Genomic DNA, 56,233 nt, shown 5'->3' with positions numbered 1-56,233 from the left:
GGGACCCTTGCACCCCAATTTGGCGAGACACCAGCCCTTGCGCGCCTCTTCGGAATCGAAGGACGGCGCGAACTCGCCCGCATCGTAATGCTTCAGGCGCGGGCAATTCTCGTGCACGGTTTCCCCAAAGAACATGAGCGGCCGGTTGAAGTCGTCCAGCTCCGGGATAGCGAGGTTATTGGTGAGCAAATGCACGATGGTGCCCACGAGATTGTAGGGATTGGGCGGACAGCCAGCAATGTTGACGGCCTTGACCCCCAAATCCCCCAGGGCGTCGTTCACGCCTTTGGCATCAGTGGGGTTGGGCGCTGCGGCCTGGACGCCGCCGAAGGTTGCGCACGTGCCATACGCGATGACCGCCTTGGCCTTGGGCGCGATCTCGGAACAGATCTCCAGCATGGTCTTGCCGGCCACCTTTCCGTAAATGCCGCCATCCTTCGTGGGAATACCGCCCTCGATGACGCACAAATACCCTTCCGGAGAGCTGACGGCCTGATGCAGGGCCTCCTCGGCCTTGTGGCCTGCGGCGGCCATAATGGTCTCATGGTAGTCAAGGCTGATGGTATCAAGGATGAGGTCATCAATGAACGGCCGCACCGTACGCAAGATAGACTCGGAACATCCGGTGCACTCGGCGTTGTGGAGCCACACCACCGAAGGACGTTTCTTGGCCGTCATGGCCTCGGCGATCCTCTGGGCAAAAGACGCCTCCATACCCATGACCGCGGCAATGGTGGAACAGAACTTCATGAAATCACGACGGGTGATCCCATGCTGTGCCAGTCGTTCCTCGGCGCCCGGTTTGCCTAATCCGACCGCAAACTTCATAACACACCTCCATCGGTTGAATATATCGGACCAGCGGCAGTACATGCCGCTGGCCTTGACCCCAGGACCACTTCCGCAAGATATTTTTTGATACCATTGTTTTTTGATAAAGGTCAATATAGGTAACGAACTTGAAGTTTTCCTAATCCTCTTTTGCGATGCGACGTCCCTAAAAAAATCAATTTTTTGGATTTACGAGCAAAAAATAAAATTATAAAGTAGAAAAATAAATATTAAACAAAAAATCGTAACACTATGTCCCAGCCCTACCCAATCTCTCTCCTGGCGGCTCTGTGTCTCACCGGGTCGATATGTCTGCACCTGACCGTGGGGCGAGCCTTACGCGGGGCGCACATAGGGACTCCCCCGCCAACCGTTATGGAAGTAGAGCTTCCCAAAGGTCTCCCGAGCGGCCCATGGGCGTCGCCCCACCCCCACGGTCCCGTGCTCCTCGCCAACGAGGCCGGTGCGGACCGTCTCAAACATGGGGCAGAGGCTCGTTTTCTCCACGGCCTGGCCACCGAAGAGTTCGTGGAAGACAATTATGTGGGGACGTTTCACTGGCAGGGAGATCCCATCTCCATCGAGCGAGACGCCCAAGGGAGGCTCTGGCTCCACGACCCAGGCCATGGATTTCGCCGCAGACTCCACCGCTTCAATCGCTTCATCTACGTCTACGGCCCGGACGACGACCATCCCGAGCCTATCCACGGGTCGGTCACCTTCTTTTCCGACGGCGAACGCGTGTTCCAATTCCTGTGGCAGGAAGGTGGGACCCGCGCCGTCTTTCCCCGGAGATAGACGGCATCCGCAATACTTCATATCGACAAATACAATACAAAATACGTTGACTTATCTGAGATTTTCACGATAGCCCGCCTTTCGTGAAATCGGTCACAGATGACCATACACGTTTAAGGAGGCGGGTTATGAGTCTTTCACGACGAGAATTCGTCAAACTGTGCTCCGCCGGCGTGGCAGGGCTCAGCATTTCCCGGATGTGCCATCCGGGAGTGCTTCATGCCATGACCGAAGGCGCCAAAAAGGCGCCGGTATTGTGGGTACAGGGACAGGGGTGTACGGGATGCTCGGTATCGCTCCTCAACTCGGTGCATCCGCGCATCAAAGAAATCCTTCTTGATGTCATCAGCTTGGAGTTCCATCCCACGGTCATGGGCTCCGAGGGACACATGGCTTTGGAGCACATGTACGCCGTGGCGAACAAGTTCAAGGGCAACTTCTTCCTGCTGGTGGAAGGCGCCATCCCCACGGCCAAGGAAGGCCGCTACTGCATCGTGGGCGAAACCACGGACGCCAAGGGCAATCACAAGGAAATCACCATGATGGAGCTCGTGCGCGAGCTCGCCCCCAAGGCCCTGGCCACGGTAGGCATCGGCACCTGCTCTGCGTATGGCGGCATCCCTGCGGCCCAGGGCAACGTCACCGGCGCCACGAGCCTCAAAGACTTTTTCGAGCAAGAGAAGATCAATACCTTGCTGGTCAACGTCCCTGGCTGCCCGCCCCATCCGGACTGGATGGTGGGAACGCTCGTGGCGGCCTGGAGCCATGTGCTCAACCCCAAAGAGCATCCGCTGCCGGAACTCGACGACTACGGCCGCCCCATGCTCTTCTACGGCGAGAACATTCACGAAAATTGCCCGTACGTCGAGCTCTACGACAACGCCCAGTTCGCGCCCACCTTCACCAAGCCAGGGTGCAAAGCGGAGCTGGGATGCAAAGGTCCGTCCACCTATGCGGACTGCTTCAAGCGCCGCTGGAACAACGGCATCAACTGGTGTGTGGAAAACGCCGTGTGCATCGGTTGCGTGGAGCCGGACTTCCCGGACGGCAAATCGCCTTTCTACGTGGCTGAATAAGGAGGTTTCCTGTGTCCCAAGCAACGACGCCCCATGGTGGCGCGGGTGATACGGTCCGGATCCCCATTGACCCGGTCACCCGAATCGAAGGCCACCTCAAAGTCGAAGTGGAAGTGAAAGACGGCGTGGTCGTGGACGCCCGCTGTTACGGTGGGATGTTCCGCGGGTTCGAGCAGATTCTGCGTGGCCGCGATCCTCGGGATTCGTCCCAGATCGTCCAGCGCATTTGCGGTGTCTGTCCCACCGCCCATTGCACGGCCTCGGTCATGGCCCAGGACGCCGCGTTTGGCGTCAAGACGCCCACCAACGGCCGCATCGTCCGCAACCTGATCTTTGGCGCCAACTACCTGCAGTCGCACATCCTGCACTTCTACCATCTGGCTGCTCTCGACTACGTCAAAGGCCCGGATGTGGCGCCTTTCGTGCCCCGCTACGCCAACGCCGACCTCATCACCGACCGCATCAAGGACAAGGCCAAGGCGGAGTCCACCAACAAGTACGGGCTGGATCAATACCTCAAGGCCTTGGAAGTGCGGCGCATCTGCCACGAAATGGTGGCCATGTTCGGCGGCCGCATGCCGCACGTGCAAGGCATGGTGGGTGGCGGCGCCACACAGATCCCCACTGCAGAGCGCATCGCCGACTACGCCGCCCGCTTCAAAGAGGTCCTCAAGTTCGTCACGGACGAGTATCTGCCGCTCATCTACACCCTGGGTTCGGTCTACACCGACCTCTTTGCAACAGGCGTGGGCTACAAGAACGTCATCTCCTTCGGAGTCTTCCCCTTGGATGACGACGGCAAGACCTCGCTCCACAAGCCCGGCGTCTACATCGACGGCAAGGACGAACCTTTTGATCCCAAATTGATCAAAGAGTACGTCAAGTACTCCTTCTTCGACTACTCCAAGCCCGGCGGGCTCCACTACAGCGAGGGCGAGACCAACCCCAATCCGGACAAGGCCGGCGCCTACAGCTTCGTCAAAGCCCCGCGCTACAAAGACAAACCCTGCGAGGCTGGCCCCTTGGCCCGCATGTGGATCACCAATCCCGCTCTGAGCCCGGTAGGACAAAAACTCCTCAAGGAACTCTACGGCATCGACGCCAAGAACTTCCGTGACCTGGGCGACAAGGCCTTCTCCATCATGGGTCGTCACGTGGCCCGGGCCGAGGAGACCTATTTCGTGGCCAAGGCCATCGAAAAGTGGCTCAAAGAGGTCAAGCCCGAGGCCGAGACCTACGCCAAGCCCGAGATCCCGGACAGCGCCGAAGGCACCGGATTCACCGAGGCCCCCCGGGGCTCGCTCTTGCATTACCTGAAGATCAAGGACAAAAAGATCGACAACTACCAGGTGGTGTCCGCCACGCTGTGGAACTGCAACCCACGCGACGACATGGGCCAGCGCGGCCCGGTGGAGCAGGCCCTCATCGGCGTACCGGTTCCGGACATCAAGAACCCGGTGAACGTCGGGCGCCTCATCCGCGCCTTCGACCCGTGACTGGGCTGTGCCGTGCACGTGTTGCACGCGGAGACCGGTGAAGAGCACGTGGTGCACATCGGCTAGTTCGATGCCCCATTGATCACCCAAAGGGCCGGTTCGCCGGCCCTTTTTTGACTTTCGAGACAAGTGCAGGAGAGCGCATGAAACACCTGTTGGTACTGGGCGTGGGGAACCTGCTCCTCACGGACGAAGGCGTCGGCGTCCACGCGGTCCAAGATCTCGCCCAGGAATCGTGGCCCACCGAGGCGGTGGATTTTCTCGACGGCGGCACCTTCACGCAGGACATCTTTTATCTTTTCCAAAACTATCACCATATCCTCGTGCTCGACGTGGTGCACGGCGGCAAAACCCCGGGGACCATCTACCGTCTTACGGAACAAGAGCTGCGCCACAGCGAATCTCAGCGCCTCTCCATCCACGACATCGACCTCCTCGACTCCCTCCAAATGGCAGAGCTCCTGGGCAACCGTCCCCAACTCACGGTGCTCGGCATCGAGCCGTTGTGTATTTCCGAGTGGTCCATGGAGCTCACGCCCACGCTCAAGGCCGCCTACCCCGCCTATCTGGAAGCCGCCCGCCGAGAAATCCGCGCCATCTTGAAGCGCGACCCCGCGAAGGACACCGCTGTTTGACAAACCGCGAGAGACCATCTACAAAGCTTCGCACTTCGGGCGGTTAGCTCAGCTGGGAGAGCGTCGGCCTTACAAGCCGAAAGTCATAGGTTCGATCCCTGTACCGCCCACCATCAGAAGACGCCGCGCCCCGAGACTTCGGGGCGTTTTCTGTTTGCCCGCACGCACCCGCCGCCCTGGCGGGCGTCCAGCATACCGCCAGAGGCCAAACACACGGGAGGTGTCGCCTCCGCCGCGATGCTGCGCGCCATGCCTGGCACACACAAAAAAAAACGGCCGGAGCAGAGCCCCGGCCGATCATTTCGCATGTGCTGCGGCTTAGTACATACCGCCCATGCCGCCGCCCATGCCACCATGGCCAGCCGCCGGAGTCTCCTCCTTGGGCTTCTCGGCAATGGCGCACTCGGTGGTGAGCAGAAGGCCTGCCACCGAAGCGGCATTCTGCAGGGCGATACGGGTCACCTTCTTGGGATCGATGACTCCCGAAGCGATGAGGTCCTCGTACTCGCCGGTAGCCGCGTTGTACCCGAAGGTCTCGGCACCTTCGCGCACCTTCTCGATGACCACCGCGCCTTCCACGCCCGCGTTGGCGCAGATCTGGCGCAGCGGGGCCTCCATGGCGCGGCGCACCACTTCCACGCCCGCAGCCTCATCGTCATCGGAGGGTTTCACGTCGTTCAGAGCCGACTGGCAGCGCACCAAGGCCACGCCGCCGCCGGGGACGATGCCTTCTTCCACCGCAGCGCGGGTGGCGTTCAGGGCGTCTTCCACGCGGGCCTTCTTCTCCTTCATCTCGGTCTCGGTGGCAGCACCGACGTTGATCACGGCCACACCACCCACGATCTTGGCCAGACGCTCCTGGAGCTTCTCGCGGTCGTAATCCGAGGTGGTCTCCTCGATTTCGGTGCGGATCTGCTTCACGCGGGCCTTGATCTTTTCGGGATCACCGGCGCCATCCACGATGGTGGTATTCTCTTTGTCCACCACGATGCGCTTGGCGCGGCCCAACTGATTGAGGGTGATGCTCTCCAGCTTCACGCCCAGATCCTCGGACACCACCTCGCCACCGGTGAGAATGGCGATGTCCTGGAGCATGGCCTTACGACGCTCGCCAAAGCCCGGGGCCTTCACCGCCACCACCTGCAAGGTGCCGCGCAGCTTGTTGACCACCAGGGTCGCCAAGGCCTCGCCCTCCACGTCTTCCGCGATGATGAGCAGCGGTTTGCCCATCTTGGCCACCTGCTCCAACACGGGCAGGAGCTCCTTCATGTTGGAAATCTTCTTTTCGTTGATGAGGATGAGGGGCGAATCGAGCTCGCACACCATCTTGTCCGGATTGGTGACGAAGTAGGGGGAGAGATAGCCGCGGTCGAACTGCATGCCTTCCACCACCTCAAGGGTGGTCTCCAGGCCCTTGGCTTCTTCCACGGTGATGACGCCTTCCTTGCCCACTTTGCTCATGGCCTCGGCGATGATGTTGCCGATGGTGGCGTCGTTGTTGGCGGAGATGGTGCCCACCTGAGCGATTTCCTTCTGATCACGCGTGGGCTTGGCCAGCTTGTCCAAGGCAGCCACCACGGCGTCCACCGCCTTGTCGATACCGCGCTTGATGGCCATGGGGTTACGGCCGGCAGCCACCAGCTTCACGCCTTCGTGGAAGATGGCCTGAGCCAAGATGGTGGCCGTGGTGGTACCGTCGCCAGCCACGTCCGAGGTCTTGGACGCCACTTCCTTCACCATCTGGGCGCCCATGTTCTCGAACTTGTCTTCCAGCTCGATCTCCTTGGCCACACTCACGCCGTCCTTGGTGATGACCGGCGAGCCAAAAGATTTCTCGATGACCACGTTGCGGCCCTTGGGACCAAGGGTCACCTTCACGGCATCGGCCAGGGTATCCACACCTTTTTTCAGACGCTCACGAGCTTTGACATCAAACTTAATGACTTTGGCAGCCATATTCTCGACTCCTTAAAGAGATTAGATACTGGAAGAAAAATTAACCTTCGATAATGGCCAGGACGTCATCTTCCCGCATGATGAGGAATTCCTCGCCCTCGATCTTGATCTCCGTGCCGGCGTACTTGTTGAAGATGACCTTGTCGCCCTGCTTGACATTCATCGGAATGAGCTTGCCATCATCAGCGGTCTTCCCCTGACCCACGGCCACCACTTCACCCTTGATGGGCTTTTCTTTGGCCGAGTCCGGAATGATGATGCCGCCTTTGGTCACCTGCTCTTCTTCCAGGCGCTTCACCAAGATACGGTCGTGCAACGGTTTGAGCTGCATACAGAATCCTCCATAGCGATGGTTTATTTGTCCGAAAAATAATGAGGTCAGCGAAACCGACCACGAAGACGAAGCCTCCAATAAAACCGCATGCCGACCAGTCAAGGGCAGGGAGAAAAATTTTTTCGCACGTCCTTCCCCGGCCTTGTGCTTTGCGGCCCGGGGAGATAGAAATTTTGGGTTTGCCACGATTTTTCTATGGAGATGCCCTATGCTCGACAGCAAACTCCTCCGCACAAACCCGGAGATCGTCCGCAAGGCACTGCAACTTCGCCGGGCGACCATCGATCTGGACGCCCTGCTCGCCCTGGACGAAACCCGCCGACAGCTCACTACGGAAGTGGAGACCCTCAAGGCACAGCGCAACCAGGCCTCCCAGCAGGTGGCGCAGATGAAGCGCTCGGGGCAAGACGCCTCCGCCCTGATGGCGGAGTTGGGAGCGCTTTCCCAGCGCATCAAGGAATTGGATGAACGCTGCGCTGCCGTGGACGCCCAGTTCCAAGAGATGCTTCTCACCATTCCCAATATCCCGCATGCCTCGGTGCCCGAAGGCAACTCCGATGCCGACAACACCGAGGTGCGCCGCTGGGGAATACCTCCGCAGTTCTCCTTTACCCCTAAAGAACACTGGGAAATCGGCGCTCGTCTCGGCGGGCTCGACTTCGAAACCGCAGCCAAGATCACCGGCAGCCGCTTCGTGCTCTTGCGCGGCTGGGCCGCCCGCCTGGAACGGGCGCTTTTCAGCTTCATGCTGGACGTGCAAACCCAGGAGCACGGCTACCAGGAAGTGCTACCGCCGGTGATCGTCAACCGCGCAAGTCTCCTCGGTACCGGGCAACTGCCCAAATTCGAAGAAGACCTCTTCCACCTCACCGGCACGGACTACTACCTCATCCCCACGGCGGAAGTCCCGGTCACCAACATCTTCCGCGACACCACCCTGGACGAAGCCGATCTGCCCATGGGTTTGTGCGCCTTCACCCCGTGTTTCCGCTCCGAGGCGGGCTCCTACGGCAAGGACACCAAAGGCATCATCCGCCAACACCAATTCCACAAAGTGGAGCTGGTACGCCTGGCCCACCCGGACACCTCCTACGACGAGCTGGAACTCTTGCTCACCCATGCCGAAGCCATTTTGCAGCGCCTGGAGCTCCCCTACCGGGTGGTCACCCTCTGCTCCGGCGATTTGGGGTTCTCGGCCGCCAAAACCTATGACATCGAAGTCTGGCTGCCCGGGCAAGCCACGTACCGGGAGATCTCCTCATGTTCCAATTTCGAGGACTTCCAGGCCCGCCGCGCCGGCATCCGCTTTCGGCCCAAAGGCGCCAAGAAATCCGCCCTGGTACACACCCTCAACGGTTCCGGACTTGCCGTTGGTCGCACCATGGTCGCCATTTTGGAGAACTACCAGCAGGCGGACGGCACCGTGCGCGTGCCTGATGCCCTGCAGCCCTATCTCGGTGGCGCAACCACCATCCCCTTCTAAAAAACACACGTCCCGAGGCGGAAAGACTTCCGCCCCGGGACGCTGCTGCACACCGCCCGTGCCGTCTTGGACTACGGGGCTTCAAAAGTACCGCTTTTCCCGCCGCTTTTGTGCACCAGGCGACAGTCGGTAATGCGGATATCCCGCTGCACGGCCTTGCACATATCGTAAATGGTCATAGCCGCCACCTGGGCAGCCACCAAGGCCTCCATCTCCACACCAGTAGGCCCCACAGCGCGGGCCTCGGCCTCAATGTGCACGCATGCGGCCTGGGGGTCGAGGTCGAAGCGCACGTCCACCGCCGTCAAGGCAAGGGGATGACACAGGGGGATGAGGTCCGCGGTCTTTTTGGCCGCCATGATCCCCGCGACCTTGGCCACGGTGAGCACGTCTCCCTTGGGCAGGGCCTTGTCCTGCAGGAGGGCGAACGTGGATGCGGAAAGTTCCACCCGCGTGCGCACCACGGCCCGGCGCACCGTGTCCGCCTTGGCCGACACGTCCACCATGCGCGCCGCGCCCTGGGCATCGAGATGCGAAAACGGCTGTTCTTCCACAGTTTCCCCCTAGTCGCCCATGGCCTTTTTGAAAAAGTCCTTCACCCGGTTGAGGGGGCGGTCTTCTTCCAACTTCTCGAATTCCCGCAAGAGCTCTTCCTGACGTTTGGTCACGGAAGTAGGAATCCGCACCATCACCTCCACCAGCAGGTCGCCTTGGGGGCCGCCGCCCAACCGCGGGATCCCCAAGCCCGGGATGCGCAGCACCTTGCCCGGCTGCGTGCCGTTGGGGACATCCACGCTCACCGGATCATCCAGGGTCGGCACCTCGATCTTGGCGCCCAAAATGGCCTGCACCACCGAAATCTCGGTGCGCACCACCAGATCCTGGCCTTGGCGGGAAAATACCGGGTCTTCCTCCACGTAAATGACCACGAAAAGGTCCCCGGCCGGCCCGCCGTTTTCTCCCGGTTCGCCTTCGCCGCGCACGCGCAAGCGGCTGCCGCTGTCCACCCCAGCGGGGACACGCACCTTGAGGGTCTTGGAGATCTGCACAATCCCCCGGCCCCGGCACTTGGGGCACGGATGGGTGATGACCGTCCCCTCCCCCCGGCACACCGGGCAGGGCACCGAGATCCGAAAGAACCCCTGCGCCTGGGTGATCTGGCCCACACCGCCGCAATGCCGACAGGTCTGCGGGCTATGTCCAGGGGCGGCGCCTGATCCGTGGCATTCATCACACACATCCCGCTTGGGGATCTGGATCTCCACCTCCGTGCCTTTGGCCGCGTCGCGAAAAGGGATCGTCAGGTTATACCGCAAGTCCGCGCCCCGACGGGGGCGGTGCCGACTGGCGGCGCTGAACCCAAAAAATTCCCCAAAAATATCGCTAAAGGCGCTGAATACGTCCTCGGCACTCTCAAAGTGGCTGCCAAACCCCTGGCCATTGACGCCAGCGTGTCCAAAACGATCGTACTGAGCCCGCTTGTCCGGGTCACCAAGTATTTCGTAGGCCTCGGCAGCCTCTTTGAACTTTTCCTCCGCCTCAGGGTCGCCCGGATTGCGGTCCGGATGATACTGAAACGCCAGCTTGCGGTACGCGCTCTTGATCTCCTCCGCCGACGCCGAGCGATCCACGCCCAAGATTTCGTAGTAATCCCGCTTCGCCATCAGGCTTCCACGTCGTCTTCCACAACAAATTTCAGATCCTCAAGGCGCTCCACGTCCGGCAGCACCTTGCCCTCCGCAATCTCCCGCAAGGCCGTCACCACTTCTTTATTCTTGCTCTCGATCAGTGGAGGATAGCCCTCATGATACTGCTTGACCCGCTTGATGGCCATCTGCACAATCAAGAAGCGGTTGTTGACCTTTTCCAAACAATCTTCCACAGTGATTCTGGCCATTTCCCCTCCCGTGTCCAAAAAAGCACGGCCGAGCATGCTCGGCGTGCCAAAAGAATGTTATGTTATGACCAGGAAAGACACGCTGTCAATGGCGACTTCCGGTGCCTGGCGCGGGAATCCGTTACCGATGGTTTCTTCCTAAAGCATCCTCGTCTGCTGTCAAACTTCTGGAGTAGTTATGGCTCAATGGGGCAAACTCCACTTCGCCCAAGAACGCTGCCTACGCCTGGCGGGCAAGGCCATGCAACGGCTGGACATGACCCATCCTGGGGCGCGCATCGGCATTGCCGCCTCCGGCGGAGTGGACAGCTGGGTCCTCCTGCACGTGCTTCTTCTGCGCCAACGCATCCTGCCGTTTCCCGTAGAGCTCATGATCCTGCACCTCAACCCCGGCTTTGCCCCGGAAAACCACGCCCCCTTGGTCCACTGGGCGCGGCGGCATGGCGTCGCCTGCCATGTGGAGGTCACCGACTTCGGTCCCCGGGCGCACTCATCGGAAAACCGCAAAAACTCCCCGTGCTTTTACTGCGCCCACTTGCGGCGCAAACGCCTCTTTACCCTGTGCCGGCAGTACAACCTGACCCATCTGGCCATGGGGCATACCGCCGACGACCTCACCACCACATTTTTTCTCAACCTCGTCCAAACCGGCAAGGTCTACGGGCTGATGCCCAAAGAGCGCTATTTCGGCGGCCAACTCACCATGATCCGCCCCCTCATCTTGGTGGAAAAAAAGCTCATCCGCCAGGCCGCCCGTAAGTGGAACCTTCCGGTCTGGGAGAACCCCTGCCCTTCCAAAGACGACACGGCCCGCAGCCGCATGCTCGACGCAGTACGCGCCCTCTGCCAGCACGACCCGCGACGACTCACCAACGTCTTTCAAGGACTGCAGCGCTGGCAAATGGAAGAAACGCTTCGCAGCATGCCGCCAACGTCTTGACATCCCCCAGCCAGCCTCCAGGCCGCGCGCCGCGCCTCCAAGTCCTCTCCATGCCTGGCAATATTCTTGCTACGTGCCCGGCATGGAGCTCTTTCCCCTCGACGCCCACCTCTTTCTCGGCTTTCTCTTTGCGCTGCTGCGCATCAGCGTCATCCTCTTCCTGCTCCCATTTTTTGGCGGCCAAGGACTGCCGTCGCCCGCCAAGGCGGCACTCTGTCTGGTGCTCACCGTGGCGCTGTGGCCACGGCTCACCAATTACGGCGGCGAACTTCCGGCCCATCCGTTTTCCCTGGCCCTCATCCTTTTGGGCGAACTCCTTTTGGGGCTCATCCTGGGGCTCGTGGTGCGACTCATCTTCGCCGCCGTCCAGACCGGCGGCCAGATCATCGGGTTCCAGATGGGGTTCACCATGGTCAACGCCATCGACCCCGAATCCGGAACCTCAGAGGCCATCACCGCCCATTTCCTCTACATGACCGCAGCGCTGGTGTTTCTTGCCATGAACGGCCATTTGGTGCTGCTCTCTGGGGTGATCCGCAGCTTTGACCTCATCCCGCCGGGACGCCTCTTGATCTCCGAGGGGCTCAGCCAAAACATCCTGCAACTTTCCGCAGGCATCTTCGTCACCGCCATCCAGATCGCCGCCCCGGTGCTGGCGGCGCTGCTGCTGGTGGATTTGGCCCTGGCTTTGGTGTCCCGCGCTTCCCCGCAGATGAACGTCCTCGTCATGGGGTTTCCCATCAAGATCGCTGTGGGATTTGCGTTTCTGGTGTTGCTCTTGGAGCTCATGGCCCTGGCTATGGACGCCTTTGTCACGGATCTGCCGCAAACCATGTTTCGCATACTGGGGATGATGAGGTAACCCATGGCCCAGCGTGACCCGAGCCGCACCGAAGCTGCCACCCCCAAGCGACGCCGCAAGGTCCGCTCCGAAGGCAATGTCCCCAAAAGCCAGGAGTTGCCCAAGCCCATCACGCTGCTCGCCGGACTGGCGGCCCTGCAGATGAGCATCCATTTTCTCTACCAAGAAATGGGTTCGCTCATGGACTGGTTCTTCACCGAAGGCATGCGCTTCGAGCTCACTCCAGCCTCCACCTACGCACTCTTCCAGCGCTGTCTTGCCAGCACCGCCCTCATGGTGGCGCCGGTGCTCCTCACCGTGGCCGGGGCCGCCTACCTCACCTTGCGCCTGCAGGTGGGGAGTCTCTGGGCCCCCAAAGTATTCCGGCCCAAACTCCAGGTATTCAACCTCACCGCCGGGCTCAAACGTATCTTGATGTCCAAGGACACCTTCATCCGCCTGGCCAAAAGCGCCCTCATGGCCGCTGCCGTGGCCATCGGCCCCTACCTCGTGCTGCACCGGGCCTTTGGCGAAGTCCTGCCCCTGGTCTACCAAACTCCGGAAGCCATCGCGGTGTATATCCTGAAAACCGGCGCAGACATGTTCCGCTATGCCCTGGTGCCCATGCTGCTCATCGGCATCGCCGATCTCCTCTACACCCGCTGGGACTACGAGGAGAACATCAAGATGACCAAACACGAAGTCAAAGACGAGCGCAAGCAGGCAGAAGGCGATCCGGTCATCAAGAGCAAACAACGCCAAAAGATGCTGGCGGTGATGAAACAGCGCATGATGCAGGAAGTCCCCAAGGCGGACGTGGTGGTCACCAACCCCACCCACCTGGCCATCGCCTTGCGCTACGACCCCAAGGAGGCCCCAGCCCCCATCGTGGTGGCCAAGGGCGCCGGGGCGCTGGCGGAGCGCATCCGGGAACTGGCCCGCCAGCATGGAGTCCCCATCCGCGAAAACAAACCCCTGGCACGTGCTTTGTATAAAAGCGTGGACGTGGGGCAGACCATCCCCGAGGATCTCTACCAGGCCGTGGCCGCACTCCTTGCGCAAATCTACAAAATCCGGCCGCGCAGGACCTAATCCCGCCCCCGGAGGCATGTCAGAAAAATGGCGACCAGGACACTCTCCCTCGACATCGACTACACCCGTTTCACCCGCCAAGGCGACATCCTCTTGGCCGGCGGGGTGGTCACCATCCTGTTCGTCATGCTCATTCCCCTGCCCACGCTGGTGCTGGACATGATGCTGGCGTTCTCCATCTCCTTTGCCCTGGTCATCCTCATCACCTCCATGTTCATGCGCTCACCCCTGGAATTTTCGGTGTTTCCCACCGTGCTCCTGGTGACCACCCTGCTGCGCCTGGCCCTCAACGTGGCCTCCACCCGCCTCATCCTGCTCCACGGCGACAAAGGCACCGACGCCGCAGGCTCCGTGATCCAAACCTTCGGCGAATTCGTGGTGGGCGGCAATTACGCCATCGGCATCGTCATCTTCCTCATCCTCTTCATCCTCAACAAGACGGTCATCGTCACCGGCACCACCCGCATCGCCGAAGTGGCGGCCCGCTTCACCCTGGACGCCATGCCGGGCAAGCAGATGGCCATCGAGGCGGACCTCAACGCCGGACTCATCGACGAACAGGAGGCCACCCGGCAGCGGGAAAACCTGCGCCGCGAGGCGGATTTCTACGGCGCCATGGACGGCGCGGGCAAATTCGTCTCCGGAGACGTCAACGCCGGCATGTTCATCACCTTTGTGAACATCGTGGGCGGGTTTTTCATCGGCGTGCTCCAAAAGGACATGGACTGGATGGAAGCCGCCCGCACCTACACGCTGCTGACCATCGGCGACGGCCTGGTCTCCACCATCCCTTCGCTCATCATCTCCACCTCGGCGGGCATCATCGTGAGCCGCGCCGCGGCCGAGGCCAAGATGGGCGAAGAGATCATCGGCCAGCTCACCAACCACCCCCGGGCGCTGCAATTGGTCTCCGGCGTGCTCGTCCTGTTCGCCCTCGTGCCGGGCATGCCCTTCGTGGCGTTCTCCACCTTGGCGGGCCTGCTCTTCCTCATGGCTCGGGCCATCGCCCGCATCCAGGCGGAAAGCCCCAAGGCGGACGCCAAGAAAGGCACAGCCGCCAAGACCGCCCCAGACAGCCCGGAAGAAGCGCTCAATCTGTTGCCGCTCGACATCATGGAGCTGGAAGTGGGCTACGGCCTCATCCCCTTGGTGGACGAAGAACAAAACGGCACCCTGCTTTCCCGCATCCGTTCCATCCGCCGTCAATTCGCCCTGGACATGGGCGTGGTGGTACCGGCGCTGCACCTGCGCGACAACCTCCAACTCAAACCCGGCGAATACGCCGTGCTCATCAAAGGCAACCGCGTGGCAGGGGCGGAAATCCTCATCGATCATTACCTGGCCATGGATCCCGGCGACGCCCGGCACAAGATCAAGGGTGTGGAGACCCTGGAGCCGGCCTTCAACCTTCCGGCCCTGTGGATCCCCGAAGCCCAAAAGGACGAAGCCATCATGGCCGGGTACACCGTGGTGGACCCCGCCACCGTGGTGGCCACCCACCTTACCGAAGTCTTCCGGCGCAATCTCCACGAATTCTTGGGGCGCCAAGAAGTCCAGTCCCTGCTGGACAACCTGGCCCAACGCGCCCCCAAGGCCGTGGAAGAGTTGGTGCCCACCATCCTGCCTCTCGGCACGGTCCAAAAGGTGCTCCAGAACCTCGTGCGCGAGGGGGTCTCCATCCGCGATCTCCTCACCATCGTGGAGACTCTGGCCGACTACGGCACCATGATCAAAGACCCAGACCAGCTGACCGAATATGTGCGCCAGCGCATGGCCCGCACCGTGGTGAAGCCCTATCTGGGCGGCGGCAAGACCCTGCCCATCATCACCCTGGCGCCGAACATCGAAGCCACCTTCCAGGAAAGCATCCAGCGCAGCGACTCCGGCACCTACCTGGCCATGGAGCCCGGCCTCGCCCACCGCATCATCCAGGCCATCGGCAAGGCCGCAGAGAAAGGCATGGTGGCCGACGGTCAAACCGTGCTCCTGGTCTCGCCGCCCATTCGTATGCACTTGGCGCAACTCTTGAACCGCTTTCTCCCGACGGTCCCGGTGATCTCCCAGGCGGAAATCCCCCCGGACATCCGCTTGGAATCGGTGGCAGTGGTGGAGGTGTAATCCGTGCAGGTCAAAACCTACGTGGGCCGCAGCGCCACGGAAGTCATGGGGCGCATCAAGGCGGAACTCGGGACAGACGCCATCATCCTCGGCACCAAGACCGTCACCAAAGACGACGGCTCGTGGGTGGAGATCATGGCCGCCCGGGAAACGCCCCTCCCGCCCAGCCCCCCCCAGGGACCTGCAGCCGAACCCGCAGACCCCCTGGCGCCCACCGCGGCCTCCTTGCCTGGCGATGCCGACTCCCTGCGCAGGGAATGGGAGCTCTTGCGCCGCCACCTCATGGCCGCCCTCAAGCCGGGGCTGGACACGGCCATGCTCTCGCCCCGCCACCGCGCGCTTCTCGACACCCTCGAACGCGAAGGCGTGGAAGACAGCATTCGCCTGTCGCTGATCGAACGCTTCCGCACCGCGCCCACCGAGTCCATCCTGCCGATCCTCGAAAGGCTCACCCCGATGCGGCCGTGGTGGTCCTCCCCATGGCCGGGACGCGTACACCTCTTTACCGGCCCCTCGGGGTGCGGGACCAGCAGCGTAGTCCTGCGCCTGGCGCTCCACCTCAAGCGCACCCAGCCCCAGACCCGCGTGCTCCTCGCCCACGCGGTAGGCAACCAAGGCCGCTTGGTGCTACGCCACTACGCCGAGCTTTCGGGCATCGCCTTTTGTGACGTCCTGCGCGAAGGCTGGCCCGCCCCCGAAGCCTTCGATCTCCTGCTGGTGGACGCATCCCCCGCCACCCTGGACGCATTGCCTGCCCCCCTCGCTCAAGACGCCCTGCAGCACGCCGTGCTGGCGCCGCTTTTTTCCGAAGCCCAGACCCGCGCCTTCATGCAGCGCTTCCTTGGCCCCCGCACCGCGAGCATCGTCTGGACGAAGCTCGACGAAGCCTGTAGTTTTGGTCAAATCGTCAATCAGGCGGTGCGCACCCAGCTCCCGGTGTCCCTGGTTTCCGTGGGCGCGGAGATCAAAAACACCCTGGCCGCCCCATCGACCCGGGACCTATGGCGCTTGGTGCTGCGCCATGAACTGCCCTACCCTAACCCGGCATGAGCCATACTGACGCCATGACACCAACCATACCCGTGGTCTGTTCCATCACTTCCGGCAAAGGCGGCGTGGGCAAAACCAATCTCGCCGTGAATCTGGCCATCCAGCTTGCCCGCCTGGGCAAACGCTGTATCCTCCTGGATGCAGACCTGGGGCTCGCCAACGTGGACGTCCTCCTCGGCCTGACCCCGGAGCGCAACCTCGGCCATATCTTCGAGGGAATGAACATAGACGACATTTTGTGCCCTTCGGGCTACGGGTTTTCCATCCTGCCGGCCACCAGCGGCGGCACCGAGCTCACCGCCCTGTCCACAGGCCAAAAGCTGGAACTTCTCGCCGCCATGGACGAGCTGGAAGACCAGGTGGACATCTTGCTCGTGGATACCGGAGCCGGCGTGGGGGATACGGTGCTTTACTTCAACGTCGCCGCCCAAGAGCGCCTGCTCGTCCTCACCCCGGAGCCCACCTCCCTCACCGACGCCTACGCCCTCATCAAGGTGCTCCACCTGCGCCACGGAGTGGGGCGCTTTCATGTGATCGTCAACATGGCGGCAAGCGACCGCGAGGCCAAAGACGTGTTCGCCCGCCTGGCCGGGGCGTGTGACCACTTTCTCGAGGGCGTCTCCCTGGACTTTCTGGGCGTGGTTCCGCAAGATGCCGCCGTACGCCGGGCCGTCACCCACCAGGTTCCGGTATGCGTCCACGCCTCCGACAGCCCGGCAGCCGCGGCGGTCACGCGCATTGCCCAAACCATGGCTGCGTGGAGACCTCAGGAGCACGCCGATGGCAACATCAAGTTCTTCTGGAAACGACTCCTCTTTGCCGGCGCCTAAGCCCCGAGAAGCGCTTTCCCCAGCGGACAAAGACCGTTTGGCCCGCCAGATGGCGCCACGCATCAAGGCTATCGCCCTGCATTTCAAGGCGCGCCTGCCCGGCCACGTAGACCTGCAGGAGCTCATCTCCAGCGGCGCGGTCGGACTCATGGAGGCCATGGAAAAATTCACTCCGGAACGCGGCATCCGCTTCGAGACCTTTGCCGAGGCGCGCATCCGCGGCGCCATGCTGGACGCCTTGCGCGGCATGGATTGGTACTCCCGGGGGCTGCGGGGCCGCATCAAGAAGCTCCAAACCATCATGCTGGAGTATGAACGCTGCCACGGACACGTCCCAAATCGCGAAACCCTACAGGAACTCTGCGACATCCCTGAAGAAGACCTGGAATGCGCCCTGGAGGCCCTCAACGCCCAGGTGGTCCTCAGCCTGGAGGCGATTCAGGAAACATGCGGCACGCCCGAAGATGCAACCTCCCCGGAAGCACAAGTGGCCCACCAGGAGCTCATTGACAAGGTGGCAGGGCTCGTCGATAAGCTGACGCTCAAGGAAAAGATGGTCCTGGGGCTCTATTATATCGAGGAGCTCAATATGAAGGAAATCGCCCAGGTACTCGACATCACCGAGGGCCGGGTTTCCCAGCTCCACTCCCAGGCCACCCGGAAACTCAGATCGTGGTTTTGCGAAACCTACGGCAACTTCTGACACACTACGGAGGCGTTCATGCCGGTCAACACCAACATGCGGGTGCTCATCGTCGATGATTTTTCCACCATGCGCCGCATCATCAAAAACATCCTCCGCCAGTTGGGCTTCAACAATATCGTCGAGGCCGATGACGGCACCACTGCATGGGAAATCCTCAACAAGGATCAAATCGATTTCATCATTTCCGACTGGAACATGCCCAACATGACGGGCATCGAGCTTTTGCGCAAAGTCCGGGGCAGCGAAGAGTTCGCCGACCTGCCCTTCCTCATGGTCACGGCAGAAGCCCAGCAGGAAAACATCATCGAAGCGGTGCAGGCCAAGGTTTCCAACTACATCGTCAAACCCTTCACCGCGGAAACCCTCCAGCAAAAAATCAACAAGATTTTCGAATGACCTGACCCATGCGCGTCCTCCTGAGCCTGATGGTGCCCCCAGAGGCCGATGACAAGGCCACCTTGGATACCGAAAAACTCACGGAGGACGTCCCGCGGGGCCTGCAAAAGGTTGAACTGGATCTGGACGACGCCCTCTTCCTCGACGTGGAGGAAGAAGAGCCCAAGCCCAAGGCCCCGGAGCCAGAAACACCGCCCGCAGCGCCCCAACCGGAATCAGCCCCAGAACCCGCCAAGACCCCATTGTGGAAACGTCCCCTGGTGCTTGCCGCAGCAGGGGTCCTGCTTTTTCTGCTCGGGGGACTGGCGGTCTATTTTCTCCTCCCCACTCAAGAAGCCGCGCCGCCACCGCCACCGCCGCCGCCCAAAGAAGAAAAAAAGCCCCAGAAACCACCTGAAGAAAAGCCCATCACGCTGCACACCATCACCTTTGAACCGTTTATGATCGAATACGACCAAAACGGGACCACACGCTTTCTCAATTGCAAATTTTCCATCAGCGGAATCCCGGATATCCTAGAATGGGAAATACGGCGCAAAAGAATCATCCTGCGCGATGCAGTGTACTACTATCTCCGAAACAAAGGGCTCTCCTTTCTCAGTGACACCAAGAACGCCGAGAAACTCAAAGAAGACATCCTTGCGGTCATGAATCAGTACCTCGGAAACGGTCAGATCGAAACCCTATTGATCGACGAATACGTCATTCGGTGACCCATGGTCCACTCCATCGATATCGCCACGCTACTGGCACAAATCCCCAATGCCCAGCAGATCCACCACCTGATGCAGGCGCATCCAGAAATATTCCAGTCTCTTGCTGGTGATATCGTACAAAAACAGACGGAGCTCCAAAAAGACCGCGTCCAAAAAATGCACAAAGGCGCCAAACAGAGCGCAGCACGGCGGCAAGAATCCCCCACGGGATCGTCGACCCCGCAAGGGCGCGCGTCCTCTTTCGAGGCAGAAGAGGACGAACCCCAGCGCGGCCGCATCCTGGATACCGAGGTATGAGCATGGACTGGCCCGTGTGGATCCTGCTGGCTTCTTCCGCTGTGGAAGTCCTTTTGGCCGCAGTAGCCATCTTCTTCTATCTGCGTCTGCGCCAATCCGAAGCCCTCATTCGGGCCCTGCAAGAGCGCCAGGGCGAATTCATGGAAAAACTCGCCTGGAACACCCGCTTGGAGCAAGAACTGGTGGCCAGCTTCGCTGAACGTCAAGAAGAGCTCACCCAGCTCAATGCCCAGCTCGCCCAAACCGCCACCCATCTCCGTCGGCTGCTCCAAGAAGCAGAACGCTACACCAAATCACCGGAATTCTTGCGTCATATCATCGTCAGCGGCCGACGCCGCGGCCAATCCCCCCAAGCCCTGGCCCAAGCCACGGGCCTGACCGTGGACGAAGTGGAGCTCATCTTGGAGAGCGAAGGGCGGTAGCTGTCTCTCCAATCTTTGACTTTCCTGGCCCTCCTTGTAGGCTTGGGGCATGGTGCACTCCCCTCCAATCTCTCCACTGCAACCGTGGCTTGCGCCGCTGGCAGGCTACTCCAACCTGCCGTTTCGGCTGCTTTGCCGGGAGCACGGCTGCGCTGTGGCGGTCACGGAAATGGTGAGCGCCAAGGGCCTGCTCCTGGGATCTTCCGGCACAGCGGATCTCCTTGCCACCTGCCCGGAAGACCACCCGCTCGTGGTGCAGCTCTTTGGCGCGGAACCGGAAGTCCTCGGCGAAGCCACGGCGCGGTTGCGTCAACAAGGCTTTGGCTGGTTCGACCTCAATGCCGGATGCGCGGTGCCCAAGGTGACCAAAACCGGGGCAGGGGCGGCTCTGCTCCGCGACCCCGGCCGCATCAGCGCCGTGGTCGAAGCCATGGTGGCCGCCGCGGGACGCAATGCGGTAGGCGTCAAGCTGCGCCTTGGCTGGAACGAAACCCAGCACACCTACCTGGACATCGCCCGCCGCCTGGAAGCCGTGGGCGTCGGCTGGATCACGCTGCACCCGCGCACCGCCAGCCAAGGATTTTCCGGAACCGCCCGCACCGAACACCTGCGCCGCCTCAAAGCGGCCGTGCCCCTGCCGGTACTTGCCAGCGGCGACCTCTTCACCGCTGAAGACGCGGTGCGCTGCCTTGAGACCACCGGTGTGGACGGAGTGATGTTCGCCCGCGGCGCCATGGGGGACCCGGCCATTTTTGAGCGCTTCACCGCCCTCATGCGCGGCACCCCGCCGCCGACCCGGGATCTCGCCTCCATTCGCGCGTGCATCACCCGCCTCGCAGCCCTCCACCACCGATGGGGCTCCCCGCGCCAAGGACTCTTGCAGTTGCGCACCCTCGCCCCTCGTTTTTTCCGGGGCATGCCCCAAGCCCGCGCCATCCGCACCCGCCTCATCCACTGCTCCACCTGGGAGGAGGCCCTGGACTGTATCGCCGACCCATCGGAGGAATCATGAACATCACCCTCGCCAAGACCGCGGGCTTTTGCATGGGTGTCGCCCGGGCCCTGCGTCAATTGGACCAGGCCATGGCCGAACACCCAAACCGCACCATCGTCACCTTGGGCCCTATCATCCACAACCCCCAGGTGCTCGCCCGCTACCACGAACGAGGGGTGCGCGTGGCGCACAGCCTTGAAGAAATCCCCGACCATGCCGTGGTCCTGGTGCGCGCCCACGGCATCCCGGTGGACACCGCCCGCGCCCTGGCCCAACGCCCGCTTACCGTGGTGGACGCCACCTGTCCCAAGGTGAAAAAGGCCCAAGTACTCATCGAACGCCATTGCCGGAAGGGGACGCCGCTGCTCCTCTTCGGCGAGCCCGACCATCCCGAAGTGCAGGGGCTCAAAAGCCGTGCAGAACGAGCCGTGGTCTTTCAAAGCGCCGAGGAACTCGACGGCATCCCGCATCCCTTCGGCCCAGCGGTGCTTGCCGCGCAGACCACCCAGGATCGCACGGAATTTCACCGCATCGCGGCCCTGCTCCAGGCCCGGATCCCGGAGCTCACCGTCCTGGACACCATTTGCGACGCCACCAAGCTACGCCAAGACGAGGTGCGCGCCCTGTGCCGCCACGTGGACGGCCTCGTGGTGGTGGGGGGAAAAAACAGCGGCAATACCCGACGCCTGGCGCAAATCGGTACGGAATGCGGCCGGCCCACCTGGCATGTGGAAACCGCGGCCGAGCTGCCGGGCGAAATGGCGTCCTGCACCACCATCGGGGTGACCGCCGGGGCCTCCACCCCTGCGTGGATCATCGACGAGGTCGTGGCCGCCCTCCGCAGTCTCTAGCTCCAAACAACGCGGCGCCCCGAGTGGAGCGCCGCGTTGTATCTTGGGGAAACCGAAGGCGAGTCAGCGCAACAGCCCCGCCAGCATGCGCAGATGCCGGCGTTCTTCCTCCACACAGGCCTGCACCGCGTCTCGGTCGCCCTCGGGAACGAATTCCTGCATTTCTTTGAAGAATACGATGGTGTCCTTCTCAAAGCCCATGGCCGCATGGATGGCCTCTTCGCGGCTGCCCACGAATTGCCGCAGGGCGTCCATATCCCCCAGACGAAAGAGGGTATGGGAATCGATGAGGGCCGTAAGGTACTCCACGTATTCCTCTTCCGTGGCCCAGGCCGGAAGCTCCACCTCGCCGAGGCGGCAGGCAAGGTCGTGGAAGATCTGCCAATGCTTCTCCTCCTCCTGAGCCAAGAAGCGGAAGGTCTGCGCCAAGGAAGGATCCGTGGCGGTTTCGGCCAGGCGGGTGTAGAACACCTGACCACGCTGTTCGATCTCTTGTGCTGCGGTCAGCACGTCGGAAGCGGAAAAGATACCTGCCATAATTCCTCCAGGGTCTGACCCCGGCTAGAGTTCCGAAGGAAGTTCCTTGAGCTGGGCATACGTGAACACCGGACCGTCCACGCACACGTATTTGGTGCCGATGTTACAGCGGCCACACAGCCCCACCCCACACTTCATACGCTTTTCCAAGGTGGTGATGATCTGTTCGTCCTCGAAGCCCAATTTCTTGAGGGCCTGGAGGGTAAACTTGATCATGATGGGCGGGCCGCAGGTCACGGCCACGGTGTTTTCCGGCGAGGGGGCCAAGTCCAAAAGCACGTTGGGGATGAGCCCCACCCGATGCTCCCAGCCCGGGTACTCGGCGTCCACGGTGAGCACGGTGCGCACGTCGGAGCGGCCCAGCCACTCAGGAAGCTCCGCCTTGTAGGTCATGTCCACGGGCGTGCGCGCACCGTACAGCAGGGTGATATCCCCGAAATCCGCGCGGTTATCGAGCATGTAGATAAAGAGGGTGCGCAGCGGCGCCATACCGATGCCGCCGCCGATGAAGACGATGTTCTTACCGCGCATGGTCTCCACCGGGAAGCCGTTGCCCAAGGGGGCACGCACCCCCACTTTATCGCCCGGCCGCAATTGATGCAGCCGCGTTGTCACCTCACCCACGCGCATGACGCTGAACTGGAGATACTCCATGCGGGTGGGCGAGGAGTTGATGACAAAGGTGGATTCGCCCACGCCAAAGACCGACAGCTGCCCTACCTGGCCGGGACGAAAAGTGAAGTTTTGCATCTTCTCCTCATCGTCCAGCACCACACGAAAGGTCTTGATATTGGGCGTTTCCTCGATGACCTCCACCAGGGTGGCCATCTGTGGCAAATAGGGATTGTGCTGGTTCATTGCGCGTACTCCTGTGCCGCGTGCACAATGGCACGGATGTCCACTCCCGCCGGGCAATGCTTGATGCACCGGCCGCATCCACAACACGCGATGACACCGTTATGGATCGAGGGATAATAGCTGAACTTATGACCGACGCGGTTTTTCAAGCGATGGGCCTTGGTGGGCCGAGGGTTGTGACCGCTGGCTTCCAGGGTGAAGGTGTACGCCATGCAGTTGTCCCAAGTACGGATGCGCCGGCTGATGAGCCCCAAATCGTCATCGGTGATATTGAAACAATAGCAGGTGGGGCACATATACGTGCACGCCCCGCAGGAGATACACTTGGCGGACTGCTGCTCCCAGAACTCCTTGTCATCGAAGCGGGCAAGGAGCTTGGCCGGCGCCGAGGAGAAGTCATGGGACGGGGGCATGGCCGTTTGAGCCTGACGCACCACGGCGTCGGCCTCGGTCCCGCGGGCGCCGATGTCTTCAAACAGCGCGTGCTGGAGAAACGCCGCCCCGGCCTCGGTCACCGAACGGGCGACGAATCCGCCCTCCACCGGAATGAGCAGCACGTCGGAACCGGTGGTATCCGCCGGGCCACCGCCCACGCTGGAACAAAAACACGTGGTCTCGGGCCGGGTGCAGACCAGGGAGACGAAGAGGGCATCCTCCCGGCGCCGAGCAAAGTAGGGGTCATGGGCCACGCCCAAGAACACCGGGCCAAAGATCTCTTTGCCCCGCGCCCCGCAGGGCCGGCAGCCCAAGACCACGGTGCGGGCATGCGGCGGGAGGGTGGCTTCGATGACCGGCTGCTTGTGTTCCTCATGCCGCTGGGCCACCAAAAGCGGCTCGGTCTGCGGAAACGTAGCGGCTTTGGGAGACGTGGAGGCCATGCGCCAAAACTCCAGACGCATGCCCGGCCGGTACCACCGGAAGACCACGCTGCCCTCATGGGCCACCGGGGCCAGCACGTGACACGAACCAGCCAAGTCGTCCGCCAAAGCAGTGAGCTTTGCTGCAGGGAGAAAACGATCCATCACCAACCTCGCTCATTGATGCCCGCCTCTTCCACCTGGAAGGTGAGCAGGGGCGGGGTCTGACCAACAGTGGTCCCGGCCTCATAGGCAAAGAGGTCCTGGGTCACCCGATTCATGTGCCGGCGCAACAGAAGCAACGGGATGTCCACCGGGCAGGCCCGCTCGCATTCTCCGCACTCGGTGCAGCGGCCCGCCAGATGCATCACGTGGATCATCTGGAACATGAAGTTCTCCGCAGGGGAGTTCTCCTGCCCCAGCCACAGCGGGTCGCGGCTCGTGGCGATACAATGGTCGCGGCACACGCACATGGGGCACGCATTGCGGCAGGCATAGCAACGGATACACCGGGTCATGGTCTCCTGCCAAAAGGCCTGCTTCTCGGCGCTGGACAAGGCGTCGAAGGCCTCTTGGCAGGCCACGGGCTGGGGCGAGGCAGTGCGCTCGCTGCCCACCAGCACGTCCGCGCCCAAGGCATTGGGGTAGCGGCAGGCGACACACTTGTCGGCCAGGACATCGCTCAGGCGCACCGAAACCTCCTGCCCAGCCACGCGGGCGCGCAGCACGTCGCCCTGCCACTGCGCCTCCTCCACAAAGCCCAGGTCCGCCGGGAGCTTGTCCCGCAGCTTGCGGTGGCTCACCACCCCGTCGCAGCACAGACCAAAGACCGTCACGTCCTCGCGGCGGATAAGGCCCTCATTGGCCAGTTGGATCACGCTGCGGCTATCGCACCCCTTGACCACGATGCCCACCTTTTTGCCTTTGAGGCCCGGCAAATACGTGGCCAGGTTGTGCACCGCCCACGGTCCCACCACGAGGCGCTCCACGTCCGCGGCCTCCCGGATATACAGCGGCGTGGCATGGAAGGGGTCGAAACCCATCTCCCAGCCCAAGACCAGATCCAGCTCCGGGAGCCGGCGGGTAATGGCGTCTTTCAATTGCTGTAGCATACCGTTCCTCCTAGCCGTGACACGGGCAGCCTTGGCCCGCAGCAGCTGGGGCTGCGGCGTCGAACCACGCCCCATCGGACACATGGCTCATGGTGGGCGCCGGCCCGAGTTCATGAATGCGGCGGGTAAACTCCGTCACCACATGCTGCCAGCGCTGGCCTTCCGAAGCGGAAACCCAGGTATACTCGAAGCGCCGCGGATCGATGCCGGTGGCGGACAGAAACTGTTTCAGCGTCTCCAGACGGCGGCGGGCGTAGAAATTGCCCTCCGCATAGTGGCAATCCCGCGGATGGCAGCCGGAGACGAGCACCCCGTCCGCGCCGTTGATCAAGGCGCGCACGATGAACAGCGGATCGATACGGCCCGAACACGGCACCCGGATGATGCGCAAATCCGTAGGTTGGGAAAAACGCGCCACCCCGGCCGTATCCGCCCCGCCATACGAGCACCAATTACACAAAAAGCCTACGATGCGTAGTTCACGCGAATCCGAGGCGGACATAAGGCATTCACCTCCGCGAGGATCTGGTTATCGGTAAAATGCTCCAATTGGATGGCACCCTGAGGACAGGTGACGGTACAGATGCCGCAGCCCTGACATACGGTCTCCACCACCTCGGCCTTGGGGTTGCCAAAGCGGTCTTCCACCAGCTTGATGGCCCCAAAGGGACAGGTCTGCACGCACTTGCCGCAACCCACACAGCGCGCGGGCGTTACCCGCGACACCTGGGGATCGGACTCCAATTGGTCCTTGGAAAGGAGGGCGAGCACCTTGGCCGCAGCCGCGCTGCCCTGCCCCACCGATGCCGGGATGTCCTTGGGCCCCTGGCAGGCGCCGGCCAAAAACACCCCGGCGGTGTTGGTCTCCACGGGCTTGAGCTTGGGATGGCTCTCCACGAAAAAGCCGTACTGGTCCGGCACCACCCGGAGTTTCTCACCCAAGGCCACGGCCCCGCGCGCCGCCTCGGCGCCCACGGCCAAGACCACCAGGTCCGCCGCCACCTCCACCTGGGTGCCGGCCAAGGTGTCCGCCCCACGCACCACCAATTGATCGCCCTTGGGATAGATCATGGAAACTCGGCCGCGCACATACTGGGCGCCGTACTCTTCCATGGCCCGGCGGGTGAATTCGTCATAGCCTTTGCCCGGCGAGCGGATATCCATGTAAAAGACGTAACTCTGGGAATCCGGGATATGATCTTTGGTGAGGATGGCCTGCTTGGCGGTGTACATGCAGCAAAAGCCCGAACAGTACGGCCGATCCACCGAGCGATCGCGGGAGCCCACACATTGGATGAACACCACGGTCTTGGGCTCCTTGCCGTCCGACGGCCGCTTGATATGCCCGCCCGTGGGCCCGGACGCAGAAAGCAGGCGCTCGTACTGCAACGAAGTAATGACATCAGGATAGCGCCCCTGTCCGTACTGCGGATACTTATGCCAGTCGAAGAGGTCATACCCCGTGGCCACCACAATGGCGCCCACGTCCACGGTCACAAGCTCGTCCTGCTGGTCGAAATCGATGCATTTCACCGGGCAAATCTTGGCACACAGGCCGCATTTGCCCTTTTGTTTCATGATACAGGTATCCGGGTTGATGGCGGCCTTCTTGGGAATGGCCTGGGGAAAAGGAATATTGATGGACGGCGCGGTACACAGCCCTTCGTTGAAGGGATCCGGCGCCTTGCGGCTGGGGCATTTTTCCATGCACAACCCGCAGCCCGTGCATTTGCTCCAATCCACAAACCGCGCCTTCTTGCGGATGGTGACCTGGAAGTTGCCCACATATCCGGAAACCGATTCGATTTCCGCCAAGGTGTGCAGGGTGATCTTGGGGTGCTGGCCCACGTCCACCATTTTGGGCCCAAGCACACACGAAGAGCAGTCAATGGTGGGGAAGGTCTTGTCCAGCTTGGCCATCTTGCCGCCAATGCTCTGCTCCCGTTCCACCAGCACCACTTCCTGCCCGCCGTCGGCGCAGTCCAGGGCGGCCTGAATGCCTGCCACGCCGCCACCGATGACCAGCACCCGTTTGACCACGTCGAAGCGTTTGGGGATGAGCGGCCGGTTGCGGCGCAGCTTCTCCACCGCCATGCGCACAAGTTCGATGGCCTTGACGGTATTGCGTTCCGCATTCTTGCCGATCCACGACACATGTTCGCGGATATTGGCCATTTCGAAGAAATAGCGATTGATGCCGGCGCGCTCCACGGTGCGGCGGAACGTCGGCTCGTGCATCCGCGGACTACATGACGCCACCACCACGCCATCCAATTGGTGTTCCTTCACCGCCTGAACGATGGCTTCCTGCCCGGGCTCGGAGCAGGCGTACATGGTGTCCGTGGCGTACGCCACCTCAGGGAACTTCGCCGCAGCCTGGGCCACGGCGACCACGTCCACCGTACCGGCGATATTGCTGCCGCAATGACAAATAAAAACTCCGATTCGCATGCTTCCCCCCTACCGCACCGGCGCCGGCGCCTTGATTTTCCCCAGGGCCAGACGTGGGTCCACGCACAGACGATCCAGCCCCAGCTCGCTGCGAGGCACATCCAGCGCAAGGCCCAAGAGCTGGGTGTAATAGAACACCGGAATCCGAAAATGTTCGTGCAGCGCCGCATTGATCTGCCCCTGCCGCAGATCCAGGTTCATCTGGCACAGCGGGCACGCCGTGACTATCGCATCCACGCCAAGACCGCGGGCGGCGTCCAAAAGCTTTCCGGACAATCGGGCAACGATGTCGCCGCGGGGCACGCCAAAGGAGGCCCCACAGCATTCCACTTTGAGGGGAAAGAGCGCCACCTCCGCCCCGGCGGCCTCCATGAGGCGGTCCATGGCCATGGGATTTTCGTGGTCGTCAAAGCGCATGCGCTCCGGCGGCCGGTTCATGATACAACCATAATAGCAGGCCACCCGCAGGCCCGTGAGCGGCCGGGTCACCCGCCGGGCCACCTCGTCCACCCCCACTTGCTCCACCAACACCTGCAAAACCGATTGCGGATCCACGCGGCCCACGTAGGGCCGATCCAGCAAGGCATTGACCTGGCCCCGAAATCCCTCGTCCTCCATCTCCACGGCGGCGTTGCGCAGATTGGTCAGGCAGCTGGGACACGGCGTGGCCAGTACATCGACGCCGAGACTATGGGCAAGGTCCAGATTACGCGCAGACAAGGCCGCCGAAAGCACGTGATTCACGGTATGGGCCGGAGACGATCCACAGCAGCTCCAATCCGGCACGTCCACCAACTCCAACCCCACGGCCGCGCACACGGCCCGGGTGGAGCGGTCGTATTCCAAGGAGGTGCTCTGACCGGAGCACCCGGGATAGTAAGCGACTTTAGACATGGGCACCTCCTTTGCGGAAGCGCTGGAAAATCCGCTCGATCTGATCTCGTCCCACGATGGCATGCGGCCGGAAGGCAAGCTTGCGCCGCGCCAAAGCCTTGGGCGCCAAGTCCACATCCGTGAACACCCGCCCCGAATGCAGGACGTAGTCCGCCATCAGCCCCAATTCAAAGGCTCGACCATGGCGCTCCACCGAACGCAGGAAAGCGTCCGTAAAAAGCTTGACCTCCCGCTCCGTGGCGTAACCCTGCTCTCGGGCCATGTGCCGGCACACATCCATGACCTTGGCCACATCGATACGGTTGGGACACCGCGTGGTGCAGGATTGGCACGACGCGCACAGCCAAATGGACTTGCACTGAAGCACGGCCTCGCGCTGGCCGAGTTGAATGAGCCGCATGACTTGGCTTACCGAGTGATCGTACACGAAGGTGTACGGACATCCCGCGGTACAGTTGCCGCATTGGTAGCATGTCCGCAGATTTTGATGACTGCGGGCCTCCACCTCGGCGATGAAGTCCTGGTCCGCGGTGGCGAGATCGACGATGCGCATAGATATCTCCACCACTCAAGTTTACGAAAGGAAAGACTCCTTTCTGGTGAAACACGGCCTGGTGTGTCACGCTGCCCCACAGCCCTCTGGATATGTGGCGCTCCCGGACACACCCAAGCGCCCACGGAATCGCAAAAAACCAGGAAAGGCCCCAGCCCTTTGCCTTCCGCGGCCATTTCTCTTGCAGCTTGGGTGCCATACGACCAAGGTTTTGGCCTTGTCCAGAGCTTGCAGGACGGCATGGCAAAATTTTTTCGATTATCGATACAAGAGCGTTCGCACAAAAAAAGCGCTTCCCTGCAGGAAAGCGCCGCATTGACCGCCCCCATAGCGGGGGCGCGAGCTACCAGTGGCGCACCGGTCCGGTATCCAGATGCACAAACCCGTCACGCGGATAAAAACCGACACCACCCATGCGTGCGGCGAGAGCCGCGTCCCGCAGGCGAGCCAGTGGCACCCCCGGAAGATATACATCCATCGCCTTTCCGCGCATGTGATAGCTATTGCGAGCCACTCCCCGGCTTTTACGACGCATCTGCGCATTGGTGGACGGCGAGCGGTACGCAGACACCACGTGGTAGGGGGTCTTGGCGCCTAAACGCACCCAAAGGAGGTGGAGCAGGTCGAACAAACGAGGGTCCATACGGGTGGTGGCGCCGTTTCTGGGGTCACGCAAAAACTGATTGAGCGTCTTCAAGGCTTCCGGCGTATACCGACCATTGACCGCGTAGGCCACTTCCAGGCGCTTGCCGGTATGGAGGTTTTCCAGCAGCAGCACCCGCTTTCTCGGCACCGGGGAGGCCAAGGCCTCATGGACAACTCCTGGAACGACCACCGCCACAGCGCAGGCTGCGGCGACACTGGAAATGCGGCGAAGAAAGTCACGGCGAGAAGGAAGCATCGGGCACCTCGTCACGGATGAGCAGCAGCATAGCGCAGGGCCTGATCCAGAACACGATCCAACCCATAGATATCTGCCAAAAAAGCAGGCCGACCGGCCTGAACCCGCACCGTACAGTAGAGCAAGAGCACCTGCGCAGGCCGACGCACCCGCAGCACCGTGGGGACGCTTTGCCCCATGGCGGCACGCAGGCGCTCCACGTCCCAAGAGGGATCGTCCTCCAATACAAATTGGGCGAGCCTTATCGGGTCTTCCACTCGAATGCAACCATGGCTCAGGTCGCGGCGAGCTCTCTCAAAAAGCTGAGGAGTCGCGGTGTGGTGCAGAAAAATCCCGTCCTTGTTGCTCAGGATGAATTTGATGTCTCCCATGGGATTGTATGGTCCAGGGCGCTGCCGAAGACGAATGCGCCCCTGAGCCACCGCATCCAGCCGCTCGGCGGAAAGGCCTGTATCCACGGAGCCATCGCCAAGGACAAACTCGAAACCTTCGCGGTAAAACACCTCGGGATCCCGCAAAAATTTCGGGATCAACTCTTCCCGGGCAATGGAAAAAGGGACGTTCCAATATGGGCTGAGCTCGATGGCCCGAATGGCATCGTCAAAAATCGGCGTCGGGGTCTTGAGGGCGCTGCCGGTGATGACCCGCATGCGAAGCCGCACGGAAGTGTTTCCCGCCCCATCCACCTCGTAAGCCTCCAACACGTTTTCCGGCAGGTACACCGCCACGACCCGCCGCCCCAAAAGACGCGCCCAACGCAGACGCTCCATGGTGAGCTCCATCTGCCGCACCCCGGCCGCGGGCGAAACATTGAGCCGCGCCGCCGTGCGCCGACCGAGAACCCCATCCACCAGCAGGCCGTGACGCTGCTGAAAGGCGCGAATCCCTTGCACGATGTCCGGAGTCATCACCGAAGACTCCGGCGTCTCGGGGGGCAGATCGCCCAATGCCTTGAGGCGACGTACCACAAGAGGCAGGCCGAGGTAGCTCTGACCAGGAGCGACTTTTCCGCCCGGAAGGGAAGGAAGCGGCTCGTCCCACAAGGCCGCCACCCGGGGGTCGGCCGCCATGCGCCGAAACGCCCCCAAAGCGTCACGAATCTGGGCATAGAGGGGGATCTTGGGGGCGAGCTCGTCCACCAACTGGGCCAGCCGCCCCCGGCGCACCGCGGCGATGAGACGGTCTTTAGGGGCAAAGGCCTGATGCGCCAGCCCGGAAAACCGCACTTGCACCGAAAAGGGGTCCACGCGGCCGGAGTGCACATGCTGGAGAAAACGGGTCATGGCTTCGGTGAGCGCGGCGTCCCAGCGGGCGATCTCCGCAGGCGTCCCGCCCCCCCACAAAAGGCGCTCCAGCTCGCTGCGCAGCCGATCCACCGCGTAATCGCCGGGGGAAAGCCCCTCGTCTTCGGCCGAGGCCAAGATATTCATGGCCTCCAAGGCCTGAGGTGTAGGACGCCCTTGGGCAAACCACAGAAGCTCCGCATCCGCCGCCACCGCCGCTTGCCCAAAAACCAGGCAGATGACGGCCACCCACAGCCATGTCTTCATCGAGGCGCCTCCAACTGTACGGAGCCGCCGTAGCGCCACTTGCCGCCGAAAACAAGCTCCGGTCACCGGGGATACCCCAGTACGCCATAGAGACGCCGATACGCTGCGCCCATGACCGGCACGTCATAGGCATCCACCCGCTTACGCCCGTTCGCCACCAGGCGGGCCGCGAGCTTTTGGTCTTCGAGCACCCGTCTCAGGGCATGCGCGAGAGCGCCGACGTCCCCCACCGGGGCCACCAACCCGGAGACTTCGGCCTCCACGAGCTCCACATTGGCGGGCAAGTCCGAGCACACCACCGGCACCCCACACGCCCAGGCTTCCTTGATGACGCCGCTGGAGCCTTCTCCATGGGGCGAGGGGACGGCCACGGCATCCAACTGCGGCAGCACCTGGGCCGCCGGCTGCCACCCTTTCCAGTGCACCCGAGAGGCGACACCCAGCGTCTGCGCCCGCTGCACGAGCGACGCCAGCAAGGGACCCTCGCCCACCACCCAGAGTTCCACCGCATCCATGAAGCGCATGGCCTCCAGGAGTGTCTCATGGCCTTTTTGTGGGGTTAAGGCGCCGATGATGCCGATGCGTCCGCCATGCCAGCCGGTGCGCGGGGGGTACTCCACCACGGGAATGGCGCTGGGGATGACCGCCGTCACGGACACCCCCGACGTCTCCACCACCCGGGCCACATCCGCCCCCACGGCCACCACCGCGTCGGCCCGGGCATATTTCCAGCGGCTCCACCCTCGCCCCAAGGGATACGACACGCGACGGGTGTGTACCAGCCGCACATCCGGCCGCAGAAGGCGGACTGCAGCGCCCAAGGACGCGGCCCGCGCTTCGTGCGTATGGAGGATGGCCTTGGGGGGAAGGCGCCGCGCCAAAAGCGCCACATTGCGAGGGTCCAGACCACTGCGGGACGGCAGCAGGACCACGGGCACCCCAGCTGCGGCAAGCGCGCCCACGAGCGGAGCGGCGCGGGGAACCCCCACCGCCACCGGCAGGCCTTGGGCCGCGAGCCACGAACCAAGGAGCAGCGCCTGGCGCTGGCCGCCGCGCAGCTCCAGACCTAAATCAAGATGGACAATGGAGGGGAGTCGCATGAGCGCGGCGATCCGCCTGAAGAAGGGTGCGCAGGCGCTGCGCCACCGGCCCCGGAGCGCCGCCGCCCACGGGCGTATCGTTGTAGCGCACCACAGCCACGGCATCGATGCTGGTGCCCAAAAGCAGCACCTCGCGGGCGGAGAAGAGCTCCGCCTCGGGCACCGGCCGCACCACCACTGGGATTTCCCCCTCCACCAAGGCCATGGTTCGCTTGAGGGTGGTGCCCAAGAGGGCGTGCTTGAGTTCCGGGATCACCAAGTTTCCGGAAGCGTCCACAATGGCCACGTTCTCCGTGGCGCCTTCCGCCAGATTACCCTCCTCGTCGAAACACAGAGGATACTCGGCGCCGTGGGCCACGGCTTCCATCTTCATGAGCACATTGGGGAGATAGTTGACGCTTTTGATCCCGGCCAGCCAGGAAGGCTTGGGGGGGATGGACACCCGCCAAGCGCGGACCCCCTCTTCCCAAAAACGCTCGGGCTTAGGGGTGAAGCGCCGCACCACCACGTAGAGGCTTGCGCACGGGCACTCCCGCGGGTCCAAGGTAAACCCGCCAGGCCCCCGGCCCACGAGCACGAAGACATGGCCGCAGGGCTCCCCCGCGGCCCGGCACACGTCGAGGATACGCTCGCGCACCACGGCCAAAGGTTCGGGCGGGACAAGCCCAATGGCGGCGCAAGAACGCTCCAAACGCGCCAGGTGCGCCTCCAGCTGGTAGATACAGCCGTCCTCGAAACGCAAGGTCTCGAAGACACCGTCGCCGCGGTGCACCAAGTGGTCATCCACGGGCATGAGCATCAGGCGAGGGTCCGTGGAGATCACCCCCAGTCGATGCTCGTAGAAGGCGAGGATCGTTTCCTCCCCAGGACGAGGGGTAGCCAAAATCTTGGCCACCACCTCGTCTCGGGTCGCCACCGGAGTGGTCATCGCGGTACCCGCAAAAGGTCCCGGCGCAAGAGCTCTTCCGCGATCTGCACCGCGTTGAGGGCCGCGCCTTTACGAATGTTGTCGGCAACGATGAACATGTTGAGACCGCAGGGAATGGTCTCGTCCTCGCGGATGCGCCCCACGAGCGTATCGTCCTGTCCGGCGGCCAGGATGGCCATGGGGTAGATCTTCTCTCCAGGGTTATCGAGCACCCGCACCCCAGGGGCCTGGGAGAGGATGGCCCGGGCCTCCTTGGCGGAGAGCTTCTTCTCGGTCTCGATGTTCACGCTCTCGCTATGCCCATAAAACACCGGCACCCGCACGGTGGTGGCCGTGACCCGAATGGAATCGTCGCCCATGATCTTTTTGGTCTCCAGCACCATCTTCATCTCTTCCTTGGTATATTCGTTCTCCAAGAAGACATCGATGTGCGGCAGGCAGTTGAAGGCGATGCGGTGCGGGTACACCGTCACCGTGGGCTCCTGGCCGTTGAAGAGCTCGCGCACCTGGCGTTCCAACTCGGCGATGGCCTTCTGGCCGGTGCCGGACACCGCCTGATAGGTGGAGACCACCACACGCTTGATGCGGGCCACATCATGCAGGGGCTTCAGGACCACCACCATCTGGATGGTGGAACAATTGGGGTTGGCGATGATACCTTTGTGCCAGGCGAGATCGTCCGGGTTCACCTCCGGCACCACCAAGGGCACCTGGGGGTCCATGCGCCAGGCGCTGGAGTTGTCCACCACCACACAGCCCGCGGCCACGGCGTGGGGGGCGAACTTCTCCGAGGTGGACCCTCCGGCGGAAAAAAGGGCGAGATCAATGCCGGCAAAGGAGGCTTCGGTGAGTTCCTCCACCGTGAGCTCCGTATTGCCAAAAGGCACCAAGGTGCCCGCAGAGCGCGCCGAAGCAAAGGCGCGGACCTCGGCTGCAGGAAAATGACGACGGGCCAAAGTATCGAGCATCTCCCGGCCTACAGCACCGGTCGCCCCCACCACGGCCACAACAGGACGCGTACTCATCAGCGTTCTCCTCCCAGTCCCAAGTATTGGGCCACATGACGCCCGATCTCCAGGCATGCATCGGCCTTGTTGAGCGTGTACAAATGCACCCCAGGGGCGCCCCTTTGCAAGAGGTCCGCGGCCTGGCGCATGGCGTAGCCGAGGCCAAGCCCGCGCACACCGGCGTCGCCGTAGCGTTCATGGGCGCGGGTGAGGTCTTCCAAGAAATCCTTCGGGATGCTCGCCCCGCAAAAGGAAAGCATCCGGTGGAGCGCCGGGAGGTTTTGCACCGGCAGCACCCCGGGGATGATGGGCACATCGATGCCAATGGCGCGGGCGCGGTCCACGAAGCGGAAATAGATGTCGTTGTCGAAGAAGAGTTGGGTGATGACAAAACTCGCCCCGGCCTCCACCTTGTGCTTGAGAAACACCAGATCCTCTTCCATGGAGCGGGCCTCGGGGTGCTTTTCCGGGTACCCGGCCACGCCGATGCATACCCCAGGATACTCGCTCACGATAAAGCGCACCAAATCCGAAGCGTGTTGGAATTGATCGCTCTCGGGCCGAAATTGGCTCTCCCCCCGCGGCGGATCCCCGCGCAGGGCGAGAACATTCTCCACGCCATTTTCCACAAGCGGCCCCAAAAAGGCCCGCAAGCGGGCCTCGCTGGCCCCCACGCAGGTAAGGTGCGTGAGCGGCTCCAAGCCGTATTCCTGCTTGAGACGCACCCCGATCTCCAGGGTGTTGTGCTGGGTGGAGCCCCCGGCCCCGTAGGTCACCGAGCAAAAAAGCGGCTTCACGGGTGCAAGGGCGCGAACGGTATCGAAAAACCCCGGCCACAGCCGTCGATCCTTGGGAGGAAAGAACTCCAAGGAGAGAAACGGCCGACCGGTTGCAAGGAGCTCGTCAATGCGCATGGGATAACTCTTCCTTCCGGTTATTTGGAGACCACGTCCGCGATGGAGAAAATGGGCAGGTACATACTGATGACCAGGCCGCCCACCACCACACCCAGAAATACGATCATCACCGGCTCGATAAGCGAGGTGAGGGATTCCACGGCCACGTCCACCTCGTCGTCATAGAAGTCGGCGATCTTCCCGAGCATGGTGTCCAAAGCACCCGTGGCCTCACCGATGGAGATCATGTGAATGACCATGGGCGGGAACACCCCGGTCTCTTCCAGAGGCTCCGCCAGGGTCTGGCCTTCAGCGATGGACTTACGCGCATCGAGCACGCCCAATTCCACGGTTTTGTTTCCCGAAGTCTTGGAGACGATGTCGAGGGCGTTCAGAATAGGCACGCCGCTGGAGACCATGGTGGAAAGAGTACGGCTGAACTTGGCCACCGCGGCCTTGCGAAGGAGCGGGCCAAACACCGGCAAAAAGAGCACCCATCGGTCCACCAGGATCTGCCCCTTTTCCCAGCGGTAAAAAAGCTTGAAGGCCACAAAGGCGGCCACAGCACCGCCGAGGAGAAGCAAAAAGTTGTTGACGACAAAATTACTCAAGTTGATGACGAACACCGTGGGCGCCGGCAGGCTTCCCCCCATGGACTCGAACATGGTCTTGAAGGTGGGGATGACGAAGATCAGGATCACGGCGATGACGGCAATGGCCACGGTCACCACCACCGCGGGGTAGATCATGGCCCCTTTGATCTTGGCCTTGAGCTTGGCTGCCTTTTCGATGTAGTCGGCCAGGCGCAAGAGTACCTGGTCCAGGATACCGCCGGCCTCACCGGCATTGACCATGTTGGTGTAGAGGGAATCGAAGATATCCGGATATTTTTTGAGGGCATCGAACAACGAGCTTCCGCCCTCGATATCGGCGCGGATACTGTAGAGGCGCCGCCGCAGCTTGGGGTTTTCCGTCTGCTCGCTCAAAATTTGCAGGGACTGGAGGATGGGCACGCCGGCATTGATCATGGTGGCGAATTGCCGGCTGAAGACCACCATGTCGCGATCGCTGACCCCGCCTTCCAGGAAGGTGCCTTCCAGAAGGTCTTTGGGCTTGGGCTTGACCTTGATTTCCTGGTAGCCTTTACGCCGCAGGGCGGCTTCCACGACATCCGCGGACGGGGCGTCCATCTCCCCCTTGAGGGTCCGCCCGCCGCGGGTCTTCACCCGGTACAGAAAAATGGCCATACGCCCTCCTGGTCGTGCTGTCGCACCAATTCCGCCAGCAGCGCCGCATCGACATCCACCAGCGGCAATTCCAAAGCCTGGCGTGGCGAAAACCACCCCACATGCTGCCCTTCCCGGGGCACAGGTTCCCCTTCCCAGGAAGCGACGTGAAACACGGCAAGCCTCAGGACCGAATCCCTATCCCGTTTCTCCACGCTTTTCCAGAGGCAAGCCGCACGAACCGTGATCCCCAATTCTTCGGTCAGCTCACGGGAGAGCGCGGCATGCAGGCCCTCTCCTGCATCCACCTTGCCGCCGGGGAACTCCCACAGCCCCCCCAGACGCTTGCGCTCCGGCCTGCGGGCAAGGAAGATCTCCGGGCCGCGGCGGGCCAAGATCCCGGCCACCACGAGCATCACGTGCGCCTCTATCCCGGCAGACACCGTTCCAACTCCTGAATCTCCCGCTCCAAATAGGCAAGGTCCGTCATCAGGTCTTCGGCCGCGCGAGAGAGCTCGGCAAAACGACGCCCAAGCTCCTGCGCGAGGGCAGCGTCCGCGTAGGTGGCAGGGTCGGCCAGCTGGATTTCGACCTCTCCGTGTTCCGCAAGGACTGCGTCGAGCTGCGCATCCAAGGCCGCGTAGCGCTCCCGCAGGGGTTTGAGCTGCCGAGAGATGCGGTTACGGGCTTCCGCCTGCTGCCGGCGCTGCGCCTTGAGCTCCTCCCGAATGGCAGGCCGCGATGCGGCTTTGGTCGGGGTGGAAGGGGTGTCCGCCGACGCCGCGCTGGCGGCATCCGCCTTACGGCGCATGTATTCTTCAAAGCCGAAGTGATGCGCCACGATGCCCGAGGGGGTGAGCTCCCAAATCTCGTCCGTGACCTGGGAGAGGAGGTAGCGATCATGGGCCACCACCAGCACCGTGCCGGAATAGCTCTCCAGGGCCTCCACCAGGGCCTCGCGGCTTTCCATGTCCAGGTGGTTGGTCGGCTCATCGAGCACCAAAAAATTGGCGCGCTTGAGGAAGAGATGGGCAAGCACCAAACGGTTCTTCTCCCCGCCGGACAGGGCCTCCACCTTCTTGTCCCAATAGCTCTCTCCCAAAAGGAAGAGCCCGAGCACGGACTTGAGTTGAAAATCCGTGCACGCCGGGGAGGCCAAACGCTTGAGTTCCGCCAATACCGGAAAGTGCGGGCGTAGAACCTCCGTTTGATGCTGACTGAAATAGCCGATGGTGATGGACGATCCGACACTCACCGAGCCGGCGGTGGGCTCTAAGTGCCCGGTGATGAGTTTGAGCAGCGTGGATTTTCCCCGACCATTGGGGCCCACTAAAGCCACCTTCTGCCCGCGGTAAAGATGAAAATTGAGATTGGCGAAAAGCGGCGCGTCGGCGAAGGCAAATCCCAAGTCCACCGCAGAGACCACGGTCTGGTTGCCGGGGTCCGGTTCCGGCCAAGAAAAGGAGAGGGAACGCGCCCGGCGCGCTGGCTCCATGTCCTGGAGCTGATCCTTGAGGCGGGCGATCTGCCCGAGCCGACTCTGGGCCTGGCGGGCCTTGGTGGCTTTGTATCGGAAACGATCCACAAAGGCCTGCTTGCGGGCGATCTCCTCGCGGAGCTTGGCGGCCTCCCGCTGGGCCTGGGCGGCCCGCTCCTCGAACCACTCTACGAATTGGCTGAAGTTGCCGTCCCGAAGCAGGGGCTTACCGCCGCCGAGAAAAAGGGTCTTGGTGGCCACCCGGTCCAAAAAGTAGCGGTCATGGGCCACAAACAGCACCACGCCGGGAAACTGGGTCACGTAGCTTTCCAGCCATTCCACGGCGTCCAGGTCGAGATGATTGGTGGGCTCGTCGAGCAACAGGATGTCCGCGCCGGCCACCAGGACCCGGGCCAACTTGGCCCGCTCCCGCCAACCGCCGCTGAGCGCCTCCACGGGCCGCCGCAGCGTCGTGGGGGCAAAACCCAAGCCCGCCAAAATGGCATGGGCGCGGTGCTCCGGATTGTAGCCGTACTGGGCCTCCAACTCCGCCTGGCGCGCGGCCAGGCGCTCCAGGGCCGCAGTATCGCCCGCGTCCACTGCGGCACGCCACTTCTGCCAGAACTCCCCCCACGAAGGGATGGTTTCCAGAACGAAGTCTTCCAAAGCCATGGCCAATTGGTCGGCCGAGAGCTCCTGCTCCACATAGCCGACGCGGCTTCCGCGGGGGATATGCACGCTTCCGGCGTCGGGCTCCACTTCTCCGGCCACGATCTTGAGCAGCGTGGATTTACCGCAGCCGTTGGGCCCCACCAAGGCCAAGCGGGTCCCGGCATGGACCTCCAGGGAAAGACCAGTAAAAAGATCGCGGCCGCCAAAAGACTTGGAGACCGCCTGCAAGGTAATCCGCGACATTTACTGAGCGCCGAAGAACATATCCAATTGGGCCACCAAAGACTTGATGGCCGAAAGGATGCGGGCTTCGGAAAAGTCCTTGGCCAAAAACTTGGTCTGGATGAGGAAGTATTCTTCGCCTTCTTCACCGATGGGGGGGGTAATGGTCATGCACGCGTCCAGTAACTGGGCGCTGATGGCCAGCATATCCAAGAGGTCTTCCCGGTCCGCCTCGCTCACCGGGCCCAGGGACAAAGAGACGCTCACCGTGGGCACGTCGTACGTCCCCACATTGGATTCCAACACCACAAATCCACTGACGTCATCCTCTTCGATATCAAAGCCCCATACGGCGCCCTCTTCAGTCACATCTCCCAAGAGTTCCCATTCGGAAACCACGCGGGGAAGCACCCGTTCGATGTCTTCCACGTACTGCTGCAATGCTGTGCTCATTGATTTCATATCCTTGATAATGGGTTATGCCGCCAAAATATAGTGGCGGCCTGCTTTGTAGCCGCGGCGTTCCAAAAACGCCGCCACGCGTTCCCGCCCTCCACGGCCTCCCACATACGATACAAGGAAGTCCTGCCCGACAGACTCCATTGCATACCACGAGTATACGGGCTTTCCCGAGAGCGTTTTGCCGATTTTTGCCGGATCCACGTCGAGAAAGGCGCGGATTTCCACCCCATGGGCTTCCAAAAGCAGGGCCCGCCGTCGGGAAAGCCGCCCTGCGCCCACCACAACAACGCGCTCGTGTCCTTGGCTATGGAGCCAACGGGCCAAATACCGGGCCTTGATGGCGTAAAAGGCCTCGGAATCATAGCGTGGATCCGTGCGCGACAGCCGCGTGGGCGGATCATTCCAAACAAGAAGTTCCTGCGGCACCTTGGCCATGCGGACCCCTGCATCGAGCCAGCGCAAGATGAGCTCGTAATCCTCGGGGAAGGGCCCCTCATAGAAGCCCCCCAAAGAGCTGGCAAGAGGCCGGCGCCACATGAGGCTGGGGTGGGCGAAGGGAGACTCAATGAAGCGGGAGCGGGAAATGGCCTCCTCGTCCACCACGGAATTGGTCCAATCCACGTACGCCTTGTACCCACGGGCACGCACCGCGTCCCCGCCAAAGCGCACCAAACAGCCCACCAGGCCGATGTGCGGGTGGTCCTCCAAAAAGCGCACCTGCTCGGCAAAACGCGCCGGCAAGCACACGTCATCGGCGTCCATGCGGGCGACAAACTCCCCCCGGCTTTGGGCCAAACCAAAATTGACCGTAGCCACGAACCCCTCGTGAGGACGGAAAAACGGCCGCACGCGGCGATCCCAAGAGGCGTAACGGTGCAGGACTTCGGCCGTGGCATCGATGGAGCCATCGTCCACGGCAATGACCTCCATATCGCCCAAGGTCTGCGCGAGCAGGCTCTCCAGGCACGCCGGAAGGGTGTCTGCAGCCTGGTAACATGGCAACACTACGGAAACACGAGGGCTTCCCATTCTCCTCCCTTTACAAAATCACCGGCGTAGTGTCTGCACACGGCATGACGCCCTTTGCGCATGCCCTCATCCGGTGGTTTACAGCAAACGCCCGGCCGCTTCCCTGGCGCGCAACCTACGACCCGTACCACGTATGGCTGGCGGAGGTCATGGCCCAGCAAACACAAATGGACCGGGTCGTCCCGTACTTCACGCGCTTCGTGTGTCAAATCCCCCATATCCCGGCCTTAGCCGCCGCGCCAGAGGCGTTGGTGCTCAAACTCTGGGAAGGGCTCGGCTACTACCGCCGCGCCCACCACCTCATGGCCTGCGCCCGCGTCCTGTGCCAAGACTTCGGCGGCGAACTCCCCAGGCATCCCCAACTCCTGCGCCGTCTTCCCGGCATCGGTCCCTACGTGGCCGCAGCCATTGCCAGCATCGCCTACAACCAGGACGTGCCAGTGGTAGACGCCAATGTACTGCGGGTGGTGGCGCGACTTCGCGCCATCCGGGCCCCCATCACTGCCGCGGACACCCGGCAAACCGTGGAGACCTTTTGCCGCGAGCATCTCCCCCCCGGTCAGGCGCGCCTCTTCAACCAAGGGCTCATGGAACTGGGGGCCCTCGTCTGCACCCCCAGACACCCCCGCTGCGAGGACTGCCCGATGGCGCCCCAATGCCGCGCCGCCCAGGACGGCACCACCCAGGACCTCCCCGTGCGGCCGCCACGCCCCCAGGTGATCCGCATCACCATGGCCACAGGCCTCATCTGGCACCAAGGCCGGGTGCTCGTGCAAAGGCGACGGCTGGACGACGTCTGGGGCGGCCTGTGGGAATTTCCCGGCGGCGTGGTGGAAGCGGGCGAGCGCCCCGAAGCCGCCGTCTGCCGGGAGATCGCCGAAGAAACCGGTCTGACGGTGGAAGCGCCTCGACTGCTGGGCGTCTTCCGGCATAGCTACATGCAGTACCGCGTCACGCTGCACGCCTTTACGGTCCACCTTGTCAGCGACCCCAACCACCTGGCCCTCACCGAAGCGGAAACCGCCCGCTGGGCCACCTGGGACGAAGTGCGCGCCCTGCCCTTTCCCGCCGGACACCGAAAGTTGGTGCAGGCCTTGAGCCGAAAACAGGCCCATCCCCATCGGGACTGACATCCCTGCACGTCTCGGGGGCACACGCTCCTCACAGTCAGGCCCCTGACACGCCCCTCGGCCCCCTCGTCAGCCCATCATCCATCCTTTGGATATCCAAAGATCTTTTTCTGCGGCAACCTTTTTGCATATTCCTTGGCCAGGAGGTATCTCATGCCGCAGTCCTATTGGTATCTTGGACTTCCTCAGGCCATCGCCCAGTCCCTCGAAGTTATGCTGTCCGCACCCATGGCCGCCGCCGATCCTTCAAAATTCGGGGATATTCGTGAAGATACGGCCATCTTCGTGGCAGCGTCCACCTGGGACTCCGTGCCCCGCAACGCCCGCCGCGTGCTGGAACAAGGGGGGCTTGCCTGCGTGCTGGTGGCGGACACCACCGCCGAGCACGCCCTGGAACTTTTTGCCGCCGGCCGCTTCGTGGCGGTGGTGACGCTCCCCCTGACCGCGGAAAAGATCAGCACCCTCCTTGAACAGCTGCGGGAGATGTTCCGGATCAGCGAAGACATGCGCAACATGGCCAAAGAGATCACCCTGGAACGGGAACTCTTGGTGCGCAAAAACGAAGAACTCGCCTTTCTCAACGGCGTGCTGCGCAACGCATCGGCCACCCTGGAGATCCACCAGGTGCTCTCCGCCTATCTCCACGCCGTCACCACCCTGGTGCCTGTACACCAGGCCGCCGCGGTCCTGTGGGAATCCACGGGAAACGGCCTGGAGGCAGACTTTCTCCTTCCCCACGGCATCCCGGAACTCCAAGAACAATGGATCAATCATCTCGGCCGCGTCATGGAGCGGCTGGGCGGCGGTATTGCAACGGCCTTTCGGCGGCAAATCCTCGAATGGGGAGAACCTTTGCAGCACCCACCCCACAAGGCCGAACTCTTTACCCAGGCCCTCCAGACGACCCAGGGAGGCACCTTCGGCGCCCTCGTACTCTGCACCCAAGGGGTCCACACCTTGGGGCGAGATCGATTGCGCACCCTGCACGCCGCAGCCAACCACGTGGCCCTGGCCCTCCACAACGCCCTGCGCTTTCGCCGCGTCAAGGCCATGGCAGATCACGACGGCCTGACACACATCGCCAACCGCTATGCCTTCGACAAACGGCTGCGGGAAGAGATGAAACGCCACCAGCGGCACGCACAGGAACTCAGCCTGCTCATGCTGGACCTGGATTTCTTCAAGGCCGTCAACGACACTTACGGCCACTTGGCCGGCGACATGGTGCTGACCCGCGTGGGACAATTGCTGCAGCGCACCTTGCGGGAATCGGACTTTCCGGCCCGGTTCGGCGGCGAAGAATTCATCGTCCTCTTGCCGCAGACCAGTGAAGAACAGGCCTGGGTCCTGGCCGAACGCCTCCGCGACCTCATTGCCCAGGAGCGCTTTTCCTTCGAAGGCAAGACCTTCCGGGTGACGGCCTCCATCGGCGTGGCAGGCATGCGCCCCGGGGCCTTCACCCCGCCGGAGGCCCTGGTGCACGAAGCCGACCAGGCCCTCTACCGGGCCAAGACCGGCGGCCGCAACATGGTGTGCGTCTCGTCCTTAGGGGAGGCCTCAGCCCCGATCTGCGCCCACTCGTAACGAGGACGGGATCTCGGTGAGATCGAGGATGGAGTTGTCCGCAGCAGCAAAGGAACAGTAGCGGTAGGCATCGGCCTTCCAATCGTTTTCCCAGCGACTCCCGTCGAGCAGATAACGGAAGGCATACCGTCGACCGCCGGGGAGCTCCACCACAGCCCGGAAATTCCCTTGCTTGTCCCGTTTCATGGGCAGGGCCCCGTCCATCCACCGGGTAAACTCGCCCACCAGGGCGGCACTCGTCGCCCCCCCGCTCTCTTCGGCGGAAAGCGTAAAGGTGACCTTGAATTTCTTTTTGGACTTCAGGTACTTCTTTTCAATGGCCATTGGGATCCCCCTTCGGTGACACCTTCTCCGCCACCGACGTACACTCCAAATCGGGACAAAGCTCTTGGTACAACGCCACGTACTGCCGCGCTGACCGCTCCCAGGAAAAATCACTCTCCATGGCCCGACGCTGCATCTCCCGCCAAGCCTCCCGGTCCCGCCATACCCGGACCGCCTCGCGTACGGTCTCCACCAAACGGTCCGCCGTGGCAGGGGCGAACATGAACCCCGTGGCGTCTTCCAACGGGTAGGGGACGATGGTGTCCCGCAAGCCCCCCACAGCCGTGGCCACCGGGATCGTGCCGTAGCGCATGCTGTACATCTGGGTGAGCCCACACGGCTCGTAGCGGGAGGGCATGAGAAAGATGTCCGTCCCGGCCTGGATGACATGGGCCATCTCTTCCGTATATCCCACCACGGCGGCCACTTGGCCGGGGTAGTCTTCCACCGCCTGAAAAAGCCGGGCCTCGTATGCGGGATTTCCTTCCCCCAAAACCACCAAGCCCACGTCAAGAGCCATGAGCATGGGCAAGGCATCAAGGACCATATCGATGCCTTTTTGACCACGCAGCCGCCCCACAAATCCAAGCACAGGCCGGTCCAAAAAATACGCCGAAAGCCCTACCCGCTCCAGCATATGCATCTTGCACTGCATTTTGCCGCGCACGTCCGTGGCGTCATAACAGCAGGGAAGAAACGGATCCCGCGCCGGATTCCAAACATCCTGATCCATTCCGTTGAGAACGCCGCTTACCAGGTCGCGGCGGCGCTGGAGCAGGCCCTCCATGCCACAGCCAAATTCTGGGGTGAGGATCTCTTCGGCATAACTGGGGCTGACCGTGGTGATGCGGTCCGCATACGCGATGCCTGCTTTCATATAGTTGAAACTGCTATAGAACTCGACGCCGTCCATGTGCCATGCCTCCGCCGGGAGCCCGGACATGGCAAAAAGCCGGTAGGAAAACCGCCCCTGATACGCTAAATTATGGATGGTAAATACAGTCTTGACATTCCACCAAAATGGATCCGAAAATCTGGCGAAATGGATATACGCCATGGCTAATGCTGCATGCCAATCGTGGGCGTGAACGATGCGTGCCCCAAACCCCATGTTGTGAATAAGGGAAAGCGCCGCCCGGCAAAAAAAGATGAAACGTTCACCGTTGTCGAAATAGTCGCCTTTGGATGTACAATAGTAGCCACGGCGATCGAAATACTCCGGGCGTTCAATGAAATATACGGCCACGTCGTGGTAGTCCGCCGCATACACGTCGAACGTGACTTCTGGCCACGGGAACCCGACAGGGCAGTTTTCATGCACCAGACGCACGGGATATTTCCCCGTGCTCAAACGGCCATACAAGGGCGTCACCACCGCCACCCGTACCCCCAACCGCCGCAAGGCCACCGGCAAGGCACCCAAGACGTCCGCCAAACCACCGCTTTTGGAGAACGGGAAGATCTCCGAGGTGATGAGCACGACATCATGCGGCGGTGAGGGCATCATAGGCTCCTTGTTCAAGAGAGCACGCGAAATCGTCCAAGATCCGACGGTGGTCAAAGGCCAGCCCCGGAAGGGACTCCAGGGGAAAAAACCGCGCGCACCGGGCGTCATCGCCGCCCACAGGGCACGCATGCCCCGGGACCCGCGCCACGAACACGACACTCATGGTATGGAACCGGGGATCGCGATCCGGGTCCGAATACACCCCGAGCAGGACGAGGCGGTCCACCTCAAGCCCGGTCTCCTCGCGCACTTCCCGCCGTGCCGCGGCCTCCACACTCTCGCCATAGTCCACGAATCCACCAGGCAAAGCCCAGCCATGGGGTGGATTCGCCCGCTCCACCAACACGACCCCCTGCTCGGGATGGTAGAGCACCACGTCCACCGTGGGATAGGGGTTACGCGGCACGATCTCCTGGCCGCAATGGGGGCACACAGGCATCTTCGGGTCTCCTTTTGTATTCGTGCCTACCAAAACCGACCAAGAAAGCAAGACGGGGCAACGGCTTCGTCACCATATTGCCATGAAAGACACGCGCAGCTTCCAATGGAAGACCGGCCGAGGCAACACACAGACCGATTTTGGCAAAAGGAAGAACTTGACCTGTTTGAGCAAAGAGGGCGTCCCAAAACTATGTCGCGTCACGCCACCTCCCAGCCCACGATCTGGCGCCTTGTCGTGCTGAACTCCACGCCCACTTCGATGACGGTGACATTCGGGGCGCGGTATTTGGCGGCGTAGTCTTTCTTCTTGAGCTGGGCGAGGGCCGCGCCGGTGGGGGCGTCGCCATCCACCACTTTGAATTCGAACACCCAGACGGTGTTTTCGTAGCGTACGGCCAGGTCGCAGCGGCCGTGGGAGCTTACGTCCTCGGGAATGATGGAAAGCCCCAGGGAGGCCAGGTGGCTGTAGAACACGCTGGCAAAATAGCCCTCGTATTGAGCGATGGGGCTTTTGCGGTACCAGTCCGCCGGGATGCTTGCGAAAAGGCGCTGGAAATGGCCGTGCACAGCCTCGGTATCCCCTTGGGCCAGCCAGTCGTAGAGGTCGAGTCCCGCTTCCCGCACCCGGGTGGGCGCAGGCAGCCAGGCGGTGAGCAGGGCCTCGTTGAGGGCGGTGCGGACTTCGTGGTTGGGCACCCCAAGAAAGTACGCCGGCCCGGCGGGGGTGGGGCGGGAAGACTGGATGGTGAGGTATCCGGTCTGCCAGAGCAGGGCTTCGGGTTCGATGCGGTCCACGTCGAAGGCCGAAAGCAGGGCTTCGCTGGCATAGAGGCGCTCGAGACGCGGGGTGAAGAACTGATGCCGCATGAGCCACTCCACGAGAAAGGTGGGGGTGGCGGTCTCGAACCACCAGGAGCGGAACTGGCGTTTGTCGAAAAGCAGCAGTACGTCAAAGGGGTTGTACACCATCTCCTGCGCCCCCCAGTGGTAGCCGTTGTACCAGGCGCGCACCATGTTCCGGTCCAATGGACGCCCGTCCTGGGCGGCGGCAGCGAACTCCGGGGCGAAGACCGTGTCCAGGTCCGCCTCGGTGTAGCCGCAGAGGGTGGCGTAGCGGTCGTCCACGGTGATGTCGTTGAGGTTGTTGAGCCCGGAAAAGAGGCTCACCTTGCTGAATTTGGACACCCCGGTGAGGAAGACGAAGCGCAGGTCCGCGTCCCGGCCCTTGAGTACCGAGTAGAGGTTGCGCAGGCCCTCGCGCATGGCCCGCGCCGTGTCCGGGTCGGTAAGGTTATCGAGAATGGGTTTGTCGTACTCGTCGATGAGCACCACGGCCTGGCGCCCTTGCTGCTCTGCCGCACGGGTGATGAGCTGACCAAAGCGCAGGTGGACGTCTTTGGGCGCAGGATCGATGGACACCCCGAGGCGCCGCGCATTTTCCGTCAGGGCCTCATGGATGTGTTCTTCCAACTGGGCTCCCTGCTGCAGCCGCCCTTCGGCAAAGGAGAGCCGCACCACCGGATGGCGCCGTTCCCAATCCCAGTGATTTTCCAGGTACAGCCCAGTGAAGAGCGTGCGACTTCCGGCAAAGGCCTCGGCCAGGGTGTCGAGAAACAGGCTTTTACCGAAACGCCGGGGCCGGGAGAGAAAGTAGTACCCGCCGTCTTCGGCGAGCCGCGCCACGAAGGGGGTTTTATCTACGTAGTAGCAGTTTTCTTCGCGGATCTTGGCGAAGGTCTGGATGCCGATGGGCAGTTTTTTGCGCGCCATAGCCACCTCGGGATGAGCAAAGATATTACGCTTTGGATACCCTGGCCAAGGGAAAAGTCAAAGCACTCGGACAGAGCATCCGCAAGGACCTCCAAGCGATACCCCACACGATACTCCGCACGCTTCAGGACTCTGTCCCCATGGGGGGGGACATGGGCGACGCGTCACACCGCGCTTCCCTGATCCCAAAAGCAAAACCGGCCTGTGCATCATACCACACAGGCCGGCTTTGGCAAAAGGAGGAAGTTCGCTTCTTTTCTAGCAAAGGTTGGGCCAAAGGAACTGTTTTTTCTTTAACCGAGGATACACGGGTAATTCCGGAACCGTTCCTGGGATACTGAAGTACAAACTTTTGTACCCAACCCCTTTACCATCTTGATTCACCGTAAAAATATTAAACCACGTCGCCCCACACTGCCAGTTGTGCTCGCGGCACAGCCCCTTCCCGCAACACCCGAATCGCGCCGTGTTCCACGACCACAATGGTGGAAGGCTTACCACCTGTGGGCCAAGGACGAGCGCTCACCAGCGGGATGTCTTCGCCCAGCACCGCCCGGTCCACCTCCTCGGGCCGCGCCGGGGCAGGCTCGCCGCTCACGTTGGCGCTGGTGGCCACCAACGGCCCCCCGCAGCCCAGGCACAAGGCTGCGGCCACAGGGTGCGGGGTCATGCGTACCGCCGCCCGGCCTTGCGCGTCCATGGTCTCAGGTGCCAGCGCCTGACGGCACGCAAGCACCATGGTGAGTGGTCCCGGCCAGAAGGCGTGGGCAAGGGCGCGCGCCGCTTCCGGCAAGAGGAAAAATTCCTGAACCATCTCCCAGCCCGAAACAATGAGAGGAAACGGCTTGCCTTCCGGCCGACTTTTGCGCCGCGTCACCATGGCGCAGGCGTGGACTTCCGTGGCCAAACATCCCAAGGCATACAAGGTTTCCGTAGGATACACCACACACCCGCCCCTGCGCAGCCAGGCCACGGCCTGATCCACAGAATCCCACTGCATCACTGCTTCCTTGTTACCGCCATTCGGAGTTCCTCGTCCCCTTGCCAGAACACGCGGCAAAATTTACCGGCATAACTGTCTCTCCCAACAAGGCAGCCCCAGCCATCAAGGCATCAAGCGACCTGGCAAGCTCTTTGCTACTTTCCGGACATCTTCCAAGGAGACGGCCATGAAAATCACTGCCCTCACCCCTACCCAGCAGCAGGCCCCCACCGCCAAGACCAAGGCCAACGGCGATTTCGCCTCGGTGCTTGCCCAACATACCCAAGCCCCCACTGCGACCCAGCCCGCTATGCCCCCGACGGTCCTCGGGATTCAAGCCACCCTGGCGCAGGAGACGGAGCGAACGGTCATGAAACAGCTCACCGCACTCATGGATCAATGGGACGCTTATGCCTCCTCGGTGGAGCAAGCGGATCTCAAGCAGGGACATGCCATCTTGAACGCCATCCACCAAAATCTCGCCGCAGTCAAAGAAACCGCCAGTGCCGCCCCCAACCTGGACGCCCGGCTGCACGAGATGGTCAACGAGCTGGAAGTGCTCGGCGCCGCAGAAGAAATCAAGTTCAACCGCGGGGACTACCTCTAAAGCCGCTCTCCAAGCCCGACAAGTGCCGCCCGCACGGCGGCGGTACGCACGGCGGCGCGGTCTCCGGAAAAATGAAAGGAACGCGCCGCACAGGTATCCTCCACAACCCACGCCATCCACACCAGCCCTACCGGCTTGGCAGGCGTCCCTCCTCCCGGGCCGGCAATGCCGGAGATGGCCACCGCTCCCGAGGTCCCAAGCACCCGACATACCCCACGGGCCATGGCGATGACGCACTCGGCGCTCACCGCGCCATGGGCGGCAAGAACTTCCTGGGGGACTCCCAGGACCGTAGTTTTCACGGCATTGGCATAGGCCACAACCCCACCGGCGAACCAGTCCGAGCTCCCCGCCACAGCCGTGAGCGCCCCTGCCACCAAACCGCCGGTGCACGACTCCGCGGTGGCGAGCATCACTTTCCGCCGGCGGGCGGCCTCACCAACCAGCGCGGCAAGCGCACAAACATCCTCAGGAACCATTCTTGCCTCCACTATTCCAATACTCCGGAACGTCACCCCATCCGCCTGCGCCTGCATGCAAAAACGCGCCAGGTCTTCCCCGGCGTCTTGACTTGCAGACGCCACGCCCCATGAGAGAATATCCATCATCACGCAAGGAGGTCTTTCTATGCACGTTCTCGACGCTATCCGTACTCGGCGCAGCATCCGCAAATTCACGCCCGAACCAGTCAGTCCAGACCAGATTCAAACCCTGCTCCAGGCAGCCATGATGGCACCCAGCGCCGGCAATGCCCAGCCATGGCAACTCATTGTCATAGATGACCGCAGCATCTTGACACAAATCCCCGAAATCCACCCCTACGCCGCCATGAGCCGGGAGGCCGCGGTGGGCATCCTTGTATGCGGAGACCTCTCGCGCGAAAAGTACCCGGGATTCTGGGTCCAGGACTGCGCCGCGGCGGTGCAGAACATCCTGCTGGCGGCCCATGGTCTTGGGCTGGGCGCGGTATGGACAGGCATCTATCCCGACGAAGCCCGCGTGAGCCGCTTTCGGGAACGCTTTTCTCTGCCGTCCAACATCGTTCCCTTGGCGTTCATCCCCGTGGGACATCCGGCGCAATCCCCCAGCGCTGCGGATCGTTTCGACCCCGCCCGCGTGCACCACAATACCTGGGGCGCCCCCTGGAAATAGGCGTCCACCAGAATGGTTTCTCCTTCGCCCCGCAATGCCCCGCAGGCGGGGCATTGCCTTCTCGATGCCGACGCCCCTCCACGCACCGGCCGCACCTATCCCTGAAAACACCACAAGAATATCTCAAGAACCGTCCCAGAAGGTTTCCTTACTGAGGCAGAGCTATATTTTTTACAATATTGACAAAGAATGACAACTGCGGCATAGTCCATAAAAATACCAAATGCTTACCAAGCGATATCCTCAAACCATTGCTTCACCGTCGCATCCACCTCCAAGGCTCTTTCTCACTGCTTGCGCGGTACAAGTAAACAACAACCATGCCTATGTCACAACATTCCTCTTCCCATGCTCCTTTCTCTCCAAACGGCCTCTACCTCCTTCATATCAGCATCCACGGTCTCATCCGCGCCCATGACCTGGAACTCGGTCGGGATGCGGACACCGGGGGACAAACCCTGTATGTGGTCGAGCTTGCCCGAGCGCTGGCAAGGCGCCCTGAAGTGGGCCGCGTGGACCTCTTGACCCGCCGCGTCGTGGACCCCAGCGTCAGCGAGGACTATGCCCAACCATCGGAGATGCTTGCCCCCAACGCCCACATCATACGCATCGACTGCGGTCCGGAAGAATACATCCGCAAAGAAGAACTCTGGGACTATCTCGACTCCTTCGCCGACAACGCCGTCGCCTTCCTGCGGGCGCAGCATCGCCTCCCCGACATCATCCACACCCACTATGCCGATGCCGGTTACGTGGGGGTACGCATGGCCAACCTCCTTGGGGTGCCCTTGGTGCATACCGGCCACTCTCTCGGCCGGGTCAAACTCCGCCGCCTCATGGCCTCCGGCCTCAAGCGGGACGCCATCGAAGCACGCTACCACATGGCGCGGCGGATCGAAGCAGAAGAGCACACCCTCGCGACCGCCTCACTGGTCATCACCTCCACCTCCAACGAGATCGAAGAGCAATACGGCCTCTACGACCACGCTCATCCCGAACGGATGGTGGTCATTCCTCCGGGGACGGACCTCCAACGCTTCACCGCACCTGACGGCAGCGAGCTCGACACCCCTATCGCCCGCGAAGTTTTCCGCTTTCTCCAAGAACCCCACAAACCCATGATCCTGGCCTTATCCCGGCCCGATGAGCGCAAGAATATCGCGACATTGGTCCAGGCGTACGGCGAATCTCCAACGCTCCAGAATCTTGCCAACCTGGTAGTGATTGCTGGCAATCGGGACGATATCCGCGATCTCGACACCGGCGCCCAGTCCGTACTCACGACCCTGCTCCTCGATATCGATCGCTACGACCTCTATGGCAGGGCGGCCTACCCCAAGCACCACCAATGGGAGGATGTCCCCATCCTCTACCGCCTGGCTGCGGCCCTGAAAGGTGTCTTCGTGAACCCCGCCCTCACCGAGCCTTTTGGGCTGACCTTGATCGAGGCGGCGGCCAGCGGGCTCCCCATCGTCGCGACTTCCGACGGCGGCCCGAGGGACATCATCGCCAATTGCGGCAATGGATTTCTCATCGACCCGCTCAACCCCGAAGAGATCGCCGCCACACTCACCACCGTGCTTCAAGACTCCACACTGTGGACGCAATGTGCGACCCAAGGGCTCGCCAATGTGCGCAAACTCTACTCCTGGGACGCCCACGCCGCACGTTACCTCGAAGCCATCACACCGCTACTCGAGCACTCCCCAGCCATCCAGCCGCCACTGACGTACCAACGCCCGCTGTATTCCGATCGGGCCATTGTCTCGGATCTGGACCAAAACCTCTTGGGAGACCCCGACTCCTTGGCGGACTTCACGACCATGGTGCGTACGCACCGCAAACGCTCCCTGTTTGCCATCGCCACTGGGCGTTCCTTGGAATCCAGTCTCAAGGTCATGCGCCGCTACAGGCTCCCCATGCCGGACGTTCTCATCGCCCGCCTGGGCACCGAGATCTACTACGCTCCCGACTACGATCTCGACCGCATGTGGGCCCGACACATCGATCACCTCTGGGCCCCAGAAGCAGTGCGCGCCATCCTCGACGATCTCCCCGGCTTGCTCCGACAACCCAAGGCCGAACAAAGCCGCTTCAAAGTAAGCTACTATATCGATCCGCAAACCGCGCCCTCCCTCGAAGAAATCACTCATCTCCTCCATCAAGGGGAACAAACGGTGCGCACCATCCTGTCTTTTGGACAATATCTCGACATCGTGCCGATTCGGGCCTCCAAAGGCTTTGCCTTGCGCTGGTTCGCCAACCAGTGGGATATCGCCCTGGAGCGGATCTTGGTGGCGGGCGGCTCCGGTGCGGACGAAGATATGTTGCGGGGAAATCCCATGGGAGTGGTCGTCGCCAACCGCCACAACGACGAATTGCGCGCCCTGGCCAAGACCGAGCGCATCTATTTCGCACACGCGGCCTACGCCCGCGGCATCCTCGAAGGCATCTGCCACTACGACTTCTTTGGCGCGTGCCGGGACCCGGAGGCGGACAACACATGAGCACACCTATCCGCACTTCCCCGCCAGTTCTCCTGCTCGCCACCGATCTCGACCGCACCTTGATCCCCAACGGGGTGCATCCCGAGTCCCCGCAGGCCCGCGACCGTTTCCGCCGTCTGGCAGCCCGGCCGGAGGTTCGGCTCGTCTACGTCACCGGCCGCCACCTCGCCTTGGTGGAAGAAGCCCTGCGCCACTATCAGCTGCCTGCCGCCGACCTCATCATCTGCGATGTGGGGACTTCCATCTACCTTCCCCAAGGCCGAGACTGGGAACCTTGGCGCACATGGACGGAAGCGCTGCGGCGCTGCTGGCCAGAAGGCCGCCGAGACGCCCTTGCCGCCGCCATGGCGGACATCCCGACGCTGCGCCTGCAGGCTCCGGAACAACAAGGCCCTTTCAAGCTGAGCTACGAGACTTCCGCCATAGAGGACCCGCGCCCGCTGCTTGCGCAGATCCAAACCCGTCTTGCCGCCTGTGGAAGCGGCAGCCGTGTGGTGTGGAGCATCGACGAAACCACCGCCACCGGGCTCGTGGACATCCTACCCGAGTGCGCGGGCAAGCTCCATGCCCTGGAATTTGTGCGCCAGCGCCTGGACATCCCCAAAGAGGCCACCGTGTTCGCCGGAGACAGCGGCAATGACCTGGAAATCTTGGAAAGCGCCATCCCTTCCGTGCTCGTAGCCAACGCCCACGAAGACGTCCGCCGCGAGGCCGTCGCCCGCGCCGCCCGTCTCGGCACCAGCGACGCCCTCTATCTTGCCCGCGGCGGCCCTTGGGGCATGAACGGGAACTACAGCGCTGGCATCCTTGAAGGGGTGCTCCACTTTCACCCCTCCGTCGCCCTTTGGCTTGAGGAGCCCGCATGACGCCCCCTCGTCCCATTCTTTTTGGAGAAGTCCTCTTCGACTGTTTCCCCGACGGAAAACGCATCCTCGGAGGCGCGCCGTTCAACGTCGCCTGGCACCTCACGGGACTGGGCAACGCCCCTCTGTTCATTACCCGCGTGGGCAACGACGCCCCGGGCATGGAAGTACGACGCGCCATGGAAGACTGGGGCATGGATACACGCGGCGTGCAAGTCGACCCAACCCTTCCCACAGGCAGCGTGCGCATCACCTTCGTGCACGGAGAGCCGCAGTACGACATCCTTGCCCATCAGGCCTATGACGCCATCGACGATCCCCTGCTGCCGGATACGCTTCGACCGGCGTTTCTCTACCACGGCAGCCTCGCGGTGCGCGGCGCGGGACAGACGTCCTCCCGCGCAACCCTCCAAACGCTGGCCCAAAAACTGCGTGCCCCCATCTTTCTCGACGTCAACCTCCGCGCCCCTTGGTGGCGGCGTGACGACGTCCTGCGCTGGATCCCCCGCGCACATTGGGTCAAGCTCAACGAGCACGAACTTCTCGACCTCGAGCCCGAAGCAGGCACAGCAGCCCAGCGCGCCTGGCAATTCCTCCGCCGCCACCACCTCCACACCCTGATCGTGACCTTCGGAAGTCAAGGGGCCTTGGCCCTGACCGCCGCAGGGGAAGAACTCCGCGTCCAACCCGACGCCCACATCCCTGTGGTCGATACCGTGGGCGCAGGCGACGCCTTTACCGCCGTCTTCCTCCACGGATATCTCCACCATTGGCCCCTTGCCCAAACGCTTGCTCGGGCCCAAGATTTCGCCTCCGCCGTGGTGGGCGTCCAAGGAGCAACCATCCAGGACCCCGCCTTTTACCAGCATTTTCTTCGTTGTTGGCAGCAGGAACCGCAAACCTCCGGAAACATCTTGCCATAGATGCGTTGTTCCGACAGCACCATTCAAACATCCTGATATTTGGAACCCATATGTACGAACAAATTTCCCATGCCCTTCTCAATGACATCCTTGCAGAACTTCATATCCAAAATGGCGTCTCCATGCGCCACTTCTACACCCGCCTTGGCGCCAATTTCTATTCCATCTATTCTTTATTCAAGTTGCTCTACGGACAACGAGACGACTTTGCCAAGCAAATGACCAAGCTCGTCCAAATCATGGCGCAACGATATCGCGAGCGCAGGCCAGAACTCAAAAGGACTGACCTCTACCGAGAAAAGCATTACAACTGGTTTCTCGATCAAAAATGGGTGGCCATGACCCTCTATTGTGATCGATTTGCCAAAAACATCCAAGGCCTTCAGAAAAATATTCCTTATTTCCAGGAACTTGGGATCAATATCCTCCATGTCATGCCCATGCTCGATTGCCCCCCAGACAAAAGCGACGGCGGATATGCGGTGCGGGACTTCTACCGTATCGCCCCGGATCTTGGGACCATCGAGGACGTGGAAAACCTTGCCCAACGTCTGCACAAGCGGGAAATGCTGCTGGTCCTCGACGTGGTGGTCAATCACACCTCCGATGAACATGTCTGGGCCCAAAAAGCCCGCAGCGGGGACCCCGTCTACCAGGACTACTATTACGTCTTCGACTCCCGGGAAATCCCGGACCAATTCGAAGAAACCATGCCAGAAATCTTTCCAGAAACCGCACCCGGAAATTTCACCTGGTGCGAGGAGATGGGCAAATGGGTCATGACGGTTTTCAACACCTACCAGTGGGACCTCAATTACCATAACCCATCGGTCTTTATTGAGATGGTGGACATCCTTCTCTTCTGGGCCAACCGCGGGGCAGATATCCTCCGACTCGATGCCGTGGCCTTTTTGTGGAAAAAACTCGGCACGCGCTGCCAAAACGAGCGGGAAGCCCACCTGATCCTCCAGCTCATGAAGGACTGCTGCCAGGTCGCTGCGCCGGGGGTGCTCTTTATCGCCGAGGCCATCGTGGCCCCCAGTGAGATTGCCAAGTACTTTGGTGAAGACGCCATCAACGCCAAGGAGTGCGAGATCGCCTACAACGCCACGCTCATGGCCCTGCTTTGGGACACCGTGGCCACCAAGAACGCACGCTTGCTCAAGCAAGGCATCGCCAGTCTGCCCCATAAACTCGAACGGGCCACCTGGCTCAACTACATCCGCTGCCACGATGACATCGGCCTCGGTTTCGACGACGCCGACATCCGGGCCGTAGGCTACGAGCCCGCAGCCCACCGACACTTCCTCATCGAGTGGTTCACGGGCCGCTACCCCACCTCCAATGCCCGAGGGCTCCCCTTCGGCGAAAATACCAAGACCGGGGATACGCGTATCTCCGGAACGTTAGCCTCCCTCGTGGGACTGGAGGCCGCTCAAGCCGCAGGGGACGAAGCCGCCGTCGAGACCGCCATCAGGACCATCGTGCTCCTGCATAGCATCATCCTTTCCTTTGGCGGCATTCCGCTGCTCTACTACGGCGACGCCATCGGCACGCTCAACAATCTGGAATACCTCGCCGATTCCTCCAAGGCCCAGGACAGCCGCTGGGCCCATCGTTCGGTCTTCGACTGGGACAAAGCCGCACGGCGGCACCAAACCGGCACCGTAGAGCACCGCATCTTCTCCGCCCTCAAGCACCTCATCGCCCTGCGCAAAAAACTCCCCGCCTTCGCCGACGTTGACAACCGCCAGCTTCTCCAGCTGGACAACCCATACGTGCTCGCCTTTTCCCGCACCGACCCCCAATGCAGCCGCAACCAGGTGCTCGTCGTGGCCAATTTCAATGACGCTGACCAATCCTTGCCTCTGGCGCCACTGCAGCACTATGGATTTTTCCATGCCGGAACGATGAAGGATGTCTGCAGCAACCAAACAATCACGGCAGGCGAG

General features: G+C 62.0%; 57 protein-coding genes and 1 tRNA gene (2 of these 58 only partly in view). 27 read left to right on the top strand and 31 right to left on the bottom strand.

All coding sequences use genetic code 11. The features are described 5' to 3' along the window. Positions 1-828 carry the 5' portion of a hydrogenase small subunit gene (locus BR00_RS04160; protein ID WP_496476359.1) on the bottom strand. Its footprint begins 132 nt before the window's first position, so only the first 828 of its 960 coding nucleotides appear in the window; the start codon lies at positions 826-828; its stop codon lies off the left edge, out of view. A 378-nt stretch (positions 829-1,206) separates the two neighbouring features. Here BR00_RS04160 and BR00_RS04155 point away from each other — a divergent pair, with 378 nt between their 5' ends. The 5 genes from BR00_RS04155 (at position 1,207) to BR00_RS04135 (ending at position 4,949) form a co-directional block, all read left to right on the top strand. After that, positions 1,207-1,629 (top strand): hypothetical protein, encoded by a 423-nt coding sequence (locus tag BR00_RS04155; RefSeq protein ID WP_496476358.1) that lies wholly within the window; start codon positions 1,207-1,209, stop codon positions 1,627-1,629. A gap of 128 nt (positions 1,630-1,757) precedes the next feature. Next, a complete protein-coding gene (gene hysB, locus BR00_RS04150; RefSeq protein WP_496476357.1) occupies positions 1,758-2,705 on the top strand; it encodes a NiFeSe hydrogenase small subunit in 948 nt (315 codons plus the stop codon). An 11-nt stretch (positions 2,706-2,716) separates the two neighbouring features. Beyond that, entirely contained in the window at positions 2,717-4,267 is a 1,551-nt protein-coding gene (hysA, locus tag BR00_RS04145; protein ID WP_496476356.1) for a NiFeSe hydrogenase large subunit HysA, read from the top strand. Positions 4,268-4,344: 77 nt separating this feature from the next. Continuing rightward, entirely contained in the window at positions 4,345-4,836 is a 492-nt protein-coding gene (hysD, locus tag BR00_RS04140) for a NiFeSe hydrogenase maturation protease (RefSeq protein ID WP_496476355.1), read from the top strand. 37 nt (positions 4,837-4,873) lie between these two features. Beyond that, a tRNA-Val gene (locus BR00_RS04135) sits at positions 4,874-4,949 on the top strand. A gap of 205 nt (positions 4,950-5,154) precedes the next feature. Here the strand turns inward: BR00_RS04135 and groL are convergent. Both groL and groES read right to left on the bottom strand, forming a co-directional pair. Continuing rightward, complete coding sequence (gene groL, locus BR00_RS04130) at positions 5,155-6,792, bottom strand: chaperonin GroEL (RefSeq protein ID WP_496476354.1); 1,638 nt, start codon at positions 6,790-6,792, stop codon at positions 5,155-5,157. A gap of 40 nt (positions 6,793-6,832) precedes the next feature. Further along, on the bottom strand, positions 6,833-7,123 hold the full coding sequence (groES, locus tag BR00_RS04125) for a co-chaperone GroES (protein ID WP_496476353.1): 291 nt from the start codon (positions 7,121-7,123) through the stop codon (positions 6,833-6,835). A gap of 211 nt (positions 7,124-7,334) precedes the next feature. Between groES and serS the strand changes: the two genes are divergently transcribed. Continuing rightward, positions 7,335-8,609 carry a serine--tRNA ligase gene (gene serS, locus BR00_RS04120; protein WP_496476352.1) on the top strand — a complete coding sequence of 425 codons (1,275 nt, stop codon included), beginning with the start codon at positions 7,335-7,337 and terminating at the stop codon, positions 8,607-8,609. 71 nt (positions 8,610-8,680) lie between these two features. On the opposite strand, the gene moaC is transcribed toward serS, so the two are convergent. Genes moaC through rpoZ form a run of 3 tightly spaced genes read right to left on the bottom strand, consistent with a single transcriptional unit; the run spans position 8,681 to position 10,506 of the window. Beyond that, positions 8,681-9,163 (bottom strand): cyclic pyranopterin monophosphate synthase MoaC, encoded by a 483-nt coding sequence (gene moaC, locus BR00_RS04115; protein ID WP_496476351.1) that lies wholly within the window; start codon positions 9,161-9,163, stop codon positions 8,681-8,683. Between the two features lie 9 nt (positions 9,164-9,172). Next, positions 9,173-10,273, bottom strand: a complete 1,101-nt coding sequence (dnaJ, locus tag BR00_RS04110) for a molecular chaperone DnaJ (protein ID WP_496476350.1) — start codon at positions 10,271-10,273, stop codon at positions 9,173-9,175. Further along, positions 10,273-10,506 (bottom strand): DNA-directed RNA polymerase subunit omega, encoded by a 234-nt coding sequence (gene rpoZ / locus BR00_RS04105; protein ID WP_496476349.1) that lies wholly within the window; start codon positions 10,504-10,506, stop codon positions 10,273-10,275. The genes dnaJ and rpoZ overlap by 1 nt, the downstream gene beginning before the upstream one ends. Positions 10,507-10,684: 178 nt before the next feature. On the opposite strand from rpoZ, the gene BR00_RS04100 reads away from it, so the two are divergent. The 13 genes from BR00_RS04100 to ispH all read left to right on the top strand — a co-directional run bounded on the left by BR00_RS04100 (position 10,685) and on the right by ispH (position 21,759). Continuing rightward, on the top strand, positions 10,685-11,446 hold the full coding sequence (locus tag BR00_RS04100) for a tRNA lysidine(34) synthetase (RefSeq protein ID WP_496476348.1): 762 nt from the start codon (positions 10,685-10,687) through the stop codon (positions 11,444-11,446). 82 nt (positions 11,447-11,528) lie between these two features. Beyond that, positions 11,529-12,308 carry a flagellar biosynthetic protein FliR gene (gene fliR, locus BR00_RS04095; protein ID WP_496476347.1) on the top strand — a complete coding sequence of 260 codons (780 nt, stop codon included), beginning with the start codon at positions 11,529-11,531 and terminating at the stop codon, positions 12,306-12,308. 3 nt (positions 12,309-12,311) lie between these two features. Then, entirely contained in the window at positions 12,312-13,379 is a 1,068-nt protein-coding gene (gene flhB, locus BR00_RS04090) for a flagellar biosynthesis protein FlhB (protein ID WP_496476346.1), read from the top strand. 27 nt (positions 13,380-13,406) lie between these two features. Further along, positions 13,407-15,497: a flagellar biosynthesis protein FlhA gene (gene flhA / locus BR00_RS04085; RefSeq protein ID WP_496476345.1), complete on the top strand. Its 2,091-nt coding sequence runs from the start codon at positions 13,407-13,409 to the stop codon at positions 15,495-15,497. A 3-nt stretch (positions 15,498-15,500) separates the two neighbouring features. Further along, the gene (locus BR00_RS04080) at positions 15,501-16,547 is read left to right on the top strand and encodes a flagellar biosynthesis protein FlhF (protein WP_496476344.1); all 1,047 of its coding nucleotides are present in this window, start codon (positions 15,501-15,503) and stop codon (positions 16,545-16,547) included. 14 nt (positions 16,548-16,561) lie between these two features. Beyond that, positions 16,562-17,377 (top strand): MinD/ParA family protein, encoded by an 816-nt coding sequence (locus BR00_RS04075; RefSeq protein WP_496476343.1) that lies wholly within the window; start codon positions 16,562-16,564, stop codon positions 17,375-17,377. Next, positions 17,328-18,080 carry a FliA/WhiG family RNA polymerase sigma factor gene (locus BR00_RS04070; protein ID WP_496476342.1) on the top strand — a complete coding sequence of 251 codons (753 nt, stop codon included), beginning with the start codon at positions 17,328-17,330 and terminating at the stop codon, positions 18,078-18,080. Before BR00_RS04075 ends, BR00_RS04070 begins: the two co-directional genes overlap by 50 nt. 18 nt (positions 18,081-18,098) lie before the next feature. Continuing rightward, entirely contained in the window at positions 18,099-18,479 is a 381-nt protein-coding gene (locus BR00_RS04065) for a chemotaxis response regulator CheY (RefSeq protein ID WP_496476341.1), read from the top strand. An 8-nt stretch (positions 18,480-18,487) separates the two neighbouring features. Continuing rightward, positions 18,488-19,192, top strand: a complete 705-nt coding sequence (locus tag BR00_RS04060; protein ID WP_496476340.1) for a flagellar basal body-associated FliL family protein — start codon at positions 18,488-18,490, stop codon at positions 19,190-19,192. 3 nt (positions 19,193-19,195) lie between these two features. Beyond that, positions 19,196-19,492 (top strand): hypothetical protein, encoded by a 297-nt coding sequence (locus tag BR00_RS04055; RefSeq protein ID WP_496476339.1) that lies wholly within the window; start codon positions 19,196-19,198, stop codon positions 19,490-19,492. After that, positions 19,489-19,914 carry a hypothetical protein gene (locus BR00_RS04050; RefSeq protein ID WP_496476338.1) on the top strand — a complete coding sequence of 142 codons (426 nt, stop codon included), beginning with the start codon at positions 19,489-19,491 and terminating at the stop codon, positions 19,912-19,914. Before BR00_RS04055 ends, BR00_RS04050 begins: the two co-directional genes overlap by 4 nt. A 49-nt stretch (positions 19,915-19,963) precedes the next feature. Then, a complete protein-coding gene (locus tag BR00_RS04045; protein ID WP_496476337.1) occupies positions 19,964-20,926 on the top strand; it encodes a tRNA dihydrouridine synthase in 963 nt (320 codons plus the stop codon). Next, the gene (gene ispH, locus BR00_RS04040) at positions 20,923-21,759 is read left to right on the top strand and encodes a 4-hydroxy-3-methylbut-2-enyl diphosphate reductase (protein WP_496476336.1); all 837 of its coding nucleotides are present in this window, start codon (positions 20,923-20,925) and stop codon (positions 21,757-21,759) included. The genes BR00_RS04045 and ispH overlap by 4 nt, the downstream gene beginning before the upstream one ends. A 63-nt stretch (positions 21,760-21,822) precedes the next feature. Here the strand turns inward: ispH and BR00_RS04035 are convergent, their stop codons facing one another. From BR00_RS04035 to BR00_RS03945, 19 genes are all read right to left on the bottom strand, one after another. Further along, positions 21,823-22,296: a ferritin-like domain-containing protein gene (locus tag BR00_RS04035; protein ID WP_496476335.1), complete on the bottom strand. Its 474-nt coding sequence runs from the start codon at positions 22,294-22,296 to the stop codon at positions 21,823-21,825. 24 nt (positions 22,297-22,320) lie between these two features. Then, positions 22,321-23,154 carry an FAD/NAD(P)-binding protein gene (locus BR00_RS04030; RefSeq protein ID WP_496476334.1) on the bottom strand — a complete coding sequence of 278 codons (834 nt, stop codon included), beginning with the start codon at positions 23,152-23,154 and terminating at the stop codon, positions 22,321-22,323. Further along, positions 23,151-24,176 (bottom strand): 4Fe-4S dicluster domain-containing protein, encoded by a 1,026-nt coding sequence (locus BR00_RS04025; RefSeq protein ID WP_496476333.1) that lies wholly within the window; start codon positions 24,174-24,176, stop codon positions 23,151-23,153. The genes BR00_RS04030 and BR00_RS04025 overlap by 4 nt, the downstream gene beginning before the upstream one ends. Then, positions 24,176-25,123, bottom strand: a complete 948-nt coding sequence (locus tag BR00_RS04020) for a 4Fe-4S dicluster domain-containing protein (protein WP_496476332.1) — start codon at positions 25,121-25,123, stop codon at positions 24,176-24,178. The genes BR00_RS04025 and BR00_RS04020 overlap by 1 nt, the downstream gene beginning before the upstream one ends. A gap of 10 nt (positions 25,124-25,133) precedes the next feature. After that, a complete protein-coding gene (locus BR00_RS04015) occupies positions 25,134-25,625 on the bottom strand; it encodes a hydrogenase iron-sulfur subunit (protein WP_496476331.1) in 492 nt (163 codons plus the stop codon). Continuing rightward, positions 25,589-27,574 (bottom strand): 4Fe-4S binding protein, encoded by a 1,986-nt coding sequence (locus BR00_RS04010; protein ID WP_496476330.1) that lies wholly within the window; start codon positions 27,572-27,574, stop codon positions 25,589-25,591. Before BR00_RS04010 ends, BR00_RS04015 begins: the two co-directional genes overlap by 37 nt. Before the next feature lie 9 nt (positions 27,575-27,583). Then, the gene (locus BR00_RS04005; protein WP_496476329.1) at positions 27,584-28,468 is read right to left on the bottom strand and encodes a CoB--CoM heterodisulfide reductase iron-sulfur subunit B family protein; all 885 of its coding nucleotides are present in this window, start codon (positions 28,466-28,468) and stop codon (positions 27,584-27,586) included. After that, positions 28,461-29,021 (bottom strand): 4Fe-4S dicluster domain-containing protein, encoded by a 561-nt coding sequence (locus tag BR00_RS04000; RefSeq protein ID WP_496476328.1) that lies wholly within the window; start codon positions 29,019-29,021, stop codon positions 28,461-28,463. The genes BR00_RS04005 and BR00_RS04000 overlap by 8 nt, the downstream gene beginning before the upstream one ends. Positions 29,022-29,364: 343 nt before the next feature. Continuing rightward, entirely contained in the window at positions 29,365-29,922 is a 558-nt protein-coding gene (gene mepK / locus BR00_RS03995; RefSeq protein WP_496476327.1) for a peptidoglycan L,D-endopeptidase MepK, read from the bottom strand. 11 nt (positions 29,923-29,933) lie between these two features. Continuing rightward, complete coding sequence (locus BR00_RS03990) at positions 29,934-31,472, bottom strand: L,D-transpeptidase family protein (protein WP_496476326.1); 1,539 nt, start codon at positions 31,470-31,472, stop codon at positions 29,934-29,936. Between the two features lie 62 nt (positions 31,473-31,534). Next, a complete protein-coding gene (locus tag BR00_RS03985; protein WP_496476325.1) occupies positions 31,535-32,572 on the bottom strand; it encodes a glycosyltransferase family 4 protein in 1,038 nt (345 codons plus the stop codon). Then, entirely contained in the window at positions 32,544-33,500 is a 957-nt protein-coding gene (locus tag BR00_RS03980; protein WP_496476324.1) for an aminotransferase class IV, read from the bottom strand. Before BR00_RS03980 ends, BR00_RS03985 begins: the two co-directional genes overlap by 29 nt. Beyond that, positions 33,497-34,525 carry an aspartate-semialdehyde dehydrogenase gene (locus BR00_RS03975; RefSeq protein ID WP_496476323.1) on the bottom strand — a complete coding sequence of 343 codons (1,029 nt, stop codon included), beginning with the start codon at positions 34,523-34,525 and terminating at the stop codon, positions 33,497-33,499. Before BR00_RS03975 ends, BR00_RS03980 begins: the two co-directional genes overlap by 4 nt. Continuing rightward, positions 34,525-35,421, bottom strand: coding sequence for a methylenetetrahydrofolate reductase [NAD(P)H] (gene metF, locus BR00_RS03970; RefSeq protein WP_496476322.1), 897 nt, complete (start codon positions 35,419-35,421; stop codon positions 34,525-34,527). Before metF ends, BR00_RS03975 begins: the two co-directional genes overlap by 1 nt. A 20-nt stretch (positions 35,422-35,441) precedes the next feature. Continuing rightward, a complete protein-coding gene (locus BR00_RS03965; RefSeq protein ID WP_496476321.1) occupies positions 35,442-36,650 on the bottom strand; it encodes a type II secretion system F family protein in 1,209 nt (402 codons plus the stop codon). Further along, positions 36,626-37,072, bottom strand: coding sequence for a (deoxy)nucleoside triphosphate pyrophosphohydrolase (locus BR00_RS03960; RefSeq protein WP_496476320.1), 447 nt, complete (start codon positions 37,070-37,072; stop codon positions 36,626-36,628). Before BR00_RS03960 ends, BR00_RS03965 begins: the two co-directional genes overlap by 25 nt. Then, positions 37,057-39,021 (bottom strand): ABC-F family ATP-binding cassette domain-containing protein, encoded by a 1,965-nt coding sequence (locus tag BR00_RS03955; RefSeq protein WP_496476319.1) that lies wholly within the window; start codon positions 39,019-39,021, stop codon positions 37,057-37,059. Before BR00_RS03955 ends, BR00_RS03960 begins: the two co-directional genes overlap by 16 nt. After that, positions 39,022-39,453 carry a hypothetical protein gene (locus tag BR00_RS03950; RefSeq protein ID WP_496476318.1) on the bottom strand — a complete coding sequence of 144 codons (432 nt, stop codon included), beginning with the start codon at positions 39,451-39,453 and terminating at the stop codon, positions 39,022-39,024. Between the two features lie 24 nt (positions 39,454-39,477). Beyond that, a complete protein-coding gene (locus tag BR00_RS03945) occupies positions 39,478-40,491 on the bottom strand; it encodes a glycosyltransferase (RefSeq protein ID WP_496476317.1) in 1,014 nt (337 codons plus the stop codon). 44 nt (positions 40,492-40,535) lie between these two features. Here BR00_RS03945 and BR00_RS03940 point away from each other — a divergent pair, with 44 nt between their 5' ends. Both BR00_RS03940 and BR00_RS03935 read left to right on the top strand, forming a co-directional pair. Then, a complete protein-coding gene (locus BR00_RS03940) occupies positions 40,536-41,621 on the top strand; it encodes an A/G-specific adenine glycosylase (RefSeq protein WP_496476316.1) in 1,086 nt (361 codons plus the stop codon). Between the two features lie 153 nt (positions 41,622-41,774). Then, positions 41,775-43,205 (top strand): GGDEF domain-containing protein, encoded by a 1,431-nt coding sequence (locus tag BR00_RS03935; protein WP_496476315.1) that lies wholly within the window; start codon positions 41,775-41,777, stop codon positions 43,203-43,205. On the opposite strand, the gene BR00_RS03930 is transcribed toward BR00_RS03935, so the two are convergent. The 5 genes from BR00_RS03930 to BR00_RS03910 all read right to left on the bottom strand — a co-directional run bounded on the left by BR00_RS03930 (position 43,179) and on the right by BR00_RS03910 (position 48,247). Beyond that, on the bottom strand, positions 43,179-43,529 hold the full coding sequence (locus BR00_RS03930) for an isoamylase early set domain-containing protein (RefSeq protein ID WP_496476314.1): 351 nt from the start codon (positions 43,527-43,529) through the stop codon (positions 43,179-43,181). The two genes, BR00_RS03935 and BR00_RS03930, sit on opposite strands and share 27 nt — an antisense overlap. Continuing rightward, positions 43,519-45,033: a glycogen synthase GlgA gene (gene glgA / locus BR00_RS03925; protein WP_496476642.1), complete on the bottom strand. Its 1,515-nt coding sequence runs from the start codon at positions 45,031-45,033 to the stop codon at positions 43,519-43,521. Before glgA ends, BR00_RS03930 begins: the two co-directional genes overlap by 11 nt. Continuing rightward, positions 45,014-45,475 (bottom strand): NUDIX domain-containing protein, encoded by a 462-nt coding sequence (locus BR00_RS03920; protein ID WP_496476313.1) that lies wholly within the window; start codon positions 45,473-45,475, stop codon positions 45,014-45,016. The genes glgA and BR00_RS03920 overlap by 20 nt, the downstream gene beginning before the upstream one ends. 200 nt (positions 45,476-45,675) lie before the next feature. Further along, the gene (locus BR00_RS03915; RefSeq protein ID WP_496476312.1) at positions 45,676-47,247 is read right to left on the bottom strand and encodes an ATP-binding protein; all 1,572 of its coding nucleotides are present in this window, start codon (positions 47,245-47,247) and stop codon (positions 45,676-45,678) included. Positions 47,248-47,641: 394 nt separating this feature from the next. Further along, the gene (locus tag BR00_RS03910) at positions 47,642-48,247 is read right to left on the bottom strand and encodes an L-threonylcarbamoyladenylate synthase (protein WP_496476311.1); all 606 of its coding nucleotides are present in this window, start codon (positions 48,245-48,247) and stop codon (positions 47,642-47,644) included. A 169-nt stretch (positions 48,248-48,416) separates the two neighbouring features. Between BR00_RS03910 and BR00_RS03905 the strand changes: the two genes are divergently transcribed. Next, positions 48,417-48,836 carry a hypothetical protein gene (locus BR00_RS03905; RefSeq protein WP_496476310.1) on the top strand — a complete coding sequence of 140 codons (420 nt, stop codon included), beginning with the start codon at positions 48,417-48,419 and terminating at the stop codon, positions 48,834-48,836. Here BR00_RS03905 and BR00_RS03900 read toward each other — a convergent pair. Continuing rightward, a complete protein-coding gene (locus tag BR00_RS03900; protein ID WP_496476309.1) occupies positions 48,833-49,444 on the bottom strand; it encodes a CinA family protein in 612 nt (203 codons plus the stop codon). The genes BR00_RS03905 and BR00_RS03900 overlap by 4 nt on opposite strands. Positions 49,445-49,463: 19 nt before the next feature. On the opposite strand from BR00_RS03900, the gene BR00_RS03895 reads away from it, so the two are divergent. The 5 genes from BR00_RS03895 to BR00_RS03875 all read left to right on the top strand — a co-directional run. Then, the gene (locus BR00_RS03895) at positions 49,464-49,988 is read left to right on the top strand and encodes a nitroreductase family protein (RefSeq protein WP_496476308.1); all 525 of its coding nucleotides are present in this window, start codon (positions 49,464-49,466) and stop codon (positions 49,986-49,988) included. 326 nt (positions 49,989-50,314) lie between these two features. Next, positions 50,315-52,495, top strand: coding sequence for an HAD family hydrolase (locus BR00_RS03890; protein ID WP_496476307.1), 2,181 nt, complete (start codon positions 50,315-50,317; stop codon positions 52,493-52,495). Further along, positions 52,492-53,361 (top strand): HAD-IIB family hydrolase, encoded by an 870-nt coding sequence (locus BR00_RS03885; RefSeq protein ID WP_496476306.1) that lies wholly within the window; start codon positions 52,492-52,494, stop codon positions 53,359-53,361. The genes BR00_RS03890 and BR00_RS03885 overlap by 4 nt, the downstream gene beginning before the upstream one ends. Next, positions 53,358-54,281: a carbohydrate kinase family protein gene (locus BR00_RS03880; protein ID WP_496476305.1), complete on the top strand. Its 924-nt coding sequence runs from the start codon at positions 53,358-53,360 to the stop codon at positions 54,279-54,281. Before BR00_RS03885 ends, BR00_RS03880 begins: the two co-directional genes overlap by 4 nt. Positions 54,282-54,331: 50 nt before the next feature. Then, positions 54,332-56,233, top strand: the 5' portion of a protein-coding gene (locus BR00_RS03875) for an amylosucrase (RefSeq protein ID WP_496476304.1). It continues 48 nt past the right edge of the window; the window shows 1,902 of its 1,950 coding nt (coding positions 1-1,902); its start codon is at positions 54,332-54,334; its stop codon lies off the right edge, out of view.

This window comes from Thermodesulfomicrobium thermophilum DSM 16697 (assembly GCF_059568695.1).
The sequence above is the reverse complement of the archived record's forward strand: the minus strand, read 5'-3'. Positions and strand labels throughout refer to the sequence as shown.

Excerpts from the sequence above, each read along its gene's own strand:
- BR00_RS04155 (WP_496476358.1), top strand. The coding sequence starts at position 1,207 with ATGGAAGTAGAGCTTCCCAAAGGTCTCCCGAGCGGCCCATGGGCGTCG.
- hysB (WP_496476357.1), top strand. The coding sequence starts at position 1,758 with ATGAGTCTTTCACGACGAGAATTCGTCAAACTGTGCTCCGCCGGCGTG.
- hysD (WP_496476355.1), top strand. The coding sequence starts at position 4,345 with ATGAAACACCTGTTGGTACTGGGCGTGGGGAACCTGCTCCTCACGGAC.
- groL (WP_496476354.1), bottom strand. The coding sequence starts at position 6,792 with ATGGCTGCCAAAGTCATTAAGTTTGATGTCAAAGCTCGTGAGCGTCTG.
- groES (WP_496476353.1), bottom strand. The coding sequence starts at position 7,123 with ATGCAGCTCAAACCGTTGCACGACCGTATCTTGGTGAAGCGCCTGGAA.
- serS (WP_496476352.1), top strand. The coding sequence starts at position 7,335 with ATGCTCGACAGCAAACTCCTCCGCACAAACCCGGAGATCGTCCGCAAG.
- dnaJ (WP_496476350.1), bottom strand. The coding sequence starts at position 10,273 with ATGGCGAAGCGGGATTACTACGAAATCTTGGGCGTGGATCGCTCGGCG.
- rpoZ (WP_496476349.1), bottom strand. The coding sequence starts at position 10,506 with ATGGCCAGAATCACTGTGGAAGATTGTTTGGAAAAGGTCAACAACCGC.
- BR00_RS04100 (WP_496476348.1), top strand. The coding sequence starts at position 10,685 with ATGGCTCAATGGGGCAAACTCCACTTCGCCCAAGAACGCTGCCTACGC.
- fliR (WP_496476347.1), top strand. The coding sequence starts at position 11,529 with ATGGAGCTCTTTCCCCTCGACGCCCACCTCTTTCTCGGCTTTCTCTTT.
- flhB (WP_496476346.1), top strand. The coding sequence starts at position 12,312 with ATGGCCCAGCGTGACCCGAGCCGCACCGAAGCTGCCACCCCCAAGCGA.
- flhA (WP_496476345.1), top strand. The coding sequence starts at position 13,407 with ATGGCGACCAGGACACTCTCCCTCGACATCGACTACACCCGTTTCACC.
- BR00_RS04075 (WP_496476343.1), top strand. The coding sequence starts at position 16,562 with ATGACACCAACCATACCCGTGGTCTGTTCCATCACTTCCGGCAAAGGC.
- BR00_RS04070 (WP_496476342.1), top strand. The coding sequence starts at position 17,328 with ATGGCAACATCAAGTTCTTCTGGAAACGACTCCTCTTTGCCGGCGCCT.
- BR00_RS04065 (WP_496476341.1), top strand. The coding sequence starts at position 18,099 with ATGCCGGTCAACACCAACATGCGGGTGCTCATCGTCGATGATTTTTCC.
- BR00_RS04060 (WP_496476340.1), top strand. The coding sequence starts at position 18,488 with ATGCGCGTCCTCCTGAGCCTGATGGTGCCCCCAGAGGCCGATGACAAG.
- BR00_RS04055 (WP_496476339.1), top strand. The coding sequence starts at position 19,196 with ATGGTCCACTCCATCGATATCGCCACGCTACTGGCACAAATCCCCAAT.
- BR00_RS04050 (WP_496476338.1), top strand. The coding sequence starts at position 19,489 with ATGAGCATGGACTGGCCCGTGTGGATCCTGCTGGCTTCTTCCGCTGTG.
- BR00_RS04045 (WP_496476337.1), top strand. The coding sequence starts at position 19,964 with ATGGTGCACTCCCCTCCAATCTCTCCACTGCAACCGTGGCTTGCGCCG.
- ispH (WP_496476336.1), top strand. The coding sequence starts at position 20,923 with ATGAACATCACCCTCGCCAAGACCGCGGGCTTTTGCATGGGTGTCGCC.
- BR00_RS04035 (WP_496476335.1), bottom strand. The coding sequence starts at position 22,296 with ATGGCAGGTATCTTTTCCGCTTCCGACGTGCTGACCGCAGCACAAGAG.
- BR00_RS04030 (WP_496476334.1), bottom strand. The coding sequence starts at position 23,154 with ATGAACCAGCACAATCCCTATTTGCCACAGATGGCCACCCTGGTGGAG.
- BR00_RS04025 (WP_496476333.1), bottom strand. The coding sequence starts at position 24,176 with ATGGATCGTTTTCTCCCTGCAGCAAAGCTCACTGCTTTGGCGGACGAC.
- BR00_RS04020 (WP_496476332.1), bottom strand. The coding sequence starts at position 25,123 with ATGCTACAGCAATTGAAAGACGCCATTACCCGCCGGCTCCCGGAGCTG.
- BR00_RS04015 (WP_496476331.1), bottom strand. The coding sequence starts at position 25,625 with ATGTCCGCCTCGGATTCGCGTGAACTACGCATCGTAGGCTTTTTGTGT.
- BR00_RS04010 (WP_496476330.1), bottom strand. The coding sequence starts at position 27,574 with ATGCGAATCGGAGTTTTTATTTGTCATTGCGGCAGCAATATCGCCGGT.
- BR00_RS04005 (WP_496476329.1), bottom strand. The coding sequence starts at position 28,468 with ATGTCTAAAGTCGCTTACTATCCCGGGTGCTCCGGTCAGAGCACCTCC.
- BR00_RS04000 (WP_496476328.1), bottom strand. The coding sequence starts at position 29,021 with ATGCGCATCGTCGATCTCGCCACCGCGGACCAGGACTTCATCGCCGAG.
- mepK (WP_496476327.1), bottom strand. The coding sequence starts at position 29,922 with ATGCTTCCTTCTCGCCGTGACTTTCTTCGCCGCATTTCCAGTGTCGCC.
- BR00_RS03990 (WP_496476326.1), bottom strand. The coding sequence starts at position 31,472 with ATGAAGACATGGCTGTGGGTGGCCGTCATCTGCCTGGTTTTTGGGCAA.
- BR00_RS03985 (WP_496476325.1), bottom strand. The coding sequence starts at position 32,572 with ATGCGACTCCCCTCCATTGTCCATCTTGATTTAGGTCTGGAGCTGCGC.
- BR00_RS03980 (WP_496476324.1), bottom strand. The coding sequence starts at position 33,500 with ATGACCACTCCGGTGGCGACCCGAGACGAGGTGGTGGCCAAGATTTTG.
- BR00_RS03975 (WP_496476323.1), bottom strand. The coding sequence starts at position 34,525 with ATGAGTACGCGTCCTGTTGTGGCCGTGGTGGGGGCGACCGGTGCTGTA.
- metF (WP_496476322.1), bottom strand. The coding sequence starts at position 35,421 with ATGCGCATTGACGAGCTCCTTGCAACCGGTCGGCCGTTTCTCTCCTTG.
- BR00_RS03965 (WP_496476321.1), bottom strand. The coding sequence starts at position 36,650 with ATGGCCATTTTTCTGTACCGGGTGAAGACCCGCGGCGGGCGGACCCTC.
- BR00_RS03955 (WP_496476319.1), bottom strand. The coding sequence starts at position 39,021 with ATGTCGCGGATTACCTTGCAGGCGGTCTCCAAGTCTTTTGGCGGCCGC.
- BR00_RS03950 (WP_496476318.1), bottom strand. The coding sequence starts at position 39,453 with ATGAGCACAGCATTGCAGCAGTACGTGGAAGACATCGAACGGGTGCTT.
- BR00_RS03945 (WP_496476317.1), bottom strand. The coding sequence starts at position 40,491 with ATGGGAAGCCCTCGTGTTTCCGTAGTGTTGCCATGTTACCAGGCTGCA.
- BR00_RS03940 (WP_496476316.1), top strand. The coding sequence starts at position 40,536 with ATGACGCCCTTTGCGCATGCCCTCATCCGGTGGTTTACAGCAAACGCC.
- BR00_RS03935 (WP_496476315.1), top strand. The coding sequence starts at position 41,775 with ATGCCGCAGTCCTATTGGTATCTTGGACTTCCTCAGGCCATCGCCCAG.
- BR00_RS03930 (WP_496476314.1), bottom strand. The coding sequence starts at position 43,529 with ATGGCCATTGAAAAGAAGTACCTGAAGTCCAAAAAGAAATTCAAGGTC.
- glgA (WP_496476642.1), bottom strand. The coding sequence starts at position 45,033 with ATGCCCTCACCGCCGCATGATGTCGTGCTCATCACCTCGGAGATCTTC.
- BR00_RS03920 (WP_496476313.1), bottom strand. The coding sequence starts at position 45,475 with ATGCCTGTGTGCCCCCATTGCGGCCAGGAGATCGTGCCGCGTAACCCC.
- BR00_RS03915 (WP_496476312.1), bottom strand. The coding sequence starts at position 47,247 with ATGGCGCGCAAAAAACTGCCCATCGGCATCCAGACCTTCGCCAAGATC.
- BR00_RS03910 (WP_496476311.1), bottom strand. The coding sequence starts at position 48,247 with ATGCAGTGGGATTCTGTGGATCAGGCCGTGGCCTGGCTGCGCAGGGGC.
- BR00_RS03905 (WP_496476310.1), top strand. The coding sequence starts at position 48,417 with ATGAAAATCACTGCCCTCACCCCTACCCAGCAGCAGGCCCCCACCGCC.
- BR00_RS03900 (WP_496476309.1), bottom strand. The coding sequence starts at position 49,444 with ATGATGGATATTCTCTCATGGGGCGTGGCGTCTGCAAGTCAAGACGCC.
- BR00_RS03895 (WP_496476308.1), top strand. The coding sequence starts at position 49,464 with ATGCACGTTCTCGACGCTATCCGTACTCGGCGCAGCATCCGCAAATTC.
- BR00_RS03890 (WP_496476307.1), top strand. The coding sequence starts at position 50,315 with ATGTCACAACATTCCTCTTCCCATGCTCCTTTCTCTCCAAACGGCCTC.
- BR00_RS03885 (WP_496476306.1), top strand. The coding sequence starts at position 52,492 with ATGAGCACACCTATCCGCACTTCCCCGCCAGTTCTCCTGCTCGCCACC.
- BR00_RS03880 (WP_496476305.1), top strand. The coding sequence starts at position 53,358 with ATGACGCCCCCTCGTCCCATTCTTTTTGGAGAAGTCCTCTTCGACTGT.